Consider the following 46113-nt stretch of genomic DNA (forward strand, 5'->3'; position numbering starts at 1 on the left):
GTTTTTTATATAAATATTTATACTTAATCTTTCTCTGAAACGCTTCAGTTGAGAATTATAGACTCTCTTTTAATCCCTGCTTATTCTCCCTCTATAATATACATTCCAATTATCTTTGGCATAGCCATCTTCCATGTATTTAAAAGACGACGCAGAAGCTCCTTTTATTGCTTCTCCTCTATAAAAAACAGTCCAATTATCTTTGGCATAACCACCTCCTAAATTATTAAAAGATGATGAAGAGGCATCTTTAATTACTCCCCCTTTATAAAAAACTGTCCAGCTATCCTTGCCATATCCATCCTCTAAGTATTTAAAAGATGATGAAGAAGCTCCTTTTATTTCCTTCCCTTTGTAAAATACTGTCCAACTATCTTTCGTATATCCGTCACCTAAAGGCTTGGATGAAGAGATAGAGTTTTTTTCAACAACTTTACCTCTGTAATAGGCTCTCCAATTGTCTTTCGCATGACCATCTTTTAAATATTCAAATGAAGAGGAAGAGGCATCCTTAACTATCTTGCCTTTATAAAAAACCCTCCAGTTATCTTTTCCATATCCGCCATCCAAGTACTTAAAAGAGGAAGAGGAGGCATCTTCAACAACTTCTCCATGATAGTATACGCGGAAATTATCTTTTGCATAGCCTCCACCTAAAGGTTTCAAGTTTTTAGGCTGTGTAATTTCTATCGAGGTAAGTTCTCCATTGTTATTCTCGAAAGCTGATAGGTTATCTGATTTAACAAATAGCAAACTAAATATAAATAGGACAACAAGCTTTTTCATAGTACTCAATAATTATTAGATCTGCTAATATACACATTTGATCGAAAATTAGACTTCTCTATTATATGTTTTTCAACTATGGGTCAAAACAAAAAAATCGCTATAAGTATTCAACTTATAGCGATTTCATTTTCCAGATTTGGTGGCGGAGAGAGAGGGATTCGAACCCCCGGTACCTCACAGTACAACGGTTTTCAAGACCGCCGCGATCGACCACTCTGCCATCTCTCCAGTACTTCATTTACGAGGACTTTTCCCCTAAAGCGTTGCAAAGATATGCACTTTTTTCTAATTCCAAAATAATATCTAAGCTTTTTTCTACTTTTTTCAGCAAAGGATTACAAGAAACAACTTAGGCAATTAATAAACAGAAAGATAACTATCGACCTACCCTATTCTTTAATTCAAACAAGACTGGATAATGATCAGAAGAATAATCGGTAAAACTGTCTTTTAGTACCTCTGAAGTAATTGCATCAGCCTCCATATTCTTACTTATATAAATAAAGTCAATTCTACTCTTTGTATCCTCTGTCTCATTCGGATTAAATATTTTTGTATCACAAGTCGAAATAAAGTCTTTATGAAATACTCGGAGAACGTCTACAAAGCCAAAATCAAGAATCTTTTGATGCACACCATAGTCTAATGCCTTACCATTCACTAAATTTTTCACATACGAATATTCAATATCATTCCCTTCCATACTCTTTGCTAATTTTCCATTGTTATAATGTTCCTTATCAAGAGGTGTTACCGAATTAAAATCGCCCATAATCATCCATTTTTCATTTGATGGATAAGATGCTATTGTCTCCAATATAAGATCGATCTCTTCATTTCTCTTTTGATACTTATGAGGGCTTAAATGCAGAACGATAATATTAATATCTTTAATGCGGGCTTTGATAAAGCCATGATGCATATTGTCGAGCACCTTAGATACATTTACAATAGGGCATTTTGAGGTTAATGCTACCGGATAGCCATCTTCTTTCAATAAGACAGCATAAGGGTGTCCGTATTGGCGAGCAAATTCCTCCAAGCGTTTTTGGGTAAAATTATTCATTTCCTCCAATGCCAGTATATCTGGATTCTGATATTTTATCCAATTAGCAAACGATTCTTTATTGGAAGTTGTATCTGTTTCCATACCAACGAGAACATTATAATTAATGATTCTCAGTTTTTCTTGGGCGATAGATAAACTAAAACTGATTGCAAGTAAAAAAAGAAGCATACTCCATGCTTTGAAATGTGTTTTTCTCATGTCAACAATAATTAAGGTTCGAAAGTATAAAATCTTACTTCTTACAAATATTGGTAAAATTGCACCATTCGCAAGGTTTACCTGTTGTAGTTTGAGTAAAAGAAGTATCAATAGAAAAGATTTCTTCCAGACAAGATTCAAAGTGTTCTTTAAATTCCTCTCTTAATCCAGAAAAATCTGTAATAATATCCTTATCTGTTCGGGTAGGTTTGTGCTCTACACTCGGACTAAAGCTAGAATCGAATAAATTACGCAAATAATATATACCGGGTTCTAATACTACTGTAGGATATTCGAGCATATACAGATGTGCATACATAAATACTTGCATAACTGCTTTGGGGCGGTCTTTAGCATCCTTATCAAACAAATGCTCCATGTTCTTAAAAGTAAGCACCCCCTTGCCCGTTTTGTAGTCGATAATGCGGGTATGACCACGCACCTCATCTATACGATCTATAAAGCCTTTTAATGATACCGTTCTACCCGATGGTAATGTATAATTTACAGCAATCCGCTTTTCCGATTCCACGTAAATAAAAGGAGTCAGTTTAGCATCCGTAGCTAAAACCTTTTGTATATATCGCTTAAGAACCTCTCCCGTCAAGAAATTTTGACCGGTGAGCCTCTTTATCTTATTTGCTTTAAAATAATTTTCGGCAAAAGATCTTTCAGTCATTTCGGTAAGTAGCCTATCATCTTTAGCCATTTTATGCAGCAAATCAGCAGTCACCAGCTTACCCTGCAAAGGTTGGTACAGCCACTCCATCACCGAGTGAAATATACTTCCAAATGTGCTGGCTTCTATCGTTTCGGCAATCTCATCTTCCTCCTGCATACGTTCTACTACCGAAAAGTAAAACTGCAAAGGACAGTCGAGATACATGTTTATCGAACTTGCCGATAAACTACGCTCACCTGTAAGGAAAGCACTTAACTTACCTATTATCTGTGGTGTTTTAGGAATTGAAATAGATATACTTTCGTTTGACGAAACTTCATATACAGCCAAACGCTCGCGTATATCAAACATATTCGGATATAGATGCTTAAGCTGATAAAAGTAGCGGCTCACTTCCCCACCCTGCAACCCTTCGGTTCGCGTATCATAAAGAAGATAAATTCGCTTAGCACGATTTATAAGGCGGTAAAAGTGATATGCAAAGATACTATCCTGATGCTCGTAAGTTGGCAAACCAAAACCTTTACGAAGGTTATAAGGGATAAAAGAGTTCGCTCCCTTTTTCATTGGGAATATCCCTTCGTTCATAGAAAGCATAATCAGATTATCAAAATCAAGAGCACGAGTTTCGAGCACTCCCATAACCTGCAATCCCGACAGAGGCTCACCACTAAACGGAACAGTTATTCCAACAATCAGTTTTTTCAGAAGTTTGAAATAAGTATCAACAGACATTTCTGCATCCACATTTTTCAAAGCATCTTCCATCTTATTGATGGTTTTATAATATTCGATGATAAACTCACATTCCATATCTATGGAACGAGTACTCGTATCGTCGTCTGTCTTTTCTAATCGAGATAAAGATAGTGATCGCTCCAAAAGAGCTAATATATCTCTTAAATAAGAGGCTGTATCACTCCAATGCTCCAAAGGTTTGAAAATAAGACTAAGCAAAGGATGAATACTTAATTCTTCTACCGAAACCAATATCTTATTATACTTAATAATATCGGTACGTAAACGCACCACCTCATCGCCTGCAACCCTGGTTATATAACGATGATTGAGAATTGACAACACAAACCGATAATAATAACCGGGATTACCACTTACTATTCTGATATTACGCTGCAATTCGAAAACATGATCCATTAAGCCCGCTATGGATGAATTAACAAGACCATAACCCATAGTTACGTTAATCTTATCAATCTCTTCGGGAATAGAATATAAAGTAGGTAAAAGCAGATTTTCGTCAGGAAGCACCAATGCAGTTTTCAAAGCTTTATCAGGAGACATTATTTGCTCTTCTTCTATCAGTGTCTTAAGTATTGAGTGTACATATTTAGCCTGACCAACTACCGAAGGAATACCGATGACCTCTAAAACAGGTTTCTCCATTTCCAAAGCTTCGGGTTCTAATGATAATTGAGATGGGAAGAACAGTTTATTCTTGTCAATAAAAAATGAAGCTTTATTATCAGAGTCTTTTACTAATGAGGAAGAGTAATCCCAATAAAAATCGGCAACTCCCCTATTCTGTAAATACTTTAAGAGTTCTTCTTCGGATTTACTATGACCATTCAAACCAACAAAAACAATACGTTCGAAGGGTATTTTCAAGTCTAGTTTGGCTTTAGCCTGCTCGGCAACCTCCCTAAAAATCATTCCTTCGTAGGCTAGTCCTTTTTCTCGTAACTCATTTCTTAACGAAGTATAGAGCTCAAATAAAACCTGCCACATTTCGAGAAACTCCTTTTTGCGATCACTCTCTCCTACCGGAATAAAACTAGACCAAAAACGACGAATTGCTGTTATCTGTTCTTCTGTCAGATAGCTAAATCCGGCATCAATCTCTTTTAAATCCTGAATATTAGAAAAGAGTTGCTCTGCATCAACCATGTATTTATCTACATCATCGAAATCGTTGAGAAGCATTTCGCCCCAAAACAAAAACTCATCAAATGTTTCGAGAGAGCCGCTTGCCCGTTTATAGATATTATAAAGCATAAACAACTGCTCAATACGATCGGCAGTATTCAAACCACTCAACCGACTAAACAGATCCGCAATAGTTAATATTTCGGGTGAAAATATTGGTTTTCGGGCAATTTCTGAAAGGTATTTCTGAAAAAATAATCCTGCACGACGGTTAGGAAACACAAAAGTAAAATTACTTACTTCCTGCCCAAATTGCTTATAGTAAGCCTGTGCAACATTATAAAGAAAAGGGATCATCTCTCTTTCAGTTTTAAAGTCTCCGATCTCCTTATTTAACCTATTCGGTTTTTAGAAAAAAGACAGTAAGACTCAATTATATAATATCTCAATCATTAGTATATAAACCTAAAGTTAGGTTTAATTACGAATCCCAGACGAAAACGTTGATGAAATTGATTATAATCTAGCAAACCCTCACCATATCCATTATAAAATTCGAAAAACAAATATTGGTTTTCATCATGAAATAATCGATATGCAAAGTTCATCGTAATATTGGCATTTAGGATATCTCCCCCACGCTTATTTATAACTAAACTAGTGTTGAATTTTTCTTTCTGATTATAACTTATTGCTGAAGTTGCCCAACCTCTATATCGTACAATATTTCTATTGTTCTCTCCATCAACAATAGGCACCCATAGTTTTGTAAAATATGACCAATGATGGTTAATCTTAAACTGTCCTCCAAAACTTACTTTGTTCCAACTTCGAGAATCTTCGCCATCTTTTCCATTCGATTCATGTTCCAACTGAAAAGCAATTTCTCCTAAATATCTATTTTTATAGACCAAAGGTTTAGCTAAACCAATAGATGGATTAAAATTGATATCTCGAAAAGGAAATGATTCTTTAAAAACATCCCAGAATGCCAATTGGGTATATGTTAGAAACAGATAGGTACGGAATGGTAATATACTATTAGTCAAACGTTGCGAAAAACTTATTTGGAATTTCGCATCCGAATTATCCCTATTTGGGTTACGTAATAGTTCTGTACCAACAACAACATAGTTATCTTTATATATACCAAACGAAGGAGAATCATCAAAAACTTTAATCAAACTATCTGCAATAAACTCTCTGTCCGGTTTAAATACCGAGTTTAAAACCTGATCGGCTTTTTGATTAAAACGTGACACGGTTGTAGAATCAGAAGAAAACAACCCTTTACATTTATATTTTTTATATTCGCGAGGCTCCGTATGATCTCTAATTTCGGGCTCTTGTCCAAATAATAAGGCAATATTCCCTACAACAAAAAGAAATAAAAAGAAGGCTATTTTTTTGCCTTTATTCAATTTGTACATAATCTTAATTTCCAATAAATAAATGTGTAAAATAAAGCCGGTAAAGGTATGAATCTATTCCAAGCAAACAAAGTCGCTCTGATCTAATTTTTTACCAGTTCCTTTAAAACCTCATAAGCAATAGGACAAGTTTGCGTATTCTTGACAGTTAACTTATATATTTGACTGAATTTCTTCCGATCGGTATGAGGATATTCCCTGCAAGCTTTTGGACGAGACTCATAAATAGAGCAATAATTGTCAGGCATCAGAAAAGGACATGGCATGGTTCGGAATACATAATCGCCATCCTCATCTACCTTCAAATAAGTCGTTACCACATCCGAGGGCTTCATTCGAAGTGCCTTAGCCATACGTTCAATATCCTTGTCATAAATAGCAGGACCTAGAGAACGGCAACAATTAGCACACTTCAAGCAATCTATTTCAGATGAGAATCTATCGTGCAGATCATGCACTATGCCATCCATCTTATCAAGCCTCTTCTTGTTTTTTTTGAAAAACGAGAGAAACTCAGGTGTATCTTTTTCTGCCATTATTGACAGATTGTTATATTTGTCAGATTTGTCGTTCATCGGGACGTGTTAATTCTCCTGCCAACGGCACACGCATTCTTACTATAATTTCTTCTCGCGAATACTTATGTCCCAATAAATGCATCAATTTTGTAACCGTTGCTTCTATTGTTGCATCATAGCCACTTACTACACCTGCTTTGAGCAATTCGTGACCAGTTTCATAACGTTGCATTTCCACACAACCCATTTCGCACTGAGTTATATTTACAATAATTATGCCTCTTTTTACAGCATCCTGCAAAGCCTCAATAAACCAATCGTATCGAGGTGCATTGCCCGACCCATAGGTTTCGAGCACAACAGCTCTTATCCCTTTTGTATTCAGGATAGCATCTACCACTTCTTTGGTTATTCCCGGAAACATTTTTAGGATAACAATATTCGTATCCATCAAATAATGAAAGATTACTTTTTTCTCGTAATCGGGATTCAAAATTTTGTCTCTGTCGTAACGAATATGTATTCCCGATTTTCCTAACCCCGGATAGTTATACGATTTGAATGCATTAAAGTTGTCAGCATTTATCTTTGTTGAACGGTTTCCCCTTATCAAATTCGTCTGAAAGAAAATACATACTTCGGGCACTACCGGATAACCAATAGAATCTTTATCAGCGGCAATTTCCATTGCCGTAATCAGATTTTCCTTAGCATCGGTTCGCAATTTACCTATTGGCAATTGAGCGCCGGTAAGAACAACGGGCTTCTGCAAATTCTGAATCATAAAACTAAGAGCCGACGCTGTGTAAGCCATAGTATCAGTACCATGTAATATTACAAAACCATCGTGCTCTGCATAATTATCTTCAATTATACGAACAAGTTTTTGCCAGTGAGACGGGCACACATCCGATGAGTCAATAGCGGGTTCAAATACGATCGTATTGATATGATATTTGAATTTCTGCAACTCAGGCATATGGCTCGTAAGATGGGCAAAATCGAACACCTCGAGAACTCCGGTGACGTTGTTTTCGACCATACCGATAGTTCCTCCGGTATAAATCAATAATATATTGGCATTGGTATCTATCATTTTGCCTTTATGGGTTGGGATATACAAAAATACTACTTTTTGACAATAAAAAGAGAAAGGTTTCGTGCTAAAATACATTTTAACAAAACAAGACTGCAACTTATCTTCCGATTTTCAAGAATAAAGTAAGGTTATACTCCTGTATATGAGAGGATATTATACTATTTTTATTTTTCAAAAACAGGCATCACTTTTTGACAATTTGTAAAACAAAAGCACTTACAGACATTTGTTAATTCAACTACCTATAGTATCGTAAAACACTATTATTCAACAACAAGTACAATTACACTTTATAAGCAAACAAAAAAGGATGATTTTAGAGAATCATCCTTTTTTATCTTTTGATATTATATGCATTTAATTACATAATACCTTTTTCTCTTAATTTTTGTTGCCATTTCCAAGCCGAAGCCATTGTATCTTCTATGGTTTCTTTAGCTGTCCAACCCAATACATTATTAGCTTTAGAGGGTTCTGCCCATATTTTAACAATGTCTCCTACACGACGATCAACTATCTTATAGTTTACTTTTGTACCCGATACTTTTTCGAAAATATTGATAAGCTCTAATACCGATACACCATTTCCTGTACCTAGATTAAAGATCTCAACTTTATCAGGAGATTTATCCTGCAACATTCTGTCTATTGCTACAACGTGAGCTTTAGCCAGATCGACTACATTGATAAAATCGCGAACGCACGAACCGTCAGGGGTATCATAATCGTCTCCAAACACGCTCAACTCTTTACGGATACCCATAGCAGTCTGAGTGATAAAAGGAACCAAGTTTTGAGGAACTCCATTAGGTAACTCACCTAGTTCTGCAGTAGGATGTGCTCCTACGGGATTGAAATAACGTAATATTATACTTTTGATATTAGCACCAGAAGTTACAAAATCTTGAATTATCTCTTCATTGATCTGTTTTGTATTTCCATAAGGCGAAGCAGCAGGCTTAATAGGTGCAGTTTCGTCAATAGGATTTACATCAGGCTCACCATACACGGTACATGAAGAAGAGAACACAATCCCTTTCACATTAAACTCGGGCATCACCTCTAATAGGTTGATAAGCGATACCAAATTGTTTTTATAATAAAGGAGAGGTTTTTGAACCGATTCGCCCACTGCTTTACTTGCAGCAAAATGGATTATCCCACTAATAGGAGAATATTTTGCGAACACTTTACGCAAGGCTTCCTCATCATTGCAATCTATTTTTTCGAATGCAGGACGGATTCCTGTTATGCGTTCAATGCCATCAATACTATCAGCAGTAGAGTTTGACAAATTATCTACAATAACAACTTCATAACCTGCATTTTGTAGTTCAACAGCAGTATGTGAACCAATGTAGCCGGTTCCGCCTGTAACTAAAATCTTTTTTTTCATAGCTATTTCAATATTGTAATTTAATTCCGTTTCATTTGTACATGAGGAATATCGTCTTCTAAATAAGGCTCTGAGGTTTGTATAAAACCATGATACTCATAAAATGATTTTAGATACAACTGACCCGATATAGTTATTTTTGTCTCATTAAGCAGAGATTCTTCCAACTCTATCGCTTTATCCATCAATTGATGTCCATAACCATATTTCCGAAAATCGCCTGCGACAACAACCCTGCCAATGGATGCTTCTTCAAAATAATCGCCTCGTTTAAACAATCGGCAATACGCCACTAACGTTTCGCCCACATACCCTTGCAAATGCAAAGCTTTGTAATCTTTATTGTCTACATCTAAATAAGGACAATTTTGCTCTACCACAAACACATCAGCCCTTAAGTGGAGTAATTTGTATAATTTATAAATGTCTAAATCTTCAAAACGGTCTACTTCCCATCTTATTGTATCTGTCATTCTCGTCGTCTTATCTATATTAAGATCCCCTTTTAAGGCTTTAGTAGAAGTAAGAGTCGTCGGATTAATAATAAACAACCGCAAAGGATTACCTCCTACTAAATATGTAATAAGTATTTAATTGTGCTTAAGGTCTCATACCTTTTTATTATCCAGCCAAGTATAACAACGACTGCCAGTCATGGCTTTTAAAATATAACATGAAATGCTTTCAGCTAGTTAAAAACAAAAATACAGTTTTTTTTGCTGTCTCAGAAATATAAATGATGCGATATTCGGCTTCATAAAAAAAACGTATCTTTGCCCCGACTAAGCAGCTATAGATATTAGTTATGCAATACTATAAGTTATAGCAAAAGCTTGTCATTATACTTACAAAAGCAATAAAAAGATCTGAGACTTTAGTACAACAAGATGCCCGAAAAAGAAACTCAATTTACATTCTCTAAAGATGAAAGGCTGTATGCCGAAAAAAGGATTGAAGCTCTTTTTGCAAGTGGTGCTTCTTTCATAGCTTACCCACTAAGGGTTGTATACATAACTCGTGAGATTGAATCTGAAAGCGAATTACCCACCGTTTCGATATTGACCAGTGTTTCTAAAAAACGATTCAAACGGGCGGTAAAACGCAACAGGGTAAAACGCTTGATAAGGGAAGCTTACAGGCTGAATAAAAAAGAACTGATTCATTTTGCTACACAATCGGGCAAATCATACGATATTGCATTTCTTTATTTAAAAAGTGAATTACCCACTTACGCCGAAATAGAGAAAGCAATACTTAAGACTATAAATACTTTAAACGGCAAATATCAACCGGAAGCAAAACGTGAAAACAATTCGTAAAATACTATCCTATATAGTGCTTATACCGATATACTTTTATCGATATTGTATTTCTCCGCTCAAACCGCCCACATGCCGCTATGCACCTACCTGCTCGGAATATGCAGTACAAGCCGTCAAAAAACATGGCCCTATAAAAGGTACATGGCTTGCCATGAAACGGATATCGCGTTGTCATCCGTGGGGAGGGCATGGATACGACCCTGTTCCCTGACTTTAAACGTGAAATAAATCGAACGAATCGGACGCTTTCTTTATTAACTCTCTCGTAGTACCGTCTACCTCTCCAAACAGTTCGGTCTCGGCAAATACCTTATCTTTCTTCTTCACCCTTTTCCACATACCGATAATCTGTCCGTCTTTAACTACAACAGGCTTAAATATTCCATTCTTGGAGATAACTTTACTATAATGTTCATCTAATATAATATGTTCTCTGTTCTTATAACTAACCACAAATTCATCCCAGGCAGGCAGTAAAAAAACAGATTCATTATTCGTTACCTGTTCCTTAAACGAATTATTGATCCAGTACTCTAAAGAATCTATTCTCTCGACAACAAAATCTGACTTTATCATATCCATAGCCTTCCTTGCATCGGATATAGTGAGCCCCGACCACCATACAAAATCTTGCAACGTCGCAGGAGCGTGACTCATAAAATACTTGCGTGCCAATTTTTCTAGAGCTCTATCTTTATCGAACACCTCAGTCTTAGGAATCCTCTCTTCCAACAAACAGTAACTTTGTTTATTACCTTTTATTTCTCCATTGCAAACAATACCGTCTAGCTCTGCTCCAAACATTATATGATTTATATGATGAGAGTCTAGGTTGAGTCCTTTCTCGTTCAAAACATCACTTATCTGAGCTCGGGTTAAATGCTTTCCAAATTCCAATGTTTGTTTAATAATATCTTGAGCTTTCTCTCGTACCGAATCGGTAAGCCCCACCATGGTATTATATGATTTCCACACTGATTTTAGTCGAGGAGCCGACAACGCCAACATCCAATGAATATCTGTGGCAGCAACCAGATGCCATGTCGGTCTCAGAATATGCGTTCTTACAATCAACCCTTTATTTATAGCATCCTCTACCGATTTATTCGTCAGAGCAGGTAAGCGAACTCCAAGAGCCCATTTTGTCATATTGAAATCTTGAGCCTGAACAGCTCCCATCCATGACACTACCTCCTGAGAAGTTTTAAGATCAGAACCCATCAGTAATTGATTACTAAGCCGAAGTTTGGCGATAAACGATGTATCCATTCCTTTATATCTGTTTTATATAAATTATTTAGCAAGTACAAAGTCTGAGACTTTAGAAGTAAAAAACTTCACCTCCATCTGAATTGGTAAAGCGACGCAATAAAGATTGCATATAATCAACAGCCTCAGGCAAGTTTTCTTTACCGTCATATCCGTTGATAATAGCTAGAAAACGAGTTGTACCTACATCCAATTTAGTACGCTCATTGTCACTCGTTGGCGTTCCTACTCCACCAAGGGAATCTCTGTAGACAGGTAAACCTTCGATGTTCAACATACCACGACCGATCCCCTCATAAGGCTCATCTGCAACACCAACACCCAAAGTCAATACATTACCCTCTATTTTATCAGCATCAAAACCACCAATGGAATATCCTGTACGTATAGATACTAGGTTAATAAGATCAACCAAAGTATCAATCTGGTAAAGAGGCAGATCTCGCAATATACGCCGTCCTAAAGCTTCCGACGAGGGACGATAACGATTCGGATCTTTCCCCAATCGCTTATAAGCATTGCGTGTAGCCTCTATTGCAGGTATTTTCTTTACATTATCAATTTGGTAAGTAGTTCTGTATTCTTCGATACAAGTATCAATCTCTTTCCAAAGTTCCGGATCATAGGCTTTATTTTGTACCGTTGCCAAAATAGCCACTCCCGCAAATTCGGGGCAGCGAGTCCTTATATCTTCCGATACTTTAATTGTAAACATAATCCGTTAAGTTTTAATTTAAAATAGCCTATAAAAGTTTTCTATCGTATTACGAACAGAGTTCTATAACACATCTCTGCTACTCCTACAATAGATTAGGAGCTTTACAAATTTAAGTTTTTAGAGAATATATAGAGTCCAAAAAGTTAGTTTATATAAAATTTCGATATTTTTTTGGTGCAATCTGAAAGTTTTGGCTAACTTGCAAAGCTCAGAATTCTTAATTATTTTATGGACTTATATGACATACACACCCACGACGCTCCTTCTCCGAACTCGGATGATGACGAGAGTCTGAGGCGAAACATTTCTTATATTGTAAATGTGTACCCTCTTGGTTTTGAATACGCCAAAGATAACGAAAACTATCCTTGGTTTTCCTGCGGAGTACATCCCTGGTATTCGGAAGATGCAGAACCCCAACTTAAATTTTTGAAAGAAATTGCAGGCGATCCCCGCATTGTAGCTATTGGAGAGGCTGGACTAGACAAACTCAAAGGTCCTGACTTGAAAATTCAACAACCCATATTTGAACAACAAGTTCAATTATCGGAACAGTTACAAAAACCTTTGATTATTCATTGCGTTAAAGCTTGGGAAGAGTTGCTACACATCAAAAAATTGTACAAGCCTCGCCAACCATGGATTATTCATGGATATAAAGGCAAGGTCGAGTTAGCAAAGCAACTTCTATCGCATGGCTTTCTGCTTTCGATCAATGAGCGTTTTAATGATGATGCCATTCGCGAAATACCATTAGACAGGTTATTTTGTGAAACAGACATTTCCGAAACATCTATCGAAGATATTTATAGCGAAGTTGCCAAAGCATTGAATATATCTGTAGAAGTACTGGCTTTGCAAATCGCAGAAAATGTAAAAAGAACATTTCCATTGCTAAGTATCTCCTAATATCTAACAATTTTAAATTATCGTATATTAAAAGGAGACTGAATTCTAAGATAATTTCAGTCTCCTTTTTTTACTATAAACCATACGAATTTACGATGAAATCTCATTTATAATTACTTTTCTGTTATTTTCATCTTGTAATAACACATTATAGACCACCAGAACCCAAAATAAAAATTAAAATCTTGATCTTTATATCAGAAAACATTGTGTCTATATATTTTACAGCATAAAACTATGATATTCAGAAAAAAACTCAGAACTATCGAAAAACAATCTCATGTTATTTATACCAATAAGATGCCATACTGGGTAGATAATAAGGAAGTAATGGAGAAAGACAAACTTATTACTATAGGACAAAACACTCTATTATTTGACATGGATGGTAAAGGCAAGAAAGGGACATGGATAATAAGAGTTATGCAGATCATTATCGGACTATCTATCTGTTTATCGACAATATACACAACAATATATATAATAACTAAGGAGGGCGTTTCTAAAGATTTGTTAGAATTTATTATATATAGTATTTTTTCCTTCTTTCTATTTATATTAGGAGTAATAGTTTTAATAAAAGGTATATATTATCCCGATAAAAAATTTCTTTTTAACCGTATAGATGGGACTATCACTATGCCTGACGGATATATGAATTTGAAAAATAAAACAGTTACAATATTGTTCGAAAACGCAAAATTTTATTACAACTTAATGCCTAAGTCCTATGGGATGTATCGCATCCAGGTATGGGGTCCCTATACCTATGGAAATAAACTGATTGACAATGCTATATCTGCACGTTGGTTATGTTATTATGACAGTAATAAGACAGACCAACGAGAGTACGCTTCATTATTTACATGGTTTATGGATAAGAACCGCCCCTTACCACCGGGTGCTGTTTTCGATCCTTACAGGGAGGCTGACTATCTGAGACGTGAGTCTGAAGGATTCCTCCCTCCGATATATCTATCACATATACCTATATCCGAAACAAAAGTTCATTAATAAAAGCAATACAAAAATTAAAGTTATAAAAGAAATATGGAGAGGCAATCCATATAGTAAAACTAATATTTGATTAGAAATCGGGAAAATAAAATGGAATTACTCTTCCTGTGGACTACACCATTCCTATGACACTCAAGTTTCTTATAAAATAAAGAGTAATTGAAAAATCTTTTGTCTTAAACGAAAGAGATTTCTTATATCTAATCAACATAGGAACCTTACCCTCTTTTGGTTTATCATTCTCAACATAAATCATTACTTTTACCTGCCAAAATAAGAAAAACGAATGGAAACAGATAATCTTATAGAAATCAGAAATGCGGTTCCTCGCATCCACACATTAGCATTTGCCCAACCCATCAATTGGGCTGTAACCAATAGTCAACACTGGGCTATTGTAGGTCCTAACGGAGCGGGTAAAACATTACTTATTGATATTCTGTTAGGCAAGCACGCTCTGAAATCGGGAGAGATTATCAGTAAAAACAATATCAGTATAAATACAGTTGTAAAGTGTGTTGCTTTCCGCGACATTTATAGCCTCGTAGATATACAAAACAGCTACTATCAACAACGTTGGAATGCAGGAGACGAGCATGAAGTTCCTGTAGTAAGAGATCTTTTCTCAAAAGGTGAAAAAGAATGGGTAGAGATGCTTATTGCTGCATTTAAGATCGAAGATTTGGTAGAAAAACCTATCAATCTACTATCGAGTGGAGAGCTTCGCAAAACCCTTATTGTAAGATCACTTTTATCGAAACCACAGATTCTTATTCTAGATAATCCTTTTATTGGGTTGGATGCCAAATCGAGAACTGTACTCAACGATCTTTTGACCAGATTATCGCTTTTAGAGAATCTGCAAATAGTTCTGATTCTTTCGCATCCCAAAGATTTACCTTCTATTATCACACATATCTTACCGGTAAAAGATAAATCACTATTACCCGTTATCAGCAGAGACGAATTTGTGAATGATTTAGCGCTTCAACAAAGTTTGTTTAACCAAGAAAACAACGCCAATATATCTGAATTGTTAGATAATTCGTCTGATCAACTCTCATTCGAAAATGCACTTCTATTCAAAAACATACATATAAGATATGGTACACGTACTATTCTGAAAGATTTAGATTGGCAAGTAAAACGCGGAGAAAAATGGGCTTTACTTGGAGAAAACGGTTCAGGAAAATCCACACTTCTAAGTTTGGTTTCGGGAGACAATCCGCAAGCCTATGCAAATGATATTACTCTGTTCGATCGCAAACGAGGATCTGGAGAAAGTATTTGGGATATAAAGAAACACATCGGATACGTTTCGCCCGAAATGCACCTCTACTACCAAAAGAATGTACGTTGCATAGATGTTGTGGGTTCGGGATTTTTCGACACCATAGGTCTTTATAAAAAATGCAGCGAAGCACAAGCAGTAATTGCTCTGGAATGGATGAAAATATTTGGAATCGACAATATTAAGGATGTATCGTTTCTTTATATTTCGACAGGTGAACAGCGTCTCGTGTTATTAGCACGTGTTTTCGTCAAAAACCCTGATTTATTGATTCTTGATGAACCTTTACACGGATTAGATGTTGCTAATAAGCATCGTATCAAGAAAATCATAGAAGATTTTTGTACTGATGACAAAGCATTAATATACGTTACTCATTACGAAGACGAAATACCCGATGTAGTAACTCAAAGAATGGTATTAACTAAACGTAATTAAACTCTTCCCAACAAATTAAGAATATAACAATAGATATTTAATAGTACTCAAGAAAACAAAAAGTAACAAATTCAACAATCAAATGAAAAGAATACAAATCTCTATCCTATTTGCTCTTCTAGCAAGTATAATATCAGTAAACGCTCAAGGAGTTATCGGAAAATGGAAAACCTTCGATGATGAAACAGGCGATGCAAAATCTATTGTTGAGATTACCGAAAAAGACGGTAAAATTTATGGAAAAATAGTTGAGATACTCAATCCTGCTAAAAAGGATGCTAAATGTACCAACTGTCCCGATACCGATAAAGGAAAACCTGTTCTTGGACTATATATCATTAAAGGTTTATCGAAAGACAGTAAAGAATATTCTAATGGCAAAATTTTAGATCCAACCTCAGGAAAACTATACAAATGTACTGTTGCACTTGACGGAAACGACAAACTAAAGGTTAGAGGCTATATAGGTATTTCTGCTTTTGGAAGAAATCAAATTTGGACAAGGGTTAAATAAAAACTCCTATAATTGATATTAGGCTGAATTAAATGAGTGAATATTTAATTCAGCCTATTTTTGTCTAATTAGGTTAGCAAGAATAGTTTATTATTACCATCAGCGATAAACTATTTCACTAACAGATTGTTATTCATAAAAAACACAATCTTATTATGGTAAAAAACTTATTAATCTTGCTATTAGCAACTTCCGCCATTGCTTTTCAGCCTCAGGCCCTAGAGGCCTGCACAGGTATTACATTGACGGCCAAAGACAATTCTCACATTCTTGCACGTACTATCGAATGGGGTGGTAGCGAATTAAACAGTCAATACGCCATAGTACCGCGTGGTTATAAGCAACGTTCTTATATACTGGGAGGTGAGTTATCCGGCATGGAATTTACGGCACGTTATGGTTATGTGGGTTTCGCAGTTGAGCAAAAAGAATTTGTAACTGAAGGACTTAACGAAGCCGGTCTATCTGCAGGATTGTTTTATTTCCCCGGATACGGAAAATACGAAGATTATGATGTAACTCAGAAAACGTCGAGTATTGCCGATTTGCAGCTAGTATCGTGGATCTTAGGTAGTTTTTCTACTGTTGACGAGGTAAAAGAGGCTATTAAAAATATACACGTTATAGGTATCGACCCACGAGCTTCAACTGTACACTGGCGTATAGCAGATAATACAGGTCGCCAACTAGTGCTAGAAATTATAGAAGGTAAGCCTCATTTTTACGAAAATAAGTTGGGTGTACTTACCAATTCTCCAGGTTTTGAATGGCATATAACAAATTTGAATAACTACGTCAATCTTTTTCCAGGCACAGCAGAATCTAAATCTTTAGGTAATATACAGCTTAATTCTTTTGGGTCAGGCAGTGGCTTCTTGGGAATCCCCGGAGATGTAACTCCCCCATCCCGATTTGTGCGTGCTGCTTTTTATCAAGCAACAGCCATACAACAAAACACCGCTTTGGAAACTATCTTACAAAGCTTTCAGATACTAAATAACTTTGATATACCTGTGGGTATCGAGTTCCCTTTAGGGAAAGTACCAGCATCTATACCAAGCGCTACACAATGGACATCGGCGACGGATGTAACAAACCGCATCATCTATTATCGTACAATGTATAATAGCGCCATCCGTAGTTTTAACCTGAAAGATATAGACTTTAGTAAAGTAAAATACCAAGTTTACCCTCTCGATCAAGTAAAGCAACAACCTATAACACCTGTAAAGATCAATTGATAGATGATTAGAGAAAGCCAACTAACGGTTGAGCATTATATTACTCTTATTTAATTGAGTCAACGGTTTTAAATATAGAAAAGAAAGGATTGGAAATAATATTCCAATCCTTTCTTTTTTAGAACAATCATTTTATAACTAAATGGTTAATCCTTTAACTACAATTTAAAAATAAACGTTTCGGCTATTTCTGTTTTTTTATGTAAGTTTGTGGTGATGAAAAGAATCGCTTTTATTATTCTATATATATGTGCGTCTGTGCTTGTTACTCAGGCACAACAACCCCGTTTTATTTTTGATAACGACAGTACTAAAACAGAAACTCCAGCTCCTCAGAGAGCATCAAATAGCAAAACACCATCGGTCAACCTCGATTCTTTAAATAAAGTCCCACCTGCTATATCTTCTTGGAATATCGATCCTCGCTTGGGTGAGCGTATTCCTATCCCAATGGACACCATGTTATATGGTTTCCACAGAGAAAGTTTAGTTGAAGGTCAAGGATTAGCAATCGGATATCTTGGTAACTGGGGATCACCAGCTTACTCTAAACTCTTTATTGAGCAGGACGATGCTTCTCTCTTTCAGTTTCTCGATCCTTATAAATTCTATTACAAAACACCCGGTAATCAACGCTTTCTGAGCACCAAGCAGCCCTACTCCAATATCATGTATCAATCGGGAGGAAGCCGTCAGAGCAAAGAAGAAAGATTCACCGGAGAAATATCTATCAGCTTCAATAAAAACCTCACTGTAGGTTTCGACATTGACTATGTATATTCCAGAGGTTTTTACCAATACAACCCCGATAAACAAATCAATTACGATTTCTATACGGCTTATATCAGCGATAAATATCAAATGCACGCATTTGTAGCTAATAATAACTTCACCCATTCTGAAAATGGTGGTATAACAGAGGATGGTTATTTAAATGGTACAGATAAAGAGAACGTAGGGAAAGACAACACAATGAGTTTTCAAACTCATCTTTCCGAAACTTGGAATTATCTGAGAGGAAAACATCTATACATGACCAATAAATACAATCTGGGATATGAAAAGGAAGGAACTGAGAAATTTATTCCCGTTGCCAGTGTTATTCTAACCAATAGCTATACCGATCAACGCCGTAGATTTTACAGCAGAAACGTTGAGGCTTTGGATAAATTTTATAATTATACCCCAAAAGCTGGTACTCAAAGCGCACCAGTTAACGACCAAATGGCATATTATTCATTAAAGAATACGCTTGCCGTTTCTCTAAACGAAGGTTTTAGAGATTGGGTTAAATTTGGCTTAACGGCTTTCATCGAAAATGACAGAAGAACTTTCCGAATGCCATCAGAAGAATTCGGATGGATTGCGACACGTGATACAACTCAGAACTCAACATTTATTGGGGGGATACTTTCTAAAGAGAAAGGTGAATTTCTAAAATATAACCTTTATGCAGACCTCGGAGTACTAGGTGATGACATAGGAGAGTTTAAACTAAAAGCTGACATCAGCACAACCATTAATATAAAAGGTCAGAAAGCGATAGTAAAGGCAAACGGATATGTGAAAAATCTGGTTCCTCAATTATTTCAAAACAGTTTCAGATCTAAGTATTACACTTGGCAAAAAGAATTCAGTAATACCAAACGTATATTTGTAGGAGGTGAAATTTATATTCCTCATACTGAAACCCGGTTGAGTGGAGGAGTAGAAAACATAAGCAATTACATCTATTTCAACAATCTAGAAGGGATTCAAATGACAAGTCCAACACAAGATGGAGGTAGTGTACGAGTAGTTTCACTTCGTCTAGATCAGAATTTACATTATGGCATTTTACATTGGGACAACCAAGTTTCTTATCAGATGAGTGATAAGGAAGATGTTATTCCCGTTCCTACATTAAGTTTATATACCAATCTGTATATAAAAGCTAAATTAGCGAAAGTATTAACTATGCAATTAGGTGTAGACGCTCATTATCACACTAAATACTATGCACTAGGCTACGATCCAGCTTTAGGGCAATTTGTCAATCAGGACGAAGTTCAAATAGGCAATTTTCCGTTCGCTACTGCCTATGCCAATTTTCACTTAAAGAAGACCCGTTTTTTTGTGATGATGTATAATGTGGCTAAAGATTTTGGGGACTCCAATTATTTCACAGTACCTCACTATCCGGTAAACCCTATGATCTTTAAATTCGGACTATCTTGGAACTTTACTAATTGATACACCTTAAAATAATGAAAAGTAAAAAGCAAATTTACATCGCTTTAGTATTACTAATAGCAATAGCTGCTATTGCTTACATTATTACACAAAACAAAAACACACCTGTACATCGCGACTATACCGAGATAGAAGAGAGTGGTATATTACGTATTGTAACGGATCTCAATCCCATAGGATATTTCGTGTCATCCGACACTGTTGCGGGCTTTAATTATGAACTTCTCCAAGCATTACAACAGTTTACAAAGATAAAATTCGAAGTATCCGTGCAGAATAGCTTAGATAAGAATTTTGAGGGTTTGAAAACTGGGAAATACGATCTTGTAGCCTGCAATATCCCCATTAATTCTAGCCTGAAAAACGAATACAATTTTACAGAAGCGATCATCAATAATAGACTAGTATTAGTTCAACGTAAAGCCGAATTCAACCATAATATTGAACCTATTCGGAATCATCTTGATTTAGGAAAAAAGACTTTATATGTATCAGCCGACTCTCCAAGTATATTCCGACTACAAAATCTATCGCATGAAATTGGCGATACAATATTTATCATAGAAGATGATACTTATCAAGCCAATCAACTAGCATTAATGGTAGCCGCAGGAGAAATAGATTATACAGTATGCGACATAAAAACTGCGGAAAGCTTATCAAAGAAAATACCCGAACTGGATATAAAAACAGATATCGGCTTTACTCATTTCGAAGCTTGGGCAGTAAGGGCTAACTCTCCCGTTCTTCTTGATTCTCTAAATACATGGATCAATAAGTTTAAAGCAACCAAAGAATACACCAATATCCTCAAAAGGTATTATAAATAATATCTGTCCAATCATTTTTATTAGTAACTTCGAAGGATAAATATAGAGTAATTGATAAATATCTACAATTTTCATCCATTGAGTAATTCGGTATAACCTCTCACTATTGGGAGCAACGATAGGAATAATAAGAGATTGGCCTTCAAATAAAGCAGGCTTATTAACTATCTGAGTATAATATATGATGAAAATTGATTAAAAATGCAAAGTAGACTTTGCAATAAGACAAAAAAAAATTACCTTCGTAGACTTAATCGGTAGATTGTGGAATCCTTTTTCAGAACGCATAAATATTTAGTAGAGCACTTGGGCAGCAACGTCGAAAGACGGTTGATGGACGAGATTAATTGGAATGATCGTCTTATAGCAGTCAAAGGAACTAGAGGTGTCGGTAAAACCACGTTTTTATTGCAATATGCAAAAAAATTCAGTGATTTAGATGGACGAGATTGTTTGTATATCAATATGAATAATTTTTCGTTCACTTGTCGTACCATATACGACTTTGCCGAAGAATTTTGTTTCAAAGGTGGAAAAACTCTTCTAATAGATCAGGTATTTAAGTATCCCAATTGGGCTAGTGAACTGAGATTATGTTATGACAAGTTCCCTGAGCTTAATATAGTTTTTACCTGTTCGACAGTTATGCAATTGGATGAAAATCCAGAAATTGCATCTATTGTGCGTCATTATAATCTGAGAGGATTTTCGTTTCGCGAATTTTTGAATATTATCACAGATAGTAAACTTGAGCCGGTTTCTTTACCCGATATTATATCCAAGCATAAAGAAATAGCAGCAGAGATTTGCTCCAAAGTAAAACCCCTCGCCTATTTCAGAGATTATATCCATCATGGATATTATCCCTTCTTCTTGGAAAAACGTAATTTCTCAGAGAATCTACTTAAGACTATCAACATGATGCTTGAGATAGACGTTCTTTCTATAAAACAAATAGAACAATCGTATCTTCCTAAATTGAGGAAGTTGCTATATCTGTTGTCACTCACCTCACCCGGTAAGCCCAATATAAGCCAACTGAGTGTCGATTGCGAGATATCTAGAGCTACGGTTACCAATTATTTGGATTATCTAAAAAGTGGTCGCCTCATAAATTTACTATACAGAGAAGGTGAAGAGTTTCCTAAGAAACCCGATCTGGTTTATATGCACAACACCAATCTCATTTTTGCAATGAAACCGGGAGTTGCTAATGATCAGACACTGAGAGAAACATTCTTCTACAACCAGCTACATCACAATAATTCAAAATTAAAGAAAGGTAGCAAAGCAGGAATTTTCCTGGTAGAAGACGATAACGAAAAATATACATTTAAAGTAGATAATCTAAAAACAAAAGGGAACAAAAAAACCGACATCTATAATACAGCAGAAATGATGGAGATAGGCGACGGAAATACAATTCCTCTGTGGCTTTTTGGTTTTCTATACTAATTTATAAAGTAAATATTGTAATCAAATAAAGTTAAGGATTTAAGCACTAAGGCATTTTGATTAATAAACATAATCCATTCTCTTTTCAGCTTAGTCCTCTTATTTTAAAAGTTCGATAAACAACTAAATAATCAACTATTACAGAGTATGGCAAAAGAGAAAAAATTTTTAACCTGTGATGGTAATCAAGCTGCAGCTCACATATCATATATGTTTAGCGAAGTAGCTTCGATCTATCCAATCACACCATCATCAACAATGGCAGAGTATGTTGATGAATGGGCTGCTGCCGGACGTAAAAACATTTTCGGCGAAATAATAAAAGTGCAAGAAATGCAATCTGAAGCCGGTGCTGCCGGTGCTCTTCACGGATCGCTTCAGGCTGGTGCAATGACAACTACTTACACTGCATCACAAGGTCTTTTATTGATGATCCCTAACATGTACAAAATTGCAGGGGAACTTCTTCCTTGTGTATTCCATGTTTCGGCTCGTGCATTAGCTGCACAGGCATTATCTATCTTTGGAGACCACCAAGATGTTATGGCTGCTCGCCAGACTGGTTTTGCAATGTTCTTCTCGGGATCGGTACAAGAGGTTATGGATCTTTCTGCTGTACCTCACTTAGCTACAATAGAATCTCGCATCCCATTCATGAATATATTTGATGGATTCCGTACATCTCACGAAATTCAAAAAGTAGAATTGATGGATCAAGAGGCGCTTATTCCACTTATTGATCAAGACGGTCTTAAGGAATTCCGCAACAGAGCATTGAATCCGGAGAATCCAGTAACACGCGGTACTGCTCAGAATGATGATATTTACTTCCAATCTCGTGAAGCATCAAATCCATTCTACGACAAAGTACCAGGTATTGTTGAAAAATATCTAGAAGAAATCTATAAAATAACTGGCCGTAAATATGGTTTATTTGATTACTATGGAGCAGAAGATGCTGACAGAGTAATCATCGCTATGGGATCTGTTACTGAGGCTATCAAAGAGACTATCGATTTCTTGAATGCTAAAGGTGAAAAAACAGGTCTTGTTTCAGTTCACTTATATCGTCCGTTCAAGGCTGAGGCATTTATGGCTCTTATACCTAAGACTGCGAAAAGAATTGCTGTTCTTGACCGTACTAAAGAACCAGGAGCACCTGGACAACCTCTTTACTTGGATGTTAAAGACTGTTTCTACGGAACAGAAGATGCTCCAACTATCGTTGGTGGTATCTATGGTCTTTCATCTAAAGATACTACTCCTTCTCAAATCATGTCAGTATACGAAAACTTAGCAATGAAATTGCCTAAGAACGATTTCACTATCGGTATCGTAGATGACGTTACATTCAAATCTCTTCCCATGAAAGAAGAAGTTTCGGTTGATGATAACAACTACGAGGCTAAATTCTACGGATTAGGTTCTGATGGTACAGTAGGAGCAAATAAAAACTCAGTGAAAATTATCGGAGAAAACACTGATAAATATTGTCAAGCATATTTTGCTTATGACTCTAAAAAATCAGGAGGTTTCACTGCATCTCACCTTCGTTTTGGAGACAAACCTATTCGTTCAACTTATTTGGTGAATACACCAAACTTTGTAGCATGTCACGTACCTGCTTACCTTCATCTTTATGATGTAACTAAAGGGTTGAAAAAGAATGGTACTTTCCTTCTTAACTCTGTATGGGCTAAGGACGAAGTAGGTAATTATCTTCCTGATAACGTAAAAAAATATTTAGCTGTAAACAACATCAATTTCTATATCATCAACGCAACTAAAATTGCAACTGAAATAGGTCTTGGTGGACGTACAAATACAATTCTACAATCAGCATTCTTTAAGATATCAGGTGTAGTACCTTACGACTTAGCGGTAGAACAAATGAAAAAATACATCGTTAAATCTTACGGACGTAAGGGAGAAGATGTAATTAATAAAAATTATGCTGCCGTTGATCGTGGTATCGAATTGGAAAAAGTAGAAATTCCTGCTGAATGGGCAAATCTAACTCTAGGTGCTCAAACAACAGAGGATGATGCTCCAGACTTTATCAAAAACGTTGTTCGCCCAGTAAATGCTCAACGTGGATATGATCTACCTGTATCAGCATTTAAAGGCCGCGAAGACGGAACTTGGGATAATGGTACTACCGAATACGAAAAACGTGGTGTAGCTGCATTTGTTCCAGTATGGCATATGGATAATTGTATCCAATGTAACCAATGTGCATATGTTTGTCCTCACGCAACAATACGCCCTTTCGTATTAGATGCTAATGAGCAAGCTCATTCTCCTGAAAGTGCATCTTTACTTAAAGCTCAAGGAAAACAATTCGATGGTATGGGATTCCGTATCCAAGTAGACGTTTTAGACTGTCTTGGTTGTGGTAACTGTGTTGACGTTTGTCCTGGAAAGAAAGGTCAAAGTGCGCTTGAGATGGTAGAAATTGGTACTCAATACCCAGAGCAAAACAATTGGGACTTTATGGTGAAAAACGTAACCAGCAAAGCTCATTTAGTAGATATCAAACAAAACGTGAAAAACTCACAGTTTGCAACGCCATTGTTTGAGTTCTCAGGTGCATGTTCTGGTTGTGGAGAAACCCCATACATCAAACTTGTAACTCAATTGTATGGTGATAGAATGTTAATTGCTAATGCAACAGGTTGTACATCTATCTATGGAGGATCAGCTCCTTCTACTCCATACAGAAAGAATGAAGAAGGTAAAGGTCCAGCTTGGGCAAACTCTTTATTTGAAGACAATGCTGAGTTCGGTCTTGGATACGCTTTAGCAAATATCACTATGCGTGATAGAATCGAAAGATTGATGAAGCAAGCAATAGCAATGCCTGAAACTTCTGATAATACAAAAGCTACTTTCCAATCATGGATTGATAATAAATACGAAGCAGAGAAAACCAAAGAACTACATCCTCAAATATTAGCTATCATAGAAGCTGGTGCTGACAAATGTGAAATTTGCAAAGAATTGCTTTCATTGAAACAATATATCATCAAACGTTCTATCTGGATCTTTGGTGGTGACGGATGGGCTTATGATATAGGTTTTGGTGGTCTTGACCACGTAATTGCTTCTGGTGAAGACGTTAACATTCTAGTTTTGGATACTGAGGTTTACTCAAATACAGGAGGACAATCTTCTAAATCAACTCCGGTTGCAGCTGTTGCTAAATTTGCTGCCGCAGGTAAGAAGATTCGTAAGAAAGACCTTGGTATGATTGCAACTACTTATGGTTATGTATACGTTGCTCAGGTAGCAATGGGAGCTAACCAAATGCAGTGCTTAAAAGCATTCAGAGAAGCTGAAGAGTACAAAGGACCTTCACTTATCATTGCTTATTCTCCATGTATCAGCCACGGTCTACGTAAAGGTATGGGTCAGGCTCAAGACGAAGAGAAAGCAGCAGTAGAATGCGGATACTGGCACTTGTGGCGTTACAACCCAATGTTGGAAGAAGAAGGCAAGAACCCATTCACAATGGATAGTAAAGATCCAGACTGGAGCAAGTTCCAAGCATTCCTTGGAGATGAAGTTCGTTATACATCACTTCAAAAGTCTAATCCAACAGAAGCTACCAGTTTATATGAAGCTGCTCAAAGCAATGCTACATGGCGCTGGAAAAGCTATAAACGCTTAGCTGCCGGAACATTTGATACTTTTAATGAAGTTAATAATCTTCCTGAATAAGAGAGCTTAAATATTCTAATATAGAAAAAGGATATCCAATCAGGATATCCTTTTTTTGTTAGTTACTTTCTTCTTCTACATTAGCTCCCTCTTAGACTATCTAATAATGGCAGAGCCATAACATGCCACTTGTATTATCTATACAAACTAGCTTAAAACACAAAAGAGCAGGTAAATATACCTGCTCTTTTAATATTTATTGATAGACTATTCTTTAAATAGTGCTTTTACGTCTTCTTAGCAATAGAAACGATGCATAAACTAATCCAGCTACAATAACTGGTAATACAGCATCTCCAACTGGTGAACCGACGAAGCCTCCGCCTCCCCATTCGCCTCCTCCATCTCCAGGACCGTTGTCTTCTCCCGTAGGAGCTTTTAGGCTAGGAGCTGAAGCATGCACTTCATTCACAGCGATATTATCCTTATAATAAGAATCTGAAGGTAGTAAATCCTGCGCACTCAATCCAGCACTTATGCAAAATAGAATACCTAATATTTTAAAACTTAAACATTTTCTCATTTTACCAAAAATTTAGCAGCATACGATTTTTTACCTACAACTTTTACAATATAAGCACCTGTGAAAAATGCTTGTCTAATTTCTACTGAAGTATCATCTACTTTAGCTTGAGCCACCTTTCTACCTTGTATATCATATACAGAAATTACACTTCCAAAATCTGAATCTTCAAAACCTGAAACAGTCAATACTCCGTTAAAGTAGTAAGATGTTATATTTTTAGATTCCGAATTATTATCTCCATCTTCAATACCTGATGTATTGAAAGTAAATCTTACAGTGAAACGATCTATAGGATCCGTTGCTTTAGAACTTGTTGTATAAGATTTCCCTCCAAACAAATCAAATTCTTTATTAGCAACTTTATCAATCAAAGTAATTCCTTGTACTCTCTCAGCAGAACCTAAGCGAGAGGCTTTCAGTGTTACATTTTGAGGTATTGCACTAGGTGTTACATATAATACAACCGATTCTGTTTGCGCTGATTGAGGTACACCTAAAATATTCGACTCCAAAGCATCACCTTGCTCGCTTCTTGTATACATTGTACTCATACCACTTTGCTTAACAACACCTTCTACTGTTTCAGAAGTCGTTTTTGTTTCGCTTGTAGATATTAAAGCAATCATTTTCTTTGTAGGAGCATACTCTGCATTAGTCATTATATCTTGAGGTGTTCTAATTGCAATAGCAACTCTATCGGAAGCTTTTACTTCTTCATCTGTTATATGAAATAAAAAGTCATCTTTACTAGTCTTTTCTTCAGCAGGTGCTGACCTTAGGAATAAAGCATTTGAGTAAATCGCTCTCTTGGACGCAGGTATTATTATATTCTTATCAGCTTTAGCAGCATATAATACAAACATTTGAAGAGGGGCAATCGTAACTTCATATCCAGGTCGTCCAGTTCCCTCATCATAGTCTCCAACTGTAGAAGTAGGAGGATCAAATGCAGTAGAAGCATTAGGTCTTATTACTCTATATTTGGCACTTACCGAGACCCATTTATTTCCGGGTTCCACACCAGTATATCCTACATCATAAGTTCCAGATCCTTTAGATGTTGGATCTAGTACCCATACACGATTAGCAATATTTCTACTAGCGTTTTGAGCATTACCTACAATTAGATTATTCCAAGCTGGTAAAGTATTATTGTCACTCTTAGAATTAACCATCTCTTCCACATTCAAAGGGACAGTAAAAGGATTTGAAAAATAATTATAACCTACTACTAATGGTAAGCTAATATCTCCATTATTAAGAACTTCTCCTGTATAAGCATCACTAGTAGATACAGCGACCTTAGGCATTTTATTCGGCACATTAGCCGCTAGACCTGAAGATGGGAATATATTTACTGATCTTTTAAACATAGGGCCAAATCGGCTAAAGAAATACTTTCCTTTCTCTCGGTTCAGACTAGGGTTTGTAGCATCAACAACATTATCATCTGAAACTCCGGCACCATTACGTTCTGCAAACAAGATACCTTTGTCCTTATAATACGTAGGGTGGATATCGTATTCATAATTCGCTGCATTTGTTCCTCTAAGATCAACTCCTACAACGAAAGCTTTACCAGCTTGCAATTTATATGTTGGGTCGGTCATTGTATTACCTGGTGCAGTTTGACCAATTATACTTTCTCCGGTAGGAATCATAAGGAAATTCCAAAAGAAATAATCGGCTCTCATTTCTTTATATGGGCTACCAAAAGCGATAAGACTTCTTCCTTGTCTCTCATTTGCAGTTGCAATAGCAGGATCATCTACAGATAGATTTACCTGAATAGCACCATATAGATTATTATCTGTTGTAGTATTGGGGATAAGACTATTTTTAGTTCTTATCTGTCCAACTGCCGTATTCCCTGTAATTGGAGCCTCCACCATAAAGTGAGCTAGCATCGAAGAATTATCAACTGTATGCATTGTTGTTATACCACTAACATCTGAAGCTTTAATTCTTCGAGAATCAATAATGAAACGACCACCATTTAAGTCTACATTCTGAGCAGAAGCAGCTAATTCAGGGACTAAGACTACATGTTTTGTATTCTCAATAACTAAATTCGGAAAAGTTATATAGTTATTCCCTTTTAATGTGGGCGAATATGCCTGATCTGTTTTTATATACTGAGTGCTTGTTCCTCTGAAAACAAAACGAGAAGCATTTGTGTCAGTATAAGGATATGGCAAAACAAAAACGTTTGAATTATGATAACTAACAGCACCAGTCTCTCCAATCGCACCATTAACCTCATGGATAAAATTTCCGGTAAGAACAGTTTGTGATCCCTCTAAATGAATCTGACTTCTCACACTAGTAGTAGTTGCATCACGACCTGCTATAAAATCGCCATTAATATACAAGGTAGTCTTTGGATTGTCCCCTGTAACACCTGTCGATTTAACAGACATCAATCCTTTATTATAAAGAAAAGAAGCTTGAGCCATTAACGATAACGGCGCAAATCCAATTCCTACAAGCAACAGTAGTTTTATTTTCATACTTATTTTTGTTCTGTTTTAATCCTTTTTAGCGCTTAACACATTGTTTACCAAGCAATAAAAATGTGTTATCAAATAACATATAGACGGCTGGAAATTATAACATTTAGAAATATATTGAACAATCTCCTGCATTTAGGGTTCAAAGATAATCATTAAGTTCATATCTATCATCCTATCCTTACAATAGCTCACCATATTTAATATAATTTAACAATAATAAAACTCACCAAAACAAGCTAATTATAGGGAAGATAGCCTATTTAAATCATAAAAAAAAGCTTGCAAACAACCCGTACAAAGCACAAAACAAGCAAGATTGTTAAATAGCACATTCAATTAGAAAATAAAGATCTTTATGAGATAAATTTTAGCTAAAATAGACATTTTTTGATCTGAGACCTCCAAATTAACATTATATCTATTGTTAAAAGAAAAAACTATTGCGCCTTAGTTAAAACAATATACAAACTTAACAAACCAAGGAATTTAAAACCATTCTAACACACTTCACAAATAAACAAGCCTACCAAATCACTATTTTAACAAAGCATATTTCTACAACCAAAACACAATAAAAAACAAATTATCAAAGTCATTTTCCTAATAAGACAAAGCATCACATCATAAATATTAACTACATCAACAAAATCAAACATACTAAAACATAAAAAATCCACTATAAAACAGTGATAAACAAACAAAAAAACGAGACACACACCCAAATTCATTAACAATTACAAATCTTGCAACCACCACAAATATTCCCCAGCACAACCAGAGCTTCTAGTCAAAATTCAACTCAGTAGCACTACTTCTCAAATGTCATCTACTAAATGTGATTTATTTAAGCAAGCAATCTACACTTTTATAAAAAACTCAACAATACAACAATATAACGCACCTATTTTAACAACACAAAAAAGCCTCCTTATATCTTTAAATTCTATTCTATTTAGACAAGCCTACCTATCTTTTAGAGATACCTCTACACCAAACATCTAGATTATGACGCCCTCTTAATAATTTACATTAACACATCTAATATTATCTATATATTTTAATTCATGAACAGACAAATACATCCTCTCAAGCTCATCCATCACAATAGAACATTAAATCTCTCCTCAAAATTTAATAACAGATTAACAAAAAACTCATCTTTTTCTAAGTATATTTGTATATTGCAATATAAATCTGTTTGATAGAACAACAATGGGAAATAAGAATCTAGAACAACTCATTCTTAAATATTCATCGTATGATCAGAAAATATACGATAACACCTCTATTACAAGAGACTTGAATATACAGAACGAACAAGCTAAAGCTTTTATTGAAGCCTTCGCCAAAGAGTTTAATGTTGACATTTCAGCTTTTAACTTCCCTAAATATTTTCCATTACAGGACAAACTATCTAATAAAATCTGCAAACGTTCTGAGCTAACAATCGAAGATTTAGAACGAGCTATACTCGCAGGTGAACTTAATGACGATGTCATAAGCTTTGAGGAAGATGACCCCAACCTACCAATCAAGTTTACGACAAAAAATATAATATTAGGAATACTTCTTGTTCTTATAGTTTCGGCTCTGCTTGGGGTTATCGCCATTTTCATTTAGACTTCCAATACAAATAGAGCGCTGCAACTTTTAATTTCAGCATAAATTATGTACTTTTGAATATCAAATATATAATTATGCTGTATACATTCTCCGACGTACTCAACAAGATTAATAATGAAGTAAATACTCTCAAATTTGAGGGTAAACCTGAATCATTATTTGCTCCAATAGATTACATCCTCGAACTTGGAGGTAAACGAGTTAGACCCGTATTAGCTGTAATGGCTTACAACCTATATAAAGATGATATCGAAAAATCGATTCCTATAGCTTTAGGTATCGAAATTTTCCACAATTTCACTCTATTACATGATGACCTTATGGATAGAGCGGATAAACGTAGAGGTAAACCCACCGTACATATTAAATGGGATGACAACACAGCCGTTTTGTCGGGCGATGCCATGCTTATTGAATCTTACAAGGAAATAGCAAAGACTGATCCACAATATCTGCCTGAAGTTCTATCCCTGTTCTCTACAACTGCAACTGAAATATGCTGCGGTCAGCAACTTGATATGGAGTTTGAAAAACGCCTTGATGTATCTATTGCCGAATATCTCGAAATGATTCGATTAAAGACTGCTGTATTATTAGGTTGTGCACTCAAATGTGGAGCACTAGCAGCTGGATCGAGCCAAGAAGACGCTGAATCACTTTACAACTTCGGAATAAATATAGGATTAGCTTTTCAATTAATGGACGACCTGCTTGATGTATATGGAGATCCTGCAACATTCGGGAAAAGAATTGGAGGAGATATTCTTTGCAATAAAAAGACGTTCTTACAAATCACAGCACTTCAACACGAAGATAGTAAAGATCAATTACTTGATTGGATAAACAAAACGAACTTCGATGAAACTGAAAAAATCAAAGCTGTAACAACAATATATGATGAGCTGAATCTAAAGCAGACATCAGCAGATATCATTCACGCATATTACGAAAAAGGAATCGCATACCTAGATTTAGTAAGTGTAGATTACGCCAAGAAGAATGAACTAAGAGAGCTTGCTAAAAGCCTGCTAACTCGCGCGTCATAAACGTCTTTGTCTTTTTCTACGACTTCGGCAAGTATTTATATGTTAATCACAAAGAAACAACTGCGATTAATACCCAATAAATACTTGCTATAACCTAAACAAATTCAAAATGAATATAATAGATACGCATTCTCATACCTATGACGAAAGCTTCGACAACGATATAGAAGACGTTATAAGCAGAGCTAAGCAAGCTGGCATAACCAACATCTTATTACCTAATGTAGATGTAGAAAGCATAAATAGAGTTAATTCCCTTGTAGAAAAACATCCAGGGTATTGCATACCTATGATGGGGCTACATCCAACAAGAGTTACAGCAAATTGGGAATCTGATCTGGAAATAATTAAGCAACAGTTTGCTATTCACAAATACAATGCTGTTGGCGAAATAGGGATCGACCTCTATTGGGATAAGTCTCTAGAGAAAGAGCAAAGAGCCGCTTTTGAGGAACAACTTCGATGGAGCATAGAGTTTGATCTGCCCGTATCTATCCATTGCAGAAATGCTATTGGCGAATCTATAGAATGCATCAAGAATGTAGGTGCATCTAAACTTAGAGGGGCATTTCATAGTTTCAGCGGTTCAAGTGAAGAGCTGGAGGCTGTATTAGCTCTTGAGAATTTCTATCTAGGAATAAACGGAACAGTCACTTACAAAAACTCAACCTTGCCACAGGTTTTGAAAGGAACTGATCTTTCGCGTCTCCTTATCGAAACCGATGCACCCTATCTTCCACCTGTACCATACAGAGGCAAAAGAAACGAACCTTCATACACAATCCACATAGCAGCAAAACTAGCAGATATATACGGCGTAACTCCCGAAAAGGCAGGCGATATAACAAGCGAGAACGCTAAAAAACTGTTTTCGATAAACTAAACGAATTATTGTAATACAAGAAATATTTTTATCTTTGTGCCGTAATTAAGGAGAGGTGGCCGAGTGGACGATGGCGCTTGCTTGGAAAGCAAGTATACGGGCAACTGTATCGGGGGTTCGAATCCCTTCTTCTCCGCTAGATTAAGATAAACGAATAAACCAGAACATCCGTCTTTAATTATATTAAGAACGGGTGTTTTTCATCTTGATAAACTTCTATATTCTTTCATTTTCAAAAAAGATAAAGAATACTGAAATAAAGAATATTGAAGATTGATATCTGGCGAGGTCTCAAACCTTTTTATTGCTTGGATCAAAAACACTCCAAGCCTGTTATAATTAAAATAATATTATAACAGCACTTGTTTTAGTATACTTATTTTTATTCTTACTTTTAGATTTAGAGAAAATGGAATATCGCTTAAACAAATACATCAGTGCATCAGGCTATTGCTCTAGACGCGAAGCTGACAAATACATAGAGAGTGGCAATGTCACAGTAAATGGCAAGAAAGCTACTATCGGATCTCGTGTGTTACCCGGACAAAAAGTTAAGGTAAACGGAGAACTCATTGAAAATAAAGTAGAGCCTGTATATATTGCATTCAACAAACCCGTTGGAGTTGTAAGCTCTACCAATCCGTTGGAGAGAGATAATATTATCGAATTCATAAGACACGAGCAACGTATATTTCCTATCGGTAGGTTGGATAAGGATTCGCAAGGATTAATCCTCCTAACAAACGATGGAGACATCGTTAATAAGATATTGCGTGCAGGAAACAATCATAAGAAAGATTATATTGTAACTGTAAATCGCCCTATCACGTCTGACTTCATCACTCGTATGTCGCAAGGTGTACCCATCTTAGACAGAGTGACACGCAGATGCGAGATAGAGAAAATCAACCCCTATACATTCAAAATTTCACTGATACAAGGTCTTAACAGACAAATCAGACGTATGTGTGAATATTTCAATTATGATGTACTCAAGCTAGAACGTATTCAGATAATGAATATCAAGCTTGATAAATTAGGGCAAGGAAACTGGCGTAATCTGACTGCTTCGGAAATGGAAGGGTTATTCGACATGCTTGAAGCTTCTGAAAAAACTCCCGCAGGAAAAACCCCATCAAACAGTAATAAGTCTTTTAATAGAGCCCTCGAAGAGCATGATATAAGAACCAATTATAGAAAAGGAAGTCTGGCTGCAAAAAAAGCTTCTGCCAACAAAACCGATAAAGATCAGTCAAAGAAATTCACTCCAACTTCTGAAAATGGAGAGGATAAACCAAAACCTAGAAGTAAAGGTAAGCCTTCGAGTGGATTGAGAGTAGGAAAACAGAAAATGGCTGCTAATAAACCGAAGACTAAAGCAAAAAGCAAATCTGAGCCTAAGGGAAAAGATCGAGAAGCTCGCAAAGGAACTAAGAAATAAACTCCATATAAAGGAAACAGTATTAGAGTGATTCTAAGAACAGAATATCAGAAAAGAATAATTACTCTAAGCTGATTTTTAATTACCTTTATTCCTTGGATAATGACTCTTTAGAATCATCAATTGGTTTTATTGTTTTGTAAGTGTCATAAACAAAACAAATAAGGCTAAACAATATGGTAATAAAAACGTTACAATAGTTAATTATTTCTAAACAATGAAAAAAGGACGTATAACGATTAAAGATATTGCCAAGAATCTGAATATTTCTGCATCGACTGTATCCAGAGCTCTAAACAACAATCCCGATATCAGCCTCGAAACTCGGAGAGTGGTACAAGAATATGCCAACGAACATAAATATAAGCCCAACTCCTTGGCTTTGAGTCTTAGAAACAGTCATTCCAATATTATAGGAGTGATAGTTCCCGAACTAGCCAATCACTTCTTTTCATCTGTATTATCGGGAATGGAAACTATTGCCGAAGATCATGACTATCATGTAATTGTTTGTCAATCATCAGAAGAATATACAAAAGAGATACGCAATGTTCAGACGCTGATAGAAGCTCGTGTATGCGGAATGCTTATATCTCAATCAAAAACGACAATTAAATACGATCACTTTCAAGAACTTATAGATAATAATATACCCGTAGTTTTCTTCGACCGCATTTGTACAGGAATAGACTCCGGCAAAGTTGTAGTTGATGATTATTCGGGAACGTTTCATGCCGTAGATTATATGGTTCAAACAGGCTGCAAACACATTGCATTCTTTGGAGCCGCTCCTCATCTCGAAATATCTAAGAATAGAAAAAACGGCTATCTTGATGCATTAAGAAAACATCATATGCCCATTGATGAAGACATTATAAGAATTGCCGATAATAAACAACTTGGCTTCGAAAGAGCTATGGAACTGTTGCAATCAGACAAACGACCAGATGCTTTCATGGCAATGAATGATTATACTGCTTCAGGAATTTTGTTAGCGGCAAAGACTTTAAAACTCAAAGTTCCAGAAGAAGTTTCGATATGCGGTTTCTCCAACTCCAATATTTCTCAGGATACCGACCCTATGCTTACAACCGTAGATCAGCACCCTCAGAAAGTAGGAGAAGAGGCTATGAATCTGATTTTAGAGAAGGTGCAAAATCCAGATAGTACGGATAAGAAAAACAAGATAGTGAAAACCAGTTTGGTTATAAGAGAAACCACACGACCTCTAATAGTAGAGTAGAAATCATATCTATAAGTAATTTTAAATAATTATTGATACTTTTGACCTCTATAACAATCTCGGGTTGTTATAGAGGTCAAAAGTAACAAAAGAAAGTCCGAGACCTTAATACCTGAACAGAAATATAAGACCTTATGCTAAATAAACCTACGCTCAGATATGGGCAAATCTGGAATATAAACTTCGGCTTTTTAGGTACACAAATTTGTTTTACGCTTGTAATGACAAATACAAGCCGTATATTATCAGCATTGGGTGCAGATACCAACGAATTGGCTTTCTTATGGCTTGCCGCCCCTTTAGCTGGATTATTTATGCAACCGCTTATCGGCTATTTCAGTGACAGGACATGGACTCGACTAGGGCGAAGAATACCTTATATACTTGCAGGTCTAGTAGTTTCGGCTATTATGATGTTTCTCATGCCCAATTCGCATATCATATCACGCGTTATGCCACCTGTATTGGCTGGAGTAAGCATCTTATTTCTTATGCAAAGTGCATTCAATGTAAGTATGCAGCCTTACCGATCGTTGGTTGGCGATATGGTCAACAGTAAACAAAGCAATCAGGGATACTCCGTACAGACGATTGTTTCTAATCTGGGTGCTATCGTAGGCTCATGCCTACCCTTTTTACTTGCCTACATAGGGTTTAGTAATCAAGCAGACGAAGGTCGAGTAGCCGCCTCCGTTTCAGTCTCTTTTTATATTGGTATAGGGTTTCTTGTACTTACCAATTTATGGACGTGTTTCAGCGTAAAAGAATATCCTCCCAAGTTATTTGAAGAATACAATAAAAGCGAATCTGCCAATAAAACAGATGACACAACATCTACCGACAACAAAAAAACAATAATTACCATACTTCAATTGTCCATAGTACAATTATTCTCTTGGTTTGCATTCTACTACATATGGGTATATGCTACTGATGGAATTGCTGTTACTGTATGGAACACAAGCGACCCTCATTCGGTAGAGTATAATCATGCAGGAAATTGGTTTGGAATATTAACAGGTGTATACAGTGTTATAGCTGCTATTTTTTCTGTTTTCTTACCTAGAATTACAGATAAATTCGGAAGAAAAAACTTCTATTCATTCTCTCTTGTATTAGGAGGTATAGGAATGCTCTCTATGTTCTTTATTCACGATCAATATTTACTTTTATTGCCTATGTTCCTCATTGGTATTGCATGGGCAATGATATTAACTATGCCTTTTTCGATATTGGCAAACGTAGTACCGTCCAACAAAATGGGATTGTACATGGGACTTCTCAATGTCACTATTGTAATCCCTCAAGTAGCAGGTGGATTGTTAGGACATTTCCTATTTGAGAATGTTGCGGGAAGCAGACCCTTTGCCATGTTCCTAGTTTCGGGAGTTTCACTTCTTATCGGTGCTGTATCGGTTATATTTATAAATGATCCCGTGAAGAAGTAACAATACATACATTACTAACACTACAAACTTACATATCTTTTTGATTTTTTCCTGAATTATTTGTACTGTTACATTCATTTTTAACTATACTGGGAACTTTAATTATTCCAAAGTGAATATTAATAAAAACACAAGTGAAACAAAATATTAAACTAACTTACACAACTTATGTTTACCCATCAATGTTTTTTAAAATTGGGAGAGATATCAGGGTTGGATTTTTCATCTCTGATTAAAGGTGGTTTTGAACTTTCCAATTGTAAATTCGCTTTTTCTCAAGATATTGACGATACAGGAAAAGCATGTACAGAGGTTGTAGGCGGAACTATATCTATGACTCTACCCCAATTACCCCCAGATGTGATTACCCAATGGGCTTTAAATCCAAGACAATATAAAGATGGCGCCATTATTACTTTGGGACACGATGAAACCCCACAAGAGAAAATCTTTTTTGAAAATGCCTCGTGTATTGATTTCTCACTTGAATATACCGAAGCGGGTGATGCTTATATGCAAACACAGATAACAATTCAAGCTGAGTTTTTAACTTTCGACACAGGAATAACATTTAGTAATAATTGGACAAAACAATAGAAACATGAACATCCTTAATCTATTTCAACCTCAAGCTCACGTTACAGCTAAATTAATTATAGATGCGAAAGAATACCCTGTATCTTATTTCTATATTGGATTTAGTCAAGGTGTAGATCACAAAGGACAACCACAGCAGGATGTCAGGGGCGGACAACTAAAAATTGTAATAAAAGAATCAGTTGATAAAAGTATCTATGATTGGGCAAGGCAGTCAAGTGCTTTAAAAAGCGGAATAGTAAAGTTTGGTGATGATTTTGAGCAGACAAAACTTAGAGTAACCTTTGAAAAAGCATTTTGTATAAGCCTCGTCAGAGATATAGATGCTTACAAAGGGACTACAACAGTCTTAGTTATTGCTCCTGAAAAAATAAAACTAAATGAAAACGAACACAATAATTATTGGAGGAGTTAAGTTATGAATCATAACGATATCATTATTTATGGCTTTAATTTCGGAAATGCAGACCCAGCTTTTAAAGAGTTTGTATATAGCCTTACCAACTATGACATACACAATTTGCGCTTGATTATTTATAAACGATTATATAACCTTGAACAAAATAGTGTTTCGGCAGCTATTCATGGTAGGGATAGCTACGGAATAATTATCGTACCGGAGATTAGGAAAAATCAGATCTGGGAAAAATCAGATAAATTATTATTTGATTATATAAAAAATTTGTGGGTTGCCTCCGTCTTAGGTTATAGTGATCCCGGATTGAATCCATTTAAAATACATGAGTGGAAAATTACACGTATTCGAGCAGTTACATCCAGAAACGAAGGATGGGAAGCGATCACTTCTGCCTTAATTGAAATTGGCTTAGCTTATATAACCCAGATTCAGCTAATAAGAAGTACAGGAATGGTTGAAAAGGGATATACCTTAAAAGCATTAAGAGATGGCGGTGGAAAAGTAAATGGATTCAGCATTTCGGTTGGAAGTGGTTATGGGACTAAGCCCAGACTCGATTACCACACATTATACAATGCTAGTAGAACTAGAAACTCTATACCTGAATTTTTAAGAGAAAAAAAGGTTCTCCATTATCACAGAGGTACTACGAATAAAGAAATCAGAAGGCATTTACCTTGGGAATTTGACCCTACATACCAAAACTTCTGGGATAGATTCAGATAATTATATAATAATGGATGATAAAATATTTTTCGGTTATTATTTTTCAGCTTTAAAACAAGCTTTAGAAAAAGATAATGTAAATCATGTTTTTTTAGTAAAAGATCCTAGTTGGTATTACCCTGTAGATATGTCTGAAATCTTAGATAAATACGAAGATAAAATATATGAAAAATATCTTTTATTAGATAGGGTGTATGGTTACTTTGATGCAAAATCACACGGATTTACAAATATCAAAGGAGTAAGCTTGCCAACATACCGTGATCTGATTATATCAGATATGAATACTTTAGCCAAGCTCCTTAATATAGATCTGGATAATCTCTAAGATATAGAAAAAAAAAGAACATTATCGCGAAAAGAAGCAAGACAGTAGAATAACAACTATTCTTCTAAAATTACACTGGGAATAGTTACAAATTCATCCCACCCATGACATTTAAATTCAAGTAAATTTAAGCCTTCTCAAAATAAAAAGGTTACAATTTTCCTTACGAACGTTGCGATCATCCTTTTTCTAGTAAAATAACATAAAAATCTCCAGAATAAGAATTGTACTTATTCCGGAGACATGCAATATAATAAAAAAAGAAAGCTTACTGAGTGACATATTTCAGATACTCTTGCGTATTTATCTTCAACCTGTTTTCTAAGTCATCAGAAAATACACCATAGAAAGCATGGAAAGAGTGATATTTAGCATTCACAAAATTAACAGTAGCCTCAATAGGGCTTAAGAGTTGAGAAAGGGGAAATAAATTCTTCCCTCCCACTTGATAAGCTTCTTCGGGACTTCCTGCCGAAACTGCTGCACCGATTTCTTTACCAACTAATTTGTCTCCGTCAGGACCATAAGCCCAACCATAAGATAATACTTCATCGAACCATTTTTTCATCAGAGGAGTCATGTTTAACCACTGCACAGGAAACTGGAATATAATACGATCATGTGCACCCACTAATTTTTGTTCTGCTGCTACATCAATATTCCAGTCGGGATAAGTTTCGTATATATTATGAATGGTAACATCTGCATGTTGTTCTTTCAATGCATTTACCCAAGATTTGCTTACCAGAGATTGCTCAATATTTGGATGAGCAAGAATAACTATCGTTTTCATTTTTCAATATTTTAGTCTACATTTGTACTGTTAGTAACTTTTAGATACCAAAGAAAGTATATTTGTTTTGAACCCACAAGAAGGCTCACAAATGTTACATAGTTACCCCGATGTTACTAATGCTAAAAAAGAAGAGGTTATGAATGACGAAAAAATAAAAAAAATTGAAGATCACAGTCACTGCCCCGTAAGACTAGTGATGTCTCGCTTCGGAGATAAATGGTCGATACTAGTACTCACCCTCTTGGGAGACGAGGGTACACTACGTTTCAATGAGATGAGAAAGTACTTGAAAGATATTTCTCAAAAGATGCTTACTGTTACGTTACGCTCTCTTGAGGCTGACGGTTTGATCAAAAGAACAATCTACCCCGAAATTCCACCAAGGGTAGAATACCAATTAACTGATCTGGGTAGAAGTCTGCTTCCAAATGTCACACAAATGCTATCATGGGCTAGTGAGAATATGGATGCCATTATAGAAAATCGAAAAATATACGAGAAAACAATATAAAAGAATATCCCCGAATAAGACATTGCTTATTCGGGGATATTTATATTAGAATCTATCTGTTTATTACAGTTTCTTCAAACCTTTGATTGCAGCTTTATCAGCTTCAATTACACTGATTGCTAAACCTCCTGCAGGAGCTAAACGTTGAGATAGTTTAGACTTGTTAGTCACAACTACTTTACGGATTTCGTAAGCTTGAGGATTTGTTTTGTAATGAGCATCTTTAGCATCTGCATAAATAGTAGCTATATATACTTTATCGGCATCCAAGAAATCGAATGAGATATTAGAAGTATATCCGTTCTCACCACATACGCTACCTACGAACCAATTGTTTGTTCCTTTAGCTTTACGAGCTACTGTTACATGATCTCCTGGTTCTGCTTCAAGATATTTACTATCATCCCAGTCCAAAGCTACATCTTTGATAAATTGGAAAGCATCCATAAATTTCTCATAAGTTTCAGGGAAATCAGCAGCCATTTGCAATGGGCTGTACATAGTTACATACAATGCCAATTGATTAGCAATAGTAGTATTTACGTGAGATTTATTGTCTGGATTAATTTTTTCAATATCCATTTCGAAGATACCTGGAGTGTAATCCATTGGACCACCAATCTGACGTGTAAATGGAAGTATTGTTGTGTGATTTGGTTTGTTACCACCAAATGCTTGATATTCTGTACCACGAGCTGATTCGTTTCCGATAAGGTTAGGCCATGTACGACATACTCCTGTTGGACGAACTGCTTCGTGAGCATTTACCATGATTTTATAATCTGCTGCTTTTTCAATTGCATACTGATAATGGTTTACAATCCATTGGTTGTAGTGATTCTCGCCACGAGGAAGAATGTTACCTACGTATCCGCTTTTTACAGCATCATAACCATTGTCTTTCATGAATTTGTAAGCCTGATCGATATGACGCTCGTAGTTACGAACCGATGCAGATGTTTCGTGGTGCATAATCATTTTTACACCTTTGCTTTTAGCATATTCGCGGATACCCACTACATCAAAGTCAGGATATGGAGTTACAAAGTCAAATACATAGTCTTTAGAGTTACCAAACCAGTCTTCCCAGCCTTCGTTCCATCCCTCTACCAAAACACCGTCAAAACCATGCTTAGCAGCAAAATCAATATATCTCTTTACATTAGCAGTAGTAGCACCGTGTTTACCATTAGGTTTTACTTTCGAATAGTCAGTTATACCCAATTGTACAGTTGGCAATTCGTCAGTATATGCCCAAGTACTTTTTCCTGTAATCATTTCCCACCAAACACCTACGTATTTTACGGGTTTGATCCATGAAGTATCTTCAATTTTACTAGGCTCATTCAAGTTTAGAGTAATATGTGAAGCTAAGATATCACGAGCATCGTCACTTACGATAACTGTACGCCAAGGTGAATGGCTAGGAGCTTGAATATAACCTTTGTCGCCATTTGCATCTGGTGTTAACCACGATTCAAAAATCATGTTTTTGTCATCCAAATTAAGGTGCATACAAGAATAGTCTATCAATGCAGCTTCATGAAGGTTGATATACAGACCATCAGCCGTTTTCATCATTAATGATGTTTGAACACCTGTATTTGAGAATGATGTTTGAGAAACGTTAGCCGTTACCGATTTTTCCATTAAACCTCTGATTTCAGAAAGTTTAGATGTTGTATAATCGTATTCTTGAGTATCGTAGTCTCCTGGAATCCAATAAGCAGTGTGATCGCCTGCCATTGCAAATTGACTCTTTTCTTCTTTTATGATAAAGTAAGTCAAGTTTTTTTGCTCAGGGAACTCATATCTGAAACCTAATCCATCGTTAAATAGACGGAAACGTACTATGATAGTTCTATCTGTTGCTTTTTGATTTAGTGTTACAGCTAATTCGTTGTAGTTATTACGAATTTCTTTTACTTCGCCCCATACAGGTTTCCATGTTTCGTCGAAAGTAGCAGTTTTAGTATCAGCAATCGAGAAACCGTCATATAGGTTTCCTTCTCCTGTTTTTTCTTTAACCGAAAAATCGTCAAAGTCGTTAAGTGTTTTTTGCTCTTTCAGTTCAAGCCCCAACTTACTCGGTTTAATAATATCCTTGCCCTTATAGGTTAAGCTATAAGTGGGAACACCATTACCTTGAAGCGAAAACTTCATCGTTAAATTTCCATTTGGAGATTTCAACTCTTGCGCTACTGCCCAATGACTGACAATACACAAACACATCAAAATAATTAATTTTCTCATGGTTTATATCTTTTCATTTTAAGATTAAGGCCCAAGACCTTTTTGTTTATTTTACTAGTTTTTTATTTGCAACGAGTAAGAAATGTAAGATTCTTCAATGTATATGGAATCTCCCCATTTCTTACATACAAAGAAAAGATATTACCTTTTCATAATTAAGCTAAACCAAAAACAAAAGACCAATACTTGGTTGCAAACGTTTGCAAATTGCTGTAAAATCGATCCAAAATTATAAAAAAACCGACTTCATTGTTATTATAGGAATAGATGTCTTCATTTTTAACAACTGAAAAGACGCTAAATAAATTAAATAGAAAAACCCAACGGAAACTTACTCCATTGGGTTCTTATTCTTTTTTCAAAAAATCGCAGTAATCCGATTAATATTATTGGATTACCTTCCTTGTAAATTTGTTTAAACTCATCAACCAAATAATAAATAAAGATATAGTGAATGCAATAATAGCAATCAATGGTATTTGAATATAAGCAGGTAAATTAAGATTTGAATAAACTAAATCATATCCAAATTGCACAATAATAAAGTGACATAAATAAACTCCGAATGTTAAACCTGCAACCTTACTTAACAGTGGTGATGGAGATATATTTATCTTCTGAACTGTAATAAAAACAGCCACAGTCATCATCAAAACATTGATGCCGTAGAAATACCATACGACTTCGAGATTTTCATAACTTCCCGGAAAATATTTTTGAGTGAGGATAAAACCCAAAGAGGTTATTGCATATCCAACTAAAAACAAGGGAATGATAATTGAAAGGGTGCGTTTCCAACTCCAATTAAGAGGGAAACGTTTCAGATAATATGCCAAGACGGCAAAGCCCAGAAACCCGGAGAAGTAATAGAATATTCCAAATCCATTCCAATAACATTCGCCGAATAACCCCATACTACCATAATTCCCTGTATATCCTAGTGATGGAGCAGCCATCTGAATATAAGGCACAATAGTACTTATTATCCAAATATATAAGAATCGTTTGATATCTTTTTGAGAGGCTTGTGTTAACCACGCACTTATAATTGGTAGAATAAGATAAAGCCCAATCAACATATACAGGTACCAAAGCGGTGTAGTATCATAATTGAAATTAAAAAGGAAAGTGTACATTTTAGTAACAGTTGCCTCTAATGTATAATTCTCTATTACAATGCCCGGATTGAGTGTTCCTTCAATACCAAAATTAATATACAAATAATAAAGAACAGGCAGCACCATAGACCAAAAAGCAAGAGGAATAAGTATTCTCTTTGCTCTTTTAGAATAGAAAGTACCCATATCAGCCTTGATTGGCAGTAATAACACTCCCGATATCATTACAAATAAAGGAACGCAAGCTCTTACCAAACTTCCAAAAAGGGCTCCCGAAAGAAACTCAGATGGATTATCATCAAATTTACCTACAAATGGATCGCAGGCGTGTGCTAAAACAACTAAAAAGCAAGCGATAATCCTCAATAGGTCTACCCAAGCAATAGTCTCTCTTTGTGTTTTTTCCATAGTATTTTTATAGTTTAAAGGTAATAGGTTATGCAATACAAATAAAGGGTCTAAGACCCTTATTTTATAGAAATAGCTACACCACCACTAGGAGCCAAACGTTGTTTTAGCTTAGTTTTGTTTGTAACTGTCATGGTTTTGATTGTATAACTCTGTGGATTTTTTATCCAGTCAGCAGCTTTTCCGTCAGCATATATGGTTGCTGTATATTTAGTGCCTTCAGGCAAAAAACTGAAATCTATAATTGCTTCACGTGTATTCTCATCAGTAATGCCTCCTATATACCATTCGCTCTTTCCCTTAGCTTTACGTGCAATAGTAATATAATCACCCGGTTCTGCTTCGAGAATATAGGTATTATCCCAATTGACAGCTACGTCTTTGATGAATTGGAAAGCATCCGGAAAACGCTCGTAATTTTCGGGTAAATCGGCAGCCATTTGTAAGGGGCTATACATAGTTACATACAAAGCCAATTGCTTAACCAACGTAGTACTTAGTTTAGCTTTATTAGAACCATACACCGACAAATCGCCTTGAAATATTCCTGGAGTATAATCCATTGGACCACCCATCAAACGTGTAAAAGGCAGAATAGTTGTATGTTCGGGTTTATTTCCATTGAAAGATTCAAATTCGGTTCCTCGTGCCGATTCCTGAGCTACCCAGTTAGGATAGGTGCGGCTCAACCCCGTAGGGCGAACTGCTTCATGCGAGTTGACCATAATTTTATGATCTGCGGCAGCTTTTACGACACGTATATAATGATTTACCATCCATTGCCCATCGTGATATTCGCTACGAGGAATAATAGGTCCTACATAGCCCGTCTTTACTGCATCATAGCCATTGTCAACCATAAACTTGAATGCATCTTCCAATTGGCGTTCGTAGCTAGCCACCGAAGAAGTGGTTTCGTGATGCATAATTATTTTCACACCTTTACTTGCTGCATAGCGGTGTAATTCTTTTACATCAAAATCGGGATATGCTTTTGTAAAGCTATAAATCTCTTCTTTTACAAATGCTGCATTATCTTCCCAACCTTCGTTCCAACCTTCAACCAAAACAGCATCGAAGCCATTCTTTGCTGCAAAGTCTATATAATACTTCACATGCTCGGTATTAGCTCCATGTGTGCCATTAGGCTTTAGTTTAGAAAAGTCGGTTTTACCAATAATCACATCACCGGTATTAGTATATGCCCATGTAGAGCCTCCACCCGTAAAATATTCCCACCAAACACCAATGTACTTAGTAGGCTTAATCCATGAAGTATCTTCAATTTTAGATGGTTCGTTCAAATTCAAAATTAGGTTAGATGCCAGAATATCCCGAGCATCATCACTCACTACAATTGTTCTCCAAGGAGAAGTATAACCTGTTTGTAAGTAAGCTTTATTACCTCTAACATCTGGCGTTAAATGAGAGCTTAACTTAGAGCTGCCCTCTACATTCAGAAACATTGCCGGATAATTTACCAAAGCTGCTTCATGAATATTAATATATAATCCATCACTCGATTTTAGCATCAACGGAGTTTGTACTGCCACATTAGGAGAAGGTGCTTTTGCAGCCAAAGGCTCTTTACGAACCTCATCTATAAGTCCTGCTATTTCTGATAGTTTAGATGTAGTAATCGGAAATTCGTTCGTATCATAATCGGCAGGAATCCAAAATGCTTTATGATCACCCGACAAATTAAATTCGGTAGTTTCGTCCTGCAATATGAAATGCCTCAATTGATCTTGTACGGGAAACTCATATCTGAACCCTACTCCATCGTCAAATACTCGAAACCGAATATTTATTTTGCGTTGCGAGTTTTTTTGAACAAGTGAAACAAACATTTCTTTATGATTGTCTCTTATCTCTTTATTCTCACCCCACACAGGAGTCCATGTATTATCATCGTTTTTGTACTGAGTATCAACAATCGTAAAATTTTCATTCATAGGTTTCACCCCTCTGAACAAGAATCCCATTTTACTATCCTTTATTACAGCTTTATTCTTAAAGTTAAGGTTATAAGTAGGCTTTCCCGCTTCATCTAATTTAAAAGATAGAGTCACATTTCCATTGGGAGATGTAATTTCCTGCGCCTTCGCTATCCCTATAACAAGACAAAGACTTAACACCAGTAGTATTTTCCGCATATTCGTATTATTAGAAAGAATTTTCATGATATTTGAAGTAAAGATAACTTTTTCCACT

38 protein-coding genes and 2 tRNA genes are annotated in these 46113 nt (G+C 35.9%); 23 read left to right on the forward strand and 17 right to left on the reverse strand.

What is annotated here, in order from left to right:
* Nucleotides 1–69 precede the first annotated feature (69 nt).
* The 9 genes from HGC4_RS16420 to HGC4_RS16460 all read right to left on the reverse strand — a co-directional run bounded on the left by HGC4_RS16420 (nucleotide 70) and on the right by HGC4_RS16460 (nucleotide 9538).
* A complete protein-coding gene (locus tag HGC4_RS16420; RefSeq protein ID WP_082204219.1) occupies nucleotides 70–786 on the reverse strand; it encodes a DKNYY domain-containing protein in 717 nt (238 codons plus the stop codon).
* Nucleotides 787–929: 143 nt separating this feature from the next.
* A tRNA-Ser gene (locus HGC4_RS16425) sits at nucleotides 930–1017 on the reverse strand.
* Between the two features lie 148 nt (nucleotides 1018–1165).
* Nucleotides 1166–2056: an endonuclease/exonuclease/phosphatase family protein gene (locus HGC4_RS16430; protein WP_087880188.1), complete on the reverse strand. Its 891-nt coding sequence runs from the start codon at nucleotides 2054–2056 to the stop codon at nucleotides 1166–1168.
* A 34-nt stretch (nucleotides 2057–2090) separates the two neighbouring features.
* On the reverse strand, nucleotides 2091–4979 hold the full coding sequence (locus HGC4_RS16435; protein ID WP_050711226.1) for a PD-(D/E)XK nuclease family protein: 2889 nt from the start codon (nucleotides 4977–4979) through the stop codon (nucleotides 2091–2093).
* Nucleotides 4980–5074: 95 nt separating this feature from the next.
* Nucleotides 5075–6052, reverse strand: a complete 978-nt coding sequence (locus HGC4_RS16440; RefSeq protein ID WP_050711227.1) for a phospholipase A — start codon at nucleotides 6050–6052, stop codon at nucleotides 5075–5077.
* Nucleotides 6053–6135: 83 nt separating this feature from the next.
* Complete coding sequence (locus HGC4_RS16445) at nucleotides 6136–6627, reverse strand: YkgJ family cysteine cluster protein (RefSeq protein WP_050711228.1); 492 nt, start codon at nucleotides 6625–6627, stop codon at nucleotides 6136–6138.
* Entirely contained in the window at nucleotides 6611–7666 is a 1056-nt protein-coding gene (locus HGC4_RS16450; protein WP_050711229.1) for an asparaginase, read from the reverse strand. Before HGC4_RS16450 ends, HGC4_RS16445 begins: the two co-directional genes overlap by 17 nt.
* Before the next feature lie 364 nt (nucleotides 7667–8030).
* A complete protein-coding gene (gene galE, locus HGC4_RS16455; RefSeq protein WP_050711230.1) occupies nucleotides 8031–9065 on the reverse strand; it encodes a UDP-glucose 4-epimerase GalE in 1035 nt (344 codons plus the stop codon).
* Between the two features lie 20 nt (nucleotides 9066–9085).
* Entirely contained in the window at nucleotides 9086–9538 is a 453-nt protein-coding gene (locus HGC4_RS16460; RefSeq protein WP_050711231.1) for a GNAT family N-acetyltransferase, read from the reverse strand.
* 414 nt (nucleotides 9539–9952) lie between these two features.
* Here HGC4_RS16460 and rnpA point away from each other — a divergent pair, with 414 nt between their 5' ends.
* A complete protein-coding gene (gene rnpA, locus HGC4_RS16465; protein ID WP_050711232.1) occupies nucleotides 9953–10384 on the forward strand; it encodes a ribonuclease P protein component in 432 nt (143 codons plus the stop codon).
* On the forward strand, nucleotides 10377–10598 hold the full coding sequence (gene yidD / locus HGC4_RS18505) for a membrane protein insertion efficiency factor YidD (RefSeq protein WP_221406882.1): 222 nt from the start codon (nucleotides 10377–10379) through the stop codon (nucleotides 10596–10598). The genes rnpA and yidD overlap by 8 nt, the downstream gene beginning before the upstream one ends.
* 2 nt (nucleotides 10599–10600) lie before the next feature.
* On the opposite strand, the gene HGC4_RS16470 is transcribed toward yidD, so the two are convergent.
* Together HGC4_RS16470 and HGC4_RS16475 are read right to left on the reverse strand one after the other, a co-directional pair.
* A complete protein-coding gene (locus tag HGC4_RS16470; RefSeq protein ID WP_050711233.1) occupies nucleotides 10601–11656 on the reverse strand; it encodes a winged helix DNA-binding domain-containing protein in 1056 nt (351 codons plus the stop codon).
* Nucleotides 11657–11708: 52 nt separating this feature from the next.
* On the reverse strand, nucleotides 11709–12371 hold the full coding sequence (locus HGC4_RS16475) for a B3/B4 domain-containing protein (protein ID WP_050711234.1): 663 nt from the start codon (nucleotides 12369–12371) through the stop codon (nucleotides 11709–11711).
* Nucleotides 12372–12602: 231 nt separating this feature from the next.
* Between HGC4_RS16475 and HGC4_RS16480 the strand changes: the two genes are divergently transcribed.
* From HGC4_RS16480 to nifJ, 9 genes are all read left to right on the forward strand, one after another.
* A complete protein-coding gene (locus HGC4_RS16480) occupies nucleotides 12603–13283 on the forward strand; it encodes a TatD family hydrolase (protein WP_082204222.1) in 681 nt (226 codons plus the stop codon).
* 237 nt (nucleotides 13284–13520) lie between these two features.
* Nucleotides 13521–14297, forward strand: coding sequence for a hypothetical protein (locus tag HGC4_RS16485; RefSeq protein ID WP_050711235.1), 777 nt, complete (start codon nucleotides 13521–13523; stop codon nucleotides 14295–14297).
* 289 nt (nucleotides 14298–14586) lie between these two features.
* Nucleotides 14587–16029: an ATP-binding cassette domain-containing protein gene (locus tag HGC4_RS16490; protein ID WP_050711236.1), complete on the forward strand. Its 1443-nt coding sequence runs from the start codon at nucleotides 14587–14589 to the stop codon at nucleotides 16027–16029.
* Nucleotides 16030–16111: 82 nt separating this feature from the next.
* Nucleotides 16112–16543: a DUF2147 domain-containing protein gene (locus HGC4_RS16495; protein WP_050711237.1), complete on the forward strand. Its 432-nt coding sequence runs from the start codon at nucleotides 16112–16114 to the stop codon at nucleotides 16541–16543.
* 155 nt (nucleotides 16544–16698) lie between these two features.
* Nucleotides 16699–17784 (forward strand): linear amide C-N hydrolase, encoded by a 1086-nt coding sequence (locus HGC4_RS16500; protein ID WP_050711238.1) that lies wholly within the window; start codon nucleotides 16699–16701, stop codon nucleotides 17782–17784.
* 216 nt (nucleotides 17785–18000) lie between these two features.
* Nucleotides 18001–20016 (forward strand): putative porin, encoded by a 2016-nt coding sequence (locus tag HGC4_RS16505; RefSeq protein ID WP_157258359.1) that lies wholly within the window; start codon nucleotides 18001–18003, stop codon nucleotides 20014–20016.
* A gap of 14 nt (nucleotides 20017–20030) precedes the next feature.
* Complete coding sequence (locus HGC4_RS16510) at nucleotides 20031–20846, forward strand: transporter substrate-binding domain-containing protein (RefSeq protein WP_050711240.1); 816 nt, start codon at nucleotides 20031–20033, stop codon at nucleotides 20844–20846.
* A 264-nt stretch (nucleotides 20847–21110) separates the two neighbouring features.
* Complete coding sequence (locus HGC4_RS16515) at nucleotides 21111–22301, forward strand: AAA family ATPase (protein ID WP_185099984.1); 1191 nt, start codon at nucleotides 21111–21113, stop codon at nucleotides 22299–22301.
* A 147-nt stretch (nucleotides 22302–22448) separates the two neighbouring features.
* Complete coding sequence (gene nifJ / locus HGC4_RS16520) at nucleotides 22449–26021, forward strand: pyruvate:ferredoxin (flavodoxin) oxidoreductase (protein WP_050711242.1); 3573 nt, start codon at nucleotides 22449–22451, stop codon at nucleotides 26019–26021.
* 214 nt (nucleotides 26022–26235) lie between these two features.
* Here nifJ and HGC4_RS16525 read toward each other — a convergent pair whose 3' ends face one another.
* Both HGC4_RS16525 and HGC4_RS16530 read right to left on the reverse strand, forming a co-directional pair.
* On the reverse strand, nucleotides 26236–26544 hold the full coding sequence (locus tag HGC4_RS16525) for a hypothetical protein (RefSeq protein WP_050711243.1): 309 nt from the start codon (nucleotides 26542–26544) through the stop codon (nucleotides 26236–26238).
* Nucleotides 26541–29057, reverse strand: a complete 2517-nt coding sequence (locus HGC4_RS16530; RefSeq protein ID WP_050711244.1) for a T9SS type A sorting domain-containing protein — start codon at nucleotides 29055–29057, stop codon at nucleotides 26541–26543. Before HGC4_RS16530 ends, HGC4_RS16525 begins: the two co-directional genes overlap by 4 nt.
* Before the next feature lie 1215 nt (nucleotides 29058–30272).
* On the opposite strand from HGC4_RS16530, the gene HGC4_RS16535 reads away from it, so the two are divergent.
* The 11 genes from HGC4_RS16535 (at nucleotide 30273) to HGC4_RS16585 (ending at nucleotide 38813) form a co-directional block, all read left to right on the forward strand.
* Nucleotides 30273–30680 carry a DUF1493 family protein gene (locus tag HGC4_RS16535; RefSeq protein ID WP_050711245.1) on the forward strand — a complete coding sequence of 136 codons (408 nt, stop codon included), beginning with the start codon at nucleotides 30273–30275 and terminating at the stop codon, nucleotides 30678–30680.
* Nucleotides 30681–30760: 80 nt separating this feature from the next.
* On the forward strand, nucleotides 30761–31729 hold the full coding sequence (locus tag HGC4_RS16540; protein ID WP_050711257.1) for a polyprenyl synthetase family protein: 969 nt from the start codon (nucleotides 30761–30763) through the stop codon (nucleotides 31727–31729).
* Nucleotides 31730–31838: 109 nt separating this feature from the next.
* Entirely contained in the window at nucleotides 31839–32612 is a 774-nt protein-coding gene (locus tag HGC4_RS16545) for a TatD family hydrolase (RefSeq protein ID WP_050711246.1), read from the forward strand.
* Between the two features lie 49 nt (nucleotides 32613–32661).
* Nucleotides 32662–32748: transfer RNA gene (locus tag HGC4_RS16550), tRNA-Ser, on the forward strand.
* A 273-nt stretch (nucleotides 32749–33021) separates the two neighbouring features.
* The gene (gene rluF / locus HGC4_RS16555; protein ID WP_050711247.1) at nucleotides 33022–34053 is read left to right on the forward strand and encodes a 23S rRNA pseudouridine(2604) synthase RluF; all 1032 of its coding nucleotides are present in this window, start codon (nucleotides 33022–33024) and stop codon (nucleotides 34051–34053) included.
* A 217-nt stretch (nucleotides 34054–34270) separates the two neighbouring features.
* Nucleotides 34271–35296 carry a LacI family DNA-binding transcriptional regulator gene (locus HGC4_RS16560; protein ID WP_050711248.1) on the forward strand — a complete coding sequence of 342 codons (1026 nt, stop codon included), beginning with the start codon at nucleotides 34271–34273 and terminating at the stop codon, nucleotides 35294–35296.
* A gap of 134 nt (nucleotides 35297–35430) precedes the next feature.
* Nucleotides 35431–36744, forward strand: a complete 1314-nt coding sequence (locus tag HGC4_RS16565; protein ID WP_050711249.1) for an MFS transporter — start codon at nucleotides 35431–35433, stop codon at nucleotides 36742–36744.
* Between the two features lie 195 nt (nucleotides 36745–36939).
* The gene (gene tssD, locus HGC4_RS16570) at nucleotides 36940–37341 is read left to right on the forward strand and encodes a type VI secretion system tube protein TssD (protein WP_157258362.1); all 402 of its coding nucleotides are present in this window, start codon (nucleotides 36940–36942) and stop codon (nucleotides 37339–37341) included.
* A 4-nt stretch (nucleotides 37342–37345) separates the two neighbouring features.
* Nucleotides 37346–37756: a type VI secretion system tube protein TssD gene (tssD, locus tag HGC4_RS16575; RefSeq protein WP_050711251.1), complete on the forward strand. Its 411-nt coding sequence runs from the start codon at nucleotides 37346–37348 to the stop codon at nucleotides 37754–37756.
* Nucleotides 37757–37759: 3 nt separating this feature from the next.
* A complete protein-coding gene (locus tag HGC4_RS16580; RefSeq protein ID WP_050711252.1) occupies nucleotides 37760–38485 on the forward strand; it encodes a hypothetical protein in 726 nt (241 codons plus the stop codon).
* Between the two features lie 10 nt (nucleotides 38486–38495).
* Nucleotides 38496–38813 carry a hypothetical protein gene (locus HGC4_RS16585; RefSeq protein ID WP_050711253.1) on the forward strand — a complete coding sequence of 106 codons (318 nt, stop codon included), beginning with the start codon at nucleotides 38496–38498 and terminating at the stop codon, nucleotides 38811–38813.
* Between the two features lie 268 nt (nucleotides 38814–39081).
* On the opposite strand, the gene HGC4_RS16590 is transcribed toward HGC4_RS16585, so the two are convergent.
* Nucleotides 39082–39606: an NAD(P)H-dependent oxidoreductase gene (locus HGC4_RS16590; RefSeq protein ID WP_050711254.1), complete on the reverse strand. Its 525-nt coding sequence runs from the start codon at nucleotides 39604–39606 to the stop codon at nucleotides 39082–39084.
* A gap of 154 nt (nucleotides 39607–39760) precedes the next feature.
* Here HGC4_RS16590 and HGC4_RS16595 point away from each other — a divergent pair, with 154 nt between their 5' ends.
* Nucleotides 39761–40120, forward strand: coding sequence for a winged helix-turn-helix transcriptional regulator (locus tag HGC4_RS16595; protein ID WP_373419318.1), 360 nt, complete (start codon nucleotides 39761–39763; stop codon nucleotides 40118–40120).
* A gap of 63 nt (nucleotides 40121–40183) precedes the next feature.
* On the opposite strand, the gene HGC4_RS16600 is transcribed toward HGC4_RS16595, so the two are convergent.
* From HGC4_RS16600 to HGC4_RS16610, 3 genes are all read right to left on the reverse strand, one after another.
* Nucleotides 40184–42373 carry a glycoside hydrolase family 97 protein gene (locus tag HGC4_RS16600; RefSeq protein WP_050711255.1) on the reverse strand — a complete coding sequence of 730 codons (2190 nt, stop codon included), beginning with the start codon at nucleotides 42371–42373 and terminating at the stop codon, nucleotides 40184–40186.
* Between the two features lie 386 nt (nucleotides 42374–42759).
* On the reverse strand, nucleotides 42760–43899 hold the full coding sequence (locus HGC4_RS16605; RefSeq protein ID WP_050711256.1) for an acyltransferase: 1140 nt from the start codon (nucleotides 43897–43899) through the stop codon (nucleotides 42760–42762).
* A gap of 59 nt (nucleotides 43900–43958) precedes the next feature.
* Nucleotides 43959–46055 (reverse strand): glycoside hydrolase family 97 protein, encoded by a 2097-nt coding sequence (locus HGC4_RS16610; protein WP_050711259.1) that lies wholly within the window; start codon nucleotides 46053–46055, stop codon nucleotides 43959–43961.
* Nucleotides 46056–46113: the final 58 nt, after the last annotated feature.

The sequence above is a fragment of the Dysgonomonas sp. HGC4 genome, from assembly GCF_001261715.1.
Taxonomy (GTDB): Bacteria; Bacteroidota; Bacteroidia; order Bacteroidales; family Dysgonomonadaceae; genus Dysgonomonas_A.

Coding starts and splice junctions, on each gene's coding strand:
- HGC4_RS16525 (WP_050711243.1), bottom strand. CDS start 26,544: ATGAGAAAATGTTTAAGTTTTAAAATATTAGGTATTCTATTTTGCATA.
- HGC4_RS16510 (WP_050711240.1), top strand. CDS start 20,031: ATGAAAAGTAAAAAGCAAATTTACATCGCTTTAGTATTACTAATAGCA.
- HGC4_RS16565 (WP_050711249.1), top strand. CDS start 35,431: ATGCTAAATAAACCTACGCTCAGATATGGGCAAATCTGGAATATAAAC.
- HGC4_RS16480 (WP_082204222.1), top strand. CDS start 12,603: ATGGACTTATATGACATACACACCCACGACGCTCCTTCTCCGAACTCG.
- HGC4_RS16605 (WP_050711256.1), bottom strand. CDS start 43,899: ATGGAAAAAACACAAAGAGAGACTATTGCTTGGGTAGACCTATTGAGG.
- HGC4_RS16435 (WP_050711226.1), bottom strand. CDS start 4,979: ATGATCCCTTTTCTTTATAATGTTGCACAGGCTTACTATAAGCAATTT.
- HGC4_RS16500 (WP_050711238.1), top strand. CDS start 16,699: ATGGTAAAAAACTTATTAATCTTGCTATTAGCAACTTCCGCCATTGCT.
- HGC4_RS16610 (WP_050711259.1), bottom strand. CDS start 46,055: ATGCGGAAAATACTACTGGTGTTAAGTCTTTGTCTTGTTATAGGGATA.
- HGC4_RS16600 (WP_050711255.1), bottom strand. CDS start 42,373: ATGAGAAAATTAATTATTTTGATGTGTTTGTGTATTGTCAGTCATTGG.
- HGC4_RS16490 (WP_050711236.1), top strand. CDS start 14,587: ATGGAAACAGATAATCTTATAGAAATCAGAAATGCGGTTCCTCGCATC.
- HGC4_RS16495 (WP_050711237.1), top strand. CDS start 16,112: ATGAAAAGAATACAAATCTCTATCCTATTTGCTCTTCTAGCAAGTATA.
- nifJ (WP_050711242.1), top strand. CDS start 22,449: ATGGCAAAAGAGAAAAAATTTTTAACCTGTGATGGTAATCAAGCTGCA.
- HGC4_RS16580 (WP_050711252.1), top strand. CDS start 37,760: ATGAATCATAACGATATCATTATTTATGGCTTTAATTTCGGAAATGCA.
- HGC4_RS16585 (WP_050711253.1), top strand. CDS start 38,496: ATGGATGATAAAATATTTTTCGGTTATTATTTTTCAGCTTTAAAACAA.
- HGC4_RS16420 (WP_082204219.1), bottom strand. CDS start 786: ATGAAAAAGCTTGTTGTCCTATTTATATTTAGTTTGCTATTTGTTAAA.
- HGC4_RS16450 (WP_050711229.1), bottom strand. CDS start 7,666: ATGATAGATACCAATGCCAATATATTATTGATTTATACCGGAGGAACT.
- HGC4_RS16460 (WP_050711231.1), bottom strand. CDS start 9,538: ATGACAGATACAATAAGATGGGAAGTAGACCGTTTTGAAGATTTAGAC.
- HGC4_RS16485 (WP_050711235.1), top strand. CDS start 13,521: ATGATATTCAGAAAAAAACTCAGAACTATCGAAAAACAATCTCATGTT.
- rnpA (WP_050711232.1), top strand. CDS start 9,953: ATGCCCGAAAAAGAAACTCAATTTACATTCTCTAAAGATGAAAGGCTG.
- tssD (WP_050711251.1), top strand. CDS start 37,346: ATGAACATCCTTAATCTATTTCAACCTCAAGCTCACGTTACAGCTAAA.
- HGC4_RS16505 (WP_157258359.1), top strand. CDS start 18,001: ATGAAAAGAATCGCTTTTATTATTCTATATATATGTGCGTCTGTGCTT.
- HGC4_RS16530 (WP_050711244.1), bottom strand. CDS start 29,057: ATGAAAATAAAACTACTGTTGCTTGTAGGAATTGGATTTGCGCCGTTA.
- HGC4_RS16560 (WP_050711248.1), top strand. CDS start 34,271: ATGAAAAAAGGACGTATAACGATTAAAGATATTGCCAAGAATCTGAAT.
- HGC4_RS16590 (WP_050711254.1), bottom strand. CDS start 39,606: ATGAAAACGATAGTTATTCTTGCTCATCCAAATATTGAGCAATCTCTG.
- HGC4_RS16545 (WP_050711246.1), top strand. CDS start 31,839: ATGAATATAATAGATACGCATTCTCATACCTATGACGAAAGCTTCGAC.
- HGC4_RS16445 (WP_050711228.1), bottom strand. CDS start 6,627: ATGAACGACAAATCTGACAAATATAACAATCTGTCAATAATGGCAGAA.
- HGC4_RS16470 (WP_050711233.1), bottom strand. CDS start 11,656: ATGGATACATCGTTTATCGCCAAACTTCGGCTTAGTAATCAATTACTG.
- HGC4_RS16475 (WP_050711234.1), bottom strand. CDS start 12,371: ATGTTTACAATTAAAGTATCGGAAGATATAAGGACTCGCTGCCCCGAA.
- galE (WP_050711230.1), bottom strand. CDS start 9,065: ATGAAAAAAAAGATTTTAGTTACAGGCGGAACCGGCTACATTGGTTCA.
- HGC4_RS16535 (WP_050711245.1), top strand. CDS start 30,273: ATGGGAAATAAGAATCTAGAACAACTCATTCTTAAATATTCATCGTAT.
- rluF (WP_050711247.1), top strand. CDS start 33,022: ATGGAATATCGCTTAAACAAATACATCAGTGCATCAGGCTATTGCTCT.
- HGC4_RS16430 (WP_087880188.1), bottom strand. CDS start 2,056: ATGAGAAAAACACATTTCAAAGCATGGAGTATGCTTCTTTTTTTACTT.
- HGC4_RS16440 (WP_050711227.1), bottom strand. CDS start 6,052: ATGTACAAATTGAATAAAGGCAAAAAAATAGCCTTCTTTTTATTTCTT.